This window comes from Streptomyces sp. NPDC032745 (assembly GCF_055579465.1).
The window spans coordinates 225,651-282,834 of the sequence record NZ_JBVING010000002.1; the positions used below are offsets into that span (position 1 = coordinate 225,651).

At 72.6% G+C, this 57,184-nt stretch carries 47 protein-coding genes (1 of these 47 running past the window's edge); 21 read left to right on the forward strand and 26 right to left on the reverse strand.

The genetic code is table 11. The features are described from left to right. Window positions 1–282: 282 nt before the first annotated feature. A complete protein-coding gene (locus tag ACZ5WG_RS05395) occupies window positions 283–531 on the forward strand; it encodes an SCO4226 family nickel-binding protein (RefSeq protein WP_266631957.1) in 249 nt (82 codons plus the stop codon). A gap of 220 nt (window positions 532–751) precedes the next feature. Next, window positions 752–2,176 carry a PP2C family protein-serine/threonine phosphatase gene (locus ACZ5WG_RS05400; protein ID WP_468720826.1) on the forward strand — a complete coding sequence of 475 codons (1,425 nt, stop codon included), beginning with the start codon at window positions 752–754 and terminating at the stop codon, window positions 2,174–2,176. Window positions 2,177–2,277: 101 nt separating this feature from the next. On the opposite strand, the gene ACZ5WG_RS05405 is transcribed toward ACZ5WG_RS05400, so the two are convergent. After that, complete coding sequence (locus ACZ5WG_RS05405; protein ID WP_468720827.1) at window positions 2,278–3,759, reverse strand: DNA-binding protein NsdB; 1,482 nt, start codon at window positions 3,757–3,759, stop codon at window positions 2,278–2,280. 230 nt (window positions 3,760–3,989) lie between these two features. On the opposite strand from ACZ5WG_RS05405, the gene ACZ5WG_RS05410 reads away from it, so the two are divergent. Both ACZ5WG_RS05410 and kstD read left to right on the forward strand, forming a co-directional pair. Further along, a complete protein-coding gene (locus ACZ5WG_RS05410; RefSeq protein ID WP_468720828.1) occupies window positions 3,990–5,114 on the forward strand; it encodes an aminoglycoside phosphotransferase family protein in 1,125 nt (374 codons plus the stop codon). Window positions 5,115–5,326: 212 nt separating this feature from the next. Continuing rightward, the gene (gene kstD / locus ACZ5WG_RS05415) at window positions 5,327–7,168 is read left to right on the forward strand and encodes a 3-oxosteroid 1-dehydrogenase (protein WP_468720830.1); all 1,842 of its coding nucleotides are present in this window, start codon (window positions 5,327–5,329) and stop codon (window positions 7,166–7,168) included. A 13-nt stretch (window positions 7,169–7,181) separates the two neighbouring features. Here kstD and ACZ5WG_RS05420 read toward each other — a convergent pair whose 3' ends face one another. From ACZ5WG_RS05420 to ACZ5WG_RS05460, 9 genes are all read right to left on the reverse strand, one after another. Next, window positions 7,182–7,682, reverse strand: a complete 501-nt coding sequence (locus ACZ5WG_RS05420; RefSeq protein WP_053787178.1) for a hypothetical protein — start codon at window positions 7,680–7,682, stop codon at window positions 7,182–7,184. 136 nt (window positions 7,683–7,818) lie between these two features. Beyond that, window positions 7,819–8,661: a maleylpyruvate isomerase N-terminal domain-containing protein gene (locus tag ACZ5WG_RS05425; protein WP_468720832.1), complete on the reverse strand. Its 843-nt coding sequence runs from the start codon at window positions 8,659–8,661 to the stop codon at window positions 7,819–7,821. Window positions 8,662–8,694: 33 nt separating this feature from the next. Next, the gene (locus ACZ5WG_RS05430; RefSeq protein WP_468720834.1) at window positions 8,695–11,523 is read right to left on the reverse strand and encodes an ATP-binding protein; all 2,829 of its coding nucleotides are present in this window, start codon (window positions 11,521–11,523) and stop codon (window positions 8,695–8,697) included. 112 nt (window positions 11,524–11,635) lie between these two features. Further along, window positions 11,636–12,055 carry an ACT domain-containing protein gene (locus tag ACZ5WG_RS05435; protein ID WP_468720835.1) on the reverse strand — a complete coding sequence of 140 codons (420 nt, stop codon included), beginning with the start codon at window positions 12,053–12,055 and terminating at the stop codon, window positions 11,636–11,638. A gap of 341 nt (window positions 12,056–12,396) precedes the next feature. Further along, window positions 12,397–12,636 (reverse strand): DUF397 domain-containing protein, encoded by a 240-nt coding sequence (locus ACZ5WG_RS05440; protein WP_030295521.1) that lies wholly within the window; start codon window positions 12,634–12,636, stop codon window positions 12,397–12,399. A gap of 130 nt (window positions 12,637–12,766) precedes the next feature. After that, window positions 12,767–13,933: a thiolase domain-containing protein gene (locus ACZ5WG_RS05445; RefSeq protein WP_468721445.1), complete on the reverse strand. Its 1,167-nt coding sequence runs from the start codon at window positions 13,931–13,933 to the stop codon at window positions 12,767–12,769. Window positions 13,934–13,956: 23 nt separating this feature from the next. Then, window positions 13,957–15,024 (reverse strand): thiolase domain-containing protein, encoded by a 1,068-nt coding sequence (locus tag ACZ5WG_RS05450; RefSeq protein WP_468720838.1) that lies wholly within the window; start codon window positions 15,022–15,024, stop codon window positions 13,957–13,959. Next, window positions 15,024–15,995, reverse strand: coding sequence for a Zn-ribbon domain-containing OB-fold protein (locus ACZ5WG_RS05455; RefSeq protein WP_468720839.1), 972 nt, complete (start codon window positions 15,993–15,995; stop codon window positions 15,024–15,026). Before ACZ5WG_RS05455 ends, ACZ5WG_RS05450 begins: the two co-directional genes overlap by 1 nt. 293 nt (window positions 15,996–16,288) lie before the next feature. Beyond that, complete coding sequence (locus tag ACZ5WG_RS05460) at window positions 16,289–17,089, reverse strand: crotonase/enoyl-CoA hydratase family protein (protein ID WP_468720840.1); 801 nt, start codon at window positions 17,087–17,089, stop codon at window positions 16,289–16,291. 190 nt (window positions 17,090–17,279) lie between these two features. Between ACZ5WG_RS05460 and ACZ5WG_RS05465 the strand changes: the two genes are divergently transcribed. Then, window positions 17,280–18,929: an acyl-CoA synthetase gene (locus ACZ5WG_RS05465; RefSeq protein ID WP_468720841.1), complete on the forward strand. Its 1,650-nt coding sequence runs from the start codon at window positions 17,280–17,282 to the stop codon at window positions 18,927–18,929. 62 nt (window positions 18,930–18,991) lie between these two features. Here ACZ5WG_RS05465 and ACZ5WG_RS05470 read toward each other — a convergent pair whose 3' ends face one another. Together ACZ5WG_RS05470 and ACZ5WG_RS05475 are read right to left on the reverse strand one after the other, a co-directional pair. Beyond that, window positions 18,992–19,207 carry a hypothetical protein gene (locus ACZ5WG_RS05470; protein WP_468720843.1) on the reverse strand — a complete coding sequence of 72 codons (216 nt, stop codon included), beginning with the start codon at window positions 19,205–19,207 and terminating at the stop codon, window positions 18,992–18,994. Between the two features lie 119 nt (window positions 19,208–19,326). Then, a complete protein-coding gene (locus ACZ5WG_RS05475; RefSeq protein WP_468720844.1) occupies window positions 19,327–20,190 on the reverse strand; it encodes an alpha/beta fold hydrolase in 864 nt (287 codons plus the stop codon). Between the two features lie 110 nt (window positions 20,191–20,300). On the opposite strand from ACZ5WG_RS05475, the gene paaK reads away from it, so the two are divergent. Together paaK and ACZ5WG_RS05485 are read left to right on the forward strand one after the other, a co-directional pair. After that, complete coding sequence (gene paaK, locus ACZ5WG_RS05480) at window positions 20,301–21,602, forward strand: phenylacetate--CoA ligase PaaK (RefSeq protein ID WP_468720845.1); 1,302 nt, start codon at window positions 20,301–20,303, stop codon at window positions 21,600–21,602. A gap of 123 nt (window positions 21,603–21,725) precedes the next feature. After that, window positions 21,726–22,547, forward strand: a complete 822-nt coding sequence (locus tag ACZ5WG_RS05485; RefSeq protein WP_468720846.1) for a YhjD/YihY/BrkB family envelope integrity protein — start codon at window positions 21,726–21,728, stop codon at window positions 22,545–22,547. A gap of 75 nt (window positions 22,548–22,622) precedes the next feature. Here the strand turns inward: ACZ5WG_RS05485 and ACZ5WG_RS05490 are convergent, their stop codons facing one another. Continuing rightward, complete coding sequence (locus tag ACZ5WG_RS05490; protein ID WP_468720848.1) at window positions 22,623–24,173, reverse strand: fatty acyl-CoA synthetase; 1,551 nt, start codon at window positions 24,171–24,173, stop codon at window positions 22,623–22,625. Window positions 24,174–24,337: 164 nt separating this feature from the next. On the opposite strand from ACZ5WG_RS05490, the gene ACZ5WG_RS05495 reads away from it, so the two are divergent. Then, window positions 24,338–26,800 (forward strand): penicillin acylase family protein, encoded by a 2,463-nt coding sequence (locus tag ACZ5WG_RS05495; protein WP_468720849.1) that lies wholly within the window; start codon window positions 24,338–24,340, stop codon window positions 26,798–26,800. A 51-nt stretch (window positions 26,801–26,851) separates the two neighbouring features. Here the strand turns inward: ACZ5WG_RS05495 and ACZ5WG_RS05500 are convergent, their stop codons facing one another. The 4 genes from ACZ5WG_RS05500 to ACZ5WG_RS05515 all read right to left on the reverse strand — a co-directional run bounded on the left by ACZ5WG_RS05500 (window position 26,852) and on the right by ACZ5WG_RS05515 (window position 32,011). After that, a complete protein-coding gene (locus ACZ5WG_RS05500; protein WP_468720850.1) occupies window positions 26,852–28,036 on the reverse strand; it encodes a calcium:cation antiporter in 1,185 nt (394 codons plus the stop codon). 130 nt (window positions 28,037–28,166) lie between these two features. Continuing rightward, a complete protein-coding gene (locus tag ACZ5WG_RS05505; protein WP_468720852.1) occupies window positions 28,167–29,102 on the reverse strand; it encodes a hypothetical protein in 936 nt (311 codons plus the stop codon). A gap of 210 nt (window positions 29,103–29,312) precedes the next feature. After that, the gene (locus ACZ5WG_RS05510; protein ID WP_468720853.1) at window positions 29,313–30,890 is read right to left on the reverse strand and encodes an acyl-CoA synthetase; all 1,578 of its coding nucleotides are present in this window, start codon (window positions 30,888–30,890) and stop codon (window positions 29,313–29,315) included. A gap of 5 nt (window positions 30,891–30,895) precedes the next feature. Continuing rightward, window positions 30,896–32,011, reverse strand: a complete 1,116-nt coding sequence (locus ACZ5WG_RS05515) for an NAD(P)H-dependent flavin oxidoreductase (protein WP_468720854.1) — start codon at window positions 32,009–32,011, stop codon at window positions 30,896–30,898. Window positions 32,012–32,156: 145 nt separating this feature from the next. On the opposite strand from ACZ5WG_RS05515, the gene ACZ5WG_RS05520 reads away from it, so the two are divergent. Next, complete coding sequence (locus tag ACZ5WG_RS05520; protein ID WP_468720856.1) at window positions 32,157–34,010, forward strand: serine hydrolase domain-containing protein; 1,854 nt, start codon at window positions 32,157–32,159, stop codon at window positions 34,008–34,010. Between the two features lie 75 nt (window positions 34,011–34,085). On the opposite strand, the gene ACZ5WG_RS05525 is transcribed toward ACZ5WG_RS05520, so the two are convergent. Next, window positions 34,086–34,472 carry a VOC family protein gene (locus ACZ5WG_RS05525; protein WP_468720858.1) on the reverse strand — a complete coding sequence of 129 codons (387 nt, stop codon included), beginning with the start codon at window positions 34,470–34,472 and terminating at the stop codon, window positions 34,086–34,088. A gap of 134 nt (window positions 34,473–34,606) precedes the next feature. Between ACZ5WG_RS05525 and ACZ5WG_RS05530 the strand changes: the two genes are divergently transcribed. Then, entirely contained in the window at window positions 34,607–35,068 is a 462-nt protein-coding gene (locus tag ACZ5WG_RS05530; protein WP_468720859.1) for a nitroreductase family deazaflavin-dependent oxidoreductase, read from the forward strand. Window positions 35,069–35,074: 6 nt separating this feature from the next. On the opposite strand, the gene ACZ5WG_RS05535 is transcribed toward ACZ5WG_RS05530, so the two are convergent. From ACZ5WG_RS05535 to ACZ5WG_RS05550, 4 genes are all read right to left on the reverse strand, one after another. Continuing rightward, window positions 35,075–36,661: a phytoene desaturase family protein gene (locus ACZ5WG_RS05535; protein WP_468720861.1), complete on the reverse strand. Its 1,587-nt coding sequence runs from the start codon at window positions 36,659–36,661 to the stop codon at window positions 35,075–35,077. Beyond that, window positions 36,658–38,733 carry a serine/threonine-protein kinase gene (locus ACZ5WG_RS05540; protein ID WP_468720863.1) on the reverse strand — a complete coding sequence of 692 codons (2,076 nt, stop codon included), beginning with the start codon at window positions 38,731–38,733 and terminating at the stop codon, window positions 36,658–36,660. The genes ACZ5WG_RS05535 and ACZ5WG_RS05540 overlap by 4 nt, the downstream gene beginning before the upstream one ends. A 33-nt stretch (window positions 38,734–38,766) precedes the next feature. After that, window positions 38,767–39,705, reverse strand: a complete 939-nt coding sequence (locus tag ACZ5WG_RS05545) for an oxygenase MpaB family protein (RefSeq protein WP_468720865.1) — start codon at window positions 39,703–39,705, stop codon at window positions 38,767–38,769. Window positions 39,706–39,841: 136 nt separating this feature from the next. Continuing rightward, complete coding sequence (locus ACZ5WG_RS05550; protein WP_468720866.1) at window positions 39,842–41,005, reverse strand: agmatine deiminase family protein; 1,164 nt, start codon at window positions 41,003–41,005, stop codon at window positions 39,842–39,844. Window positions 41,006–41,140: 135 nt separating this feature from the next. Here ACZ5WG_RS05550 and ACZ5WG_RS05555 point away from each other — a divergent pair, with 135 nt between their 5' ends. The 4 genes from ACZ5WG_RS05555 (at window position 41,141) to ACZ5WG_RS05570 (ending at window position 45,592) form a co-directional block, all read left to right on the forward strand. Beyond that, on the forward strand, window positions 41,141–41,704 hold the full coding sequence (locus ACZ5WG_RS05555; protein ID WP_468720868.1) for a TetR/AcrR family transcriptional regulator: 564 nt from the start codon (window positions 41,141–41,143) through the stop codon (window positions 41,702–41,704). Between the two features lie 167 nt (window positions 41,705–41,871). Then, entirely contained in the window at window positions 41,872–43,038 is a 1,167-nt protein-coding gene (locus ACZ5WG_RS05560; protein WP_468720870.1) for an agmatine deiminase family protein, read from the forward strand. Window positions 43,039–43,118: 80 nt separating this feature from the next. Continuing rightward, window positions 43,119–43,832, forward strand: coding sequence for an urease subunit gamma (ureA, locus tag ACZ5WG_RS05565; RefSeq protein ID WP_468720872.1), 714 nt, complete (start codon window positions 43,119–43,121; stop codon window positions 43,830–43,832). After that, on the forward strand, window positions 43,829–45,592 hold the full coding sequence (locus ACZ5WG_RS05570; RefSeq protein ID WP_468720874.1) for an urease subunit alpha: 1,764 nt from the start codon (window positions 43,829–43,831) through the stop codon (window positions 45,590–45,592). The genes ureA and ACZ5WG_RS05570 overlap by 4 nt, the downstream gene beginning before the upstream one ends. 20 nt (window positions 45,593–45,612) lie before the next feature. Here the strand turns inward: ACZ5WG_RS05570 and ACZ5WG_RS05575 are convergent, their stop codons facing one another. Further along, entirely contained in the window at window positions 45,613–46,194 is a 582-nt protein-coding gene (locus ACZ5WG_RS05575; protein WP_468720876.1) for a TetR/AcrR family transcriptional regulator, read from the reverse strand. A 291-nt stretch (window positions 46,195–46,485) separates the two neighbouring features. Here ACZ5WG_RS05575 and ACZ5WG_RS05580 point away from each other — a divergent pair, with 291 nt between their 5' ends. The 6 genes from ACZ5WG_RS05580 to ACZ5WG_RS05605 are packed head-to-tail and all read left to right on the forward strand — an operon-like array spanning window position 46,486 to window position 52,840. Then, on the forward strand, window positions 46,486–47,508 hold the full coding sequence (locus ACZ5WG_RS05580) for an agmatine deiminase family protein (RefSeq protein ID WP_468720877.1): 1,023 nt from the start codon (window positions 46,486–46,488) through the stop codon (window positions 47,506–47,508). Window positions 47,509–47,528: 20 nt separating this feature from the next. Beyond that, complete coding sequence (locus ACZ5WG_RS05585) at window positions 47,529–49,223, forward strand: ABC transporter substrate-binding protein (RefSeq protein WP_468720878.1); 1,695 nt, start codon at window positions 47,529–47,531, stop codon at window positions 49,221–49,223. Beyond that, the gene (locus ACZ5WG_RS05590; protein ID WP_468720879.1) at window positions 49,220–50,179 is read left to right on the forward strand and encodes an ABC transporter permease; all 960 of its coding nucleotides are present in this window, start codon (window positions 49,220–49,222) and stop codon (window positions 50,177–50,179) included. The genes ACZ5WG_RS05585 and ACZ5WG_RS05590 overlap by 4 nt, the downstream gene beginning before the upstream one ends. Beyond that, window positions 50,176–51,030 carry an ABC transporter permease gene (locus ACZ5WG_RS05595; protein ID WP_468720880.1) on the forward strand — a complete coding sequence of 285 codons (855 nt, stop codon included), beginning with the start codon at window positions 50,176–50,178 and terminating at the stop codon, window positions 51,028–51,030. The genes ACZ5WG_RS05590 and ACZ5WG_RS05595 overlap by 4 nt, the downstream gene beginning before the upstream one ends. Then, entirely contained in the window at window positions 51,027–52,028 is a 1,002-nt protein-coding gene (locus tag ACZ5WG_RS05600; RefSeq protein WP_468720881.1) for an ABC transporter ATP-binding protein, read from the forward strand. Before ACZ5WG_RS05595 ends, ACZ5WG_RS05600 begins: the two co-directional genes overlap by 4 nt. Before the next feature lie 14 nt (window positions 52,029–52,042). After that, on the forward strand, window positions 52,043–52,840 hold the full coding sequence (locus ACZ5WG_RS05605; RefSeq protein WP_468720883.1) for an ABC transporter ATP-binding protein: 798 nt from the start codon (window positions 52,043–52,045) through the stop codon (window positions 52,838–52,840). A gap of 9 nt (window positions 52,841–52,849) precedes the next feature. Here the strand turns inward: ACZ5WG_RS05605 and ACZ5WG_RS05610 are convergent, their stop codons facing one another. Beyond that, window positions 52,850–53,494, reverse strand: coding sequence for a TetR/AcrR family transcriptional regulator (locus tag ACZ5WG_RS05610; RefSeq protein WP_468720884.1), 645 nt, complete (start codon window positions 53,492–53,494; stop codon window positions 52,850–52,852). Window positions 53,495–53,669: 175 nt separating this feature from the next. Here ACZ5WG_RS05610 and ACZ5WG_RS05615 point away from each other — a divergent pair, with 175 nt between their 5' ends. Further along, window positions 53,670–54,851, forward strand: a complete 1,182-nt coding sequence (locus tag ACZ5WG_RS05615) for an agmatine deiminase family protein (protein WP_468720886.1) — start codon at window positions 53,670–53,672, stop codon at window positions 54,849–54,851. Window positions 54,852–55,048: 197 nt separating this feature from the next. On the opposite strand, the gene ACZ5WG_RS05620 is transcribed toward ACZ5WG_RS05615, so the two are convergent. Together ACZ5WG_RS05620 and ACZ5WG_RS05625 are read right to left on the reverse strand one after the other, a co-directional pair. Beyond that, entirely contained in the window at window positions 55,049–56,902 is a 1,854-nt protein-coding gene (locus ACZ5WG_RS05620; protein ID WP_468720887.1) for a multicopper oxidase family protein, read from the reverse strand. 220 nt (window positions 56,903–57,122) lie between these two features. After that, window positions 57,123–57,184: the final stretch of an acyl-CoA dehydrogenase family protein gene (locus ACZ5WG_RS05625; protein WP_468721446.1), read on the reverse strand. Its footprint extends 1,129 nt past the window's final position; only the last 62 of its 1,191 coding nucleotides appear in the window; its start codon lies off the right edge, out of view; the stop codon is at window positions 57,123–57,125.

The following is a 57,184-nucleotide window of genomic DNA, read 5'->3' on the forward strand; positions in this document are numbered from 1 at the left end:
GACCTCCCCCGACTCGTTACCGACACGTAGGGTAGCGATCACCGGGTGGGGTGGGAAGCGGGGCGGCGGTACGGGCCGCGCAGCGAGGGGGGTCCTTCGTTCGGGGGGTACTCCAGCGGGGGTGTTGATCCGGCTCGGGTACGGGTTCTGCCGTGCGGAGGTCTCGTACACCTCGTCCGTACGATCGATCCGCGCCTTCCGAAGGGCCGGTTTCCGGCCGCGGGAGGAGGATGGGAGGAGATACGGCTGCACTCGCAAAGACACGTGAGGAGGTGTGCGGCGGTGACGATGTACATGGATGTCCACCACGGCATGAAGGGCATCACGGAAGCCGAGCTGATGGCCGCCCACAAGGCGGACCTGGCGATCGAGGGCGACGAGAAGGTGCACTTCGAGCGCGCCTGGGCCGACCCCGCATCCGGGACCGTCTACTGCCTGTCCGAGGCTCCCTCGGCGGACGCGGTGCTGCGGATCCACGAGCGCACGGGACACCCGGCCAGCGAGATCCACCCGGTGCCGCTCAGCGTGTGACACCGGAGGGCGGCCGGAGGCCGCCGAAGGGAACGCGGCAGGGCTGACCGGAAACGTTCGTACAGGCGAAGGGGGGGCCGGGAGGCCCTTGGCATATGCCAGAAGCAACGACATTACGGATGTTGCCAAACGCCTTACGGGCCGTCGCCGCCTGTGCAACAGTCGTAACCGGTCCTTCCTTCAGACTTGGCCGTGCCGCGCCGCCTGTATCGGAGTTCTCATGCCGTCCCACCTCTTCGCGGACCGTCCCGCGCAGCCGCCCGAGCCCGGTTCGGTGGACGCTCTGATCTCACAGACCCGGCAGCTCCGCGGCGAGGTCGACGCGGTGCGCCGCGACACCGTCGTCGATGACGACGACGCCCACGGCCGCTGGCAGCGCGCCCTGTGCGACCTCGCCGTCCACCACCTCGACGACCTGCGCGAGCACCTGGGGCAGCTCAAGGAAGGCCTGCCGCCCGCCCCCGAACTCGACGAGCTCCCCGAGGGGGCGCCCGCGGCCGGGACCGAGCCCCAGCAGACCCGCGTCGGCAGCGCCGAGTGGAACCTGCTCACCGACGAGGTCAACTGGTCCGAGGAGCTGTTCCAGATCTTCGGCCGCTCGCCCGAGGCGGGCCCGCTCCCCCTCGACGAACTCGGCTCCACCCTCTTCTCCGAGGACCAGCCGCTGCTCACCTCGATGGTGACGGCCTGTCTGGTCGACGGCAAACCGATCGACGGCGAGTTCCGCATTGTCCGGGCCGACGGCCGCGTCCGGACGCTGCACATGCGAGGCGAGCCGGTGCTCGACTCCGACGGCTGCACGGCCTCCATGTGGGCCGTGCTCCGGGACGTGAGTGAGCTGCGCCGAAGCCAGCGCGCCGAGCGGGAGTCCCGTGACTCGCTGCAGCGCCGGCGGGAGATCGCGCAGACCGAGCACCGGCTGGCGGTCGAGCTGCAGGAAGCCGTGCTCCCCCCGTGGCGCGGCTCCCTGCGGTTCCCGCACCACACCACCGGCGCGCTCGACGTCGCCGCGCACTACCTGCCCTCCGCGACGAGCGCCCTGATCGGCGGCGACTGGTACGACGCACTCGAACTGCCCGACGGCCGCTCGCTGTTGACGGTAGGCGACCTGACCGGGCACGGGGTGACGGCCACCTCCGGGATGGCGATGATGCTGGGCGCCCTGCGCGGCATGGCCATGGCCGGGATCGAGCCGGGCCCGCTGATGGGCTGGCTCAACCAGCTCCTTGAGACCTCCGTACAACCGGCGCTCGGCTCAGCCGTCTGCTGCCGCTACGATCCCGCACGCCGTGTGCTCTCCTGGGCGCAGGCCGGCCACCCCGCCCCCCTGCTGTTCCGCGGCAGCTCGGGGCGCGCCCTGCAGCCGCCGGAGGGCGTACTGCTGGGCGCGACCTCCGGGGCGGCGTACGGGCAGGCCGAGGAACGGCTGCAGGCCGGCGACGTGCTCGTCCTGCACACGGACGGACTGACGCCGCGCAGCATCGAGTTCAGCCGGGCGGACGGCACCGAGCGGCTGCTGGCCCTGGCGCCGCGGTTCACGGCGGCACGGTCGGCGCAGGACTGCGTGCGGATGGTGGTGGAGGAGTTCGGCGAGAGCGAACGCGAGGACGACGCCTGCGTCCTGGTGGCCAGGGTCGGCGGCTGACCGCCGAGTACGGACTTCTCATGGCCGCGCCGGAAGGCGCGGCCTTTCTCTTCTCCGTACGGGTGCCGGTGCACGCACCGGTGCGGGGTGCCCGCGCAAGGCTAGACGGTGCGCTGCGTCGGGCTGTTCGGCAGGGCCATTTTGATCTCCGCGCGCAGGTCCTCGATGCGCGCGTACCCGGCGTACTGGCCGGTGAGCCGGTACATCTCGCGCAGTCGGTCCCAGGTCCGGTGCGAGGAGGTCTCGTTCATCGAGACCAGCGCGAGCCGGGCGTAGCGGTCGGCCTGCTCCGGGTCGTCGGCGATGAAGCAGGCCGAGGCCATGGAGATGTAGTCGAAGATCTGCGAGCGCTGGTGGCCGCCGGACCGCAGCCGCAGCGCCTCCCGGGCGTGCCGCTGGGCGATCGGCGCGACCGAGGGGTCGTGTTCGGCGAGGGTGCGGAACGCCAGGGCCTGCATGCCGTGCAGGTCCGCCTCGTCGAAGTTCTGCATCCACGACGGCGGTGGCACGTCGCCCTTGTCCGACACGAACAGGTCCTCGGCCTCGCCGAGGGTGCGGCGCATGGCCTGGCCCTTGCCCATCGAGGCCTGTGCCCAGGCCTCGATGGTGTGCAGCATGGCGCGGGTGCGGGGCAGGGTCTGCTCGCCGGAGCCCGACTGCGCCAGCTTCATGAGGTCGAGGGCCTCGTGCGGCTTGCCCAGGTGGACCATCTGGCGCGCCGCCCGGGACAGCGCTTCGCCGGCCCTCGGCCGGTCCCCGCCCTCTCGGGCGGCGTGCGCCGCGATGACGAAGTATTTCTGCGCGGTGGGTTCGAGACCCACGTCGTGGGACATCCAGCCCGCCAGCACGGAGAGGTTGGCCGCCACGCCCCACAGCCGCCGCTGCAGGTGGTCGGGGTGGTGGTACGCGAGCATGCCGCCGACCTCGTTGAGCTGGCCGACCACGGCTTTGCGCTGCAGCCCGCCCCCTCGTGAGGCGTCCCAGGCGCGGAAGACCTCCACGGAGCGCTCCAGGGCCTCGATCTCCTGGGAGCCGATGGGGGCGGCTTCGTAGCGGTCGTAGCCGATCGGATCGGCCTGGTAGGAGTCGCCGAAGTTCTGCGGGGCCTTGGCGGGGGCGGGGTCGGTGTGCAGCCAGTCGTTCATGGCGTGGGTGAGGGCGGAGCCTGCGGTGAGCGCGACGCCCGCGCCCATCAGACCGCGTCGGTTGAGCATGAGGTCCATTCCCGTGAATTCGGTGAGGACCGCGGCTGTGCGTTCGGGCGCCCAGGGCATTCCGTCGGGGTTGTCCTTCGCCCCGTCCGGCTGCCGTTTGGAGGTGCGCCGCTGCCGTACGAACCCGAGGTCCTCGATGGTCACGACACGACCGAGCCGCTCGGTGAACAGGGCTGCCAGTACGGTGGGCACCGGTTCGCGCGGGGACTCCCCCATGTCGATCCAGCGCCGAACCCGCGAGGTATCGGTGGCCAGTTGGTGGTGGCCCATGGCCGCCGCCTGCCGGTTGACCATCCTCGCCAGCTCACCCTTCGACCAGCCGGCCAGGCCGAACAAGTCGTTCAAGCGGGTGTTTGGTCCTTTGCTCACGTCAAGCCCCCAGGTTCTCGGCTGATTTGACAGTAGCCCGCCGTCAGATGCCCAGCGACTATTCGCCAGGCTTCGCCAGGGCACGCAAGATGGTCCGCCACCCACGGCCGGGTGTCAGGTAGGAATGCGCCTCCCCGACCCGGTCTCCGGGCGGAACTCCCCAGGGTGAAGTACGGGACCGGCGGGGCGGCGTACGCAACTCGTCGGCGCACGAAGGGATCCGTAACGCCATGTACGCAGCAACGTCCTCCGTGTCCGCCCCGGTCCGGCCGCACCGCACGCTCCAGGCGGGCGGCGGCCCCTACCTCGACCCCGGCCGCCAGGCGGCACCGGCGCAGGGCGCCGTACGGGCGCGGCGGATGCCGGGGGCCGGATCGCAGCCGCTCAGCGGAAGAATCGACCTCTCGGGGCCGCAGGGTGCGCAGCTGCGCACCGCGCTCGCCTCGGTGCAACGCATCTGCCCGGAGTTCGCGCCGGTACAGGTGCTGCGGCGCAGCGGCCGGTCGGTCCTGCTGGTCGGGACGACAGGCCGGATGACCGCGGTCGCCAAGGTTTTACTGGACCACTCGCCGGAATGGCGAGAGCGGTACCGGCACGAAATAGGGTCGTACCGGACGTTCGTCCGACACCGCCCGCCGGTCCGGGTGCCGCGGCTGATCGCCGCGGATCCCGAGAACTGCACGCTGGTGGTCGAACGGATGGCGGGCCGGGTCGCGGCTTTGCAGAGGCACCCCGTGGAGGCCCCGCCGCGGGCCGACGTACGGGCCGCGCTGGGCGCGGTGTGCCGGGTGAACCAGTGGCGTCCGCCGGCCGATCTCTTCGGGGACCCGCTGAACTACGGGCAGCGCGTGGCGCGGTACCACGAGCTGGGACTGCTCACCGACCGGGACCTGGGTGATCTGCAGAAGCTGCTGTGCGGGCTGAAACTGGCCGGCGTGCAGCGGCAGTTCAACCACGGTGACGCGCTCCTGTCGAACCTGCTGCTGTCCCCGGCCGGGCCGGTGCTGCTCGACTGGGAGCACGCGGGCTGGTACCTGCCCGGCTACGACCTGGCCACGCTGTGGACGGTGCTGGGCGACGCCCCGGCCGCCCGCAGCCAGATCAGCCGGCTCGCCCAGTCGGCCGGTCCGGCCGCGCGGGACGCCTTCCTGGTCAACCTGATGCTGGTGCTGACCCGGGAGATCCGGATGTGTGAGACGGCGGTCCAGCGCTCCATGCTGGCGACCGCCCCGACCCAGCCCCTGCCGATGGGTGCCCTGTCCTCCGGCGAGGAGCAGCGGCTGTTGCTGCGCCGTCTGCACGACGACTGCGGCATGGCCCGCAGGGCGGTACGCGCGGCGGTCGGGACCCGCTGATCCCGGCGGCCCGCACCCCGTACGAAAATCCCGTGGTGTACGCACTCGATGTGCGTACCACGGGATTTCGTGCGTTCGGTGCCGTCTCGGCCCGTCTCGCTACCCCTGCGTATGCCTTGACATCACATGATCCCCCGAACACCTTTTCTGACTCAGCATCAGACATGCTGGAGCCGCCGTCCCCGCCCTCCCCACTCCGCTGGAGCCCGCCCATGTCCGCAAACGCCGGTCCGGTACGCCCCGTTCCCGTACGCCCTGATCCCGCGAGCCCCGGTCCCGTGCCGGCGGATCCCGCGAGCCCTGCGCTCCCCTCCCGCCGCACGGTGCTCGCCGGGGCCGGGGCGGGGGTGGTCGCGGCCGCCGTGCTGCCGTCGGCCCTCGCGCGGGCCGCGGACGGGGTTCCGCTCGGTGAGTACGACGTCGTCGTGGTCGGGTCGGGGGCGTCCGGGATGACGGCCGCGCTCACCGCCGCCAAGCGGGGTCTGAGCGTGCTGGTGGTCGAGAAGGCGCCGACCTTCGGCGGTTCAGCGGCGCGGTCCGGGGCCGGGATCTGGCTGCCGAACAACTCGGTGATCCTGGCCGCGGGGGTGCCGGACACCCCGCAGAAGGCGGCGGCGTACCTGGCGGCGGTCGTCGGCGACGGCTCGTCGGCGGACCGGCAGGCCGCGTTCCTCGCCAACGGCCCCCGGATGCTGGACTTCGTGATGGCCAACAGCCCGCTGCGCTTCCGGTACATGGACGGGTACAGCGACTACTACCCGAACCTCCCGGGCGGGCTGCCGAACGGCCGGTCCATCGAGCCCGACCAGATCGACGGCCATCTCCTGGGCGCCGAACTGGCCCGGCTGAACCCGGCGTACATGCCGGTCCCGGCCGGGATGGTGGTGTTCAGCCAGGACTACAAGTGGCTGAACCTGGCGGCCGTGAACGCGAAGGGGCTGGCGGTGTCCACGGAGTGCCTGGCGCGCGGCACCAAGGCCGCACTGTGCGGGCAGGAGCCGCTCACGATGGGCCAGGCGCTGGCGGCCGGCCTGCGGGCCGGACTGATGCAGGCGGGGGTGCCGGTCTGGCTGAACAGCCCGCTGGTCGACCTGGTGCAGGAGGCGGGTGCGGTCACCGCAGTGGTGGTGGAGAAGGAGGGCGTACGGGGGGTCGTACGGGCCCGCAAGGGCGTGGTCGTCGGCTCGGGCGGATTCGAGCACAACGCGCAGATGCGGGCGCAGTACCAGCAGCAGCCGATCGGCACCCAGTGGTCGGTGGGCGCCAAGGAGAACACGGGCGACGGGATCCGGGCCGGGCAGCGGGCGGGGGCGGCGCTGGCGCTGATGGAGGACGCGTGGTGGGGTCCGTCGATCCCGCTGCCGGGCGAGCCGTACTTCTGCCTCGCCGAACGCACCCTGCCGGGCGGGCTGATCGTGAACGGGGCGGGCGCGCGGTTCGTCAACGAGGCGGCGCCGTACAGCGATGTGGTGCACGTGATGTACGAGAAGGACCGGGGCGCGGTCGGTTCGCACATCCCGGCGTGGCTGATCGTGGATCAGAACTACCGCAACAAGTACTTGTTCAAGGACATCCTGCCGACGATCGTCTTCCCGGACTCCTGGTACCAGGCGGGCGCGGCGAAGAAGGCGTGGACCTGGGACGCGCTGGCCGGCCAGATCGGGGTCCCGGCGGGGGCGCTCCGGGCGACGCTCAACCGGTTCAACGCGCAGGCGTGGAACGGGACCGACCCCGACTTCCACCGGGGCGACACGGCGTACGACCACTACTACACGGACCCGGGGGTGCAGCCGAACTCGTGTCTGGCCCCGATCTGGGCGCCGCCGTTCTACGCCTTCAAGATCGTGCCGGGTGACCTGGGCACGAAGGGGGGCATCGTCACGGACGCGCGGGCGCGTGCGCTGCGGCCGGACGGGTCCGTGATCCGGGGCCTGTGGGCGGCGGGCAACGCGAGCGCGGCGGTGATGGGGCACAGCTACGCGGGGGCGGGGTCGACCATCGGCCCCGCGATGACGTTCGGCTACGTGGCGGCGAACGACATCGCGGACGCGTAAGCGGCGGTGGCTGCTACCCCTGCTGGAAGAGCTCGGCGGGGAGCGGCTTCAGGAGGGCGTACAGGTCGTCGGTGATGGGCCGGTCCCAGCTCGCGATGGTGACCAGCACGTTGTCGCTGCGGTCGAACTGCACGCAGCTGATCCGGCCCTCGGACAGCTTGATCTTCCGGACGATGAGGAGGTTGTCGCCCTGCATGACGGGGCAGTCCTCGGTGCCGGTGACCTCGACGTCCTCGTCGTTCTCGAGGGCGTCGAGGAGCTGGGCCACCTCGAAGGGGACCTGGCCCTCGGTGAGCTCCCGGGCCGGGGAGCCCTCGGGGAGGTTGCCGATGATCATTGCGGGGCCGCGTCCGCCGAACAGGTCGTAGCGGAGAAAGACGCCCTGGCAGCTGCCGTCGGGCGCGGGCAGCAGCCCGGCCCCGAGATTGCCCGGCCAGTCCCCCGGGTCCATGGCCAGGACGTCGAAGTCCGGGCCGGCGGGTGTGGCGGCGCGGTTGCGGCGGAGGAAGGACATGCCGCCATGGTACGTGCCCGCCCGCGTTCCACGGGCCCGGGCCCGCCCATCCGCCGGAGGGCGCGCCTCCGGAACCGGTCGCCCGCGGCGGGGGTGGCGAGCCGCTGCGCGGGGCCGTCCCCGACCCGCCCAGCGGTCACACCGGCGGGACCAGGGTGAAGTAGTGCGGCAGCAGGTCCGCGTCCCCGGTGACCGCCAGGCCGGTGGACGGGGTCCGCCGCCAGAGGAACAGCATCAGGTCCGACGCCGTCCCCGCGGCCTCCACGTCCACCGGGTCCGTGACCCCGTGCTCCACCAGGACCCGCTCCCCCGAGAACGTGACCGTCCAGGACTCGGGACCGTCCGTCCGCCGGAAGCGGTACCGCTCCCCCGCCCCGGCCGGCGCCCCGGTCACGGCCCGCCGGAACGGGGCCATCGCCTCGAAGGTCTGTGGGACCGCGTCCGCCGCGATCTCCGCGTCGACCGGCCCCGGCGCCCCGGTCGCGGACTCCGCGTCCCACCGGTGCACCGCCAGCTCGATCGTCTGCATCCGCAGCCAGAAGCCACTCGTGTGCGCCGCGGCGTCCACCGACCACGTCCACACCGGCACGTCCGGCCCCAGCTCCCGGAACAGGCCCTCCAGCTGCCGCGCGCCCTGCGCGAACCACTCCGTCAGCGCCTCCGGCACCGGCCCGCGGTTCGGCTCGGTCGCCGGCTTCGGCCAGGCCGCCCGTACCGCCGGGTCCTCCGGAATCGCGAAGATCGTCAGATCGGTGTGGTCCGGGGCCTCGGCCAGGCGGTCGCGCAGGATGCGGGCGACGAACCGGTGCACCCCGCCCAGGTGCCCGACGAGGTCGGCGGCCGACCAGCCGGGGCAGGACGGCACCAGCGGGACCGGTCCGTCGCCGGGCTCGGAGATCGCGTGCCGGATCGCCTTCTCGAAGGCCAGCGTCTCGTTGCGAAAGTGGGAGAGCCTCTGTCGGTGGTCGATGACGTCCATGACGTCACCCTGCCCGCGCCGGCACCCTCCGTATCACCTTGAGCTCCGGGCGAACGCCTCCAGCGCCTCCGCGAGCCCGGACCGGTCCGTGCCCAGCTTCCGGTAGACCGGGGACAGGTCCCGGCCCCGCACCGCCGGGTCGTCCCGTACGGCCAGTTCCGCCACCCGGAATTCCTCGTCCGTCAGCCCGTCCTCCCGGACCGCACCACCCGTCGCCGCCCCGCCCAGGCTCGCCGCCAGCCCGTCCGCCCCGCACTCCCGCGCCGTCGCCGTCGCCCGCGCCAGCAGTTCCGCGTCCCCGAGCTCCGTGCCCAGCGCGGCCAGCGCGCACGCCAGCTCGTACCCGGCCGGCGAGGCCGACAGCAGCTCCACCGCCTCCGTCAGCAGCCCCACCCGCTCCTCCGGGGGCGCCACCTCCGCCGCCACCCGCAGCGCCTGGCCCACACCGGACGGGGCCCCGAAGGCGCGGGCCCGCCGTACCGCATCGGCGGTCAGGGCGCGCGCCCTGACCGGGTCCTCCGCCGCCACCGCCCGGGCCAGGTGCAGCTGCCACGGGCACCAGGACGGGTTCTGGATCCCGCGCCGGCTCAGCCTGCGGTCCACGGCCTCGAGTTCGGCCGCCGCCGCCTTCGTCTGGCCGCGGGCGAGCAGCAGTTCGGCGTACACGGTCTGCGGGTCGGGGAAGACCACGGCCGCCGGGACGGACTCCCCGAACGCGTGCTCCCGCGCCAGCTCCCAGGCCTCGTCCACCCGACCCCGCGCGAGCAGCGTCGTGGCGAGGATCGCGATGCTGTACCAGTGCACGGGCGTACCGCGGCCCACGCGCTCGGCGAGCCGCAGTCCGGCCCGGGCCAGCTCCTGGGCCTCCGCGAGGCGCCCGCGCCGGTAGCGGATGTAGGCGCGCAGGCTGTAGGCGAAGGACAGGTGGGCGCCGCGCCAGCCCTGCCGTTCGAACTCGGCGGTGCCGGCCTCGAAGAGCTCCTCCGCCCGGCCGGGCCGGTCGGCGTACATGTGGACCATGGCGGCGAGCACCGGTACCTCGAAGCCGCGGTCCTCGTAGGCCCAGCTGAACTCCGTGCCCAGGGCCCGGACGGCGTGGTGCAGGACCACGTCCACCGGTTCGCCGCGCAGGCAGGCGTCCCAGGCGCGCAGCCCGATGATGTACCGCTCGGTGAGGTCGCGGCCGGTCAGCCGGTCGGCGAGCCGGGCCAGCCGGCGCGAGCGCGCCGGGGAGTCGGGCTCGACGGCGTCGAAGGCGTCCCACATGAACTGCTCGGACTGCAGGCGCAGTCGGGTCCGGGCGTCCGGCGTGTACGGGATCTCCCGCGCGAGCGAGTCCGAGGCCTCGGCGAGGCGGTCGCTGTGGGCGAGGACCTGGGCGAGCCGGATGACGATGCCCTGGCGCAGCGCGGGGTCGTCGAAGGGTTCGGCGAGCGCGGCGCGCAGGTGGTTCACGGTGTTCGCGGGTTCGGTGAGCAGGGAGGCGCAGCCGAGCTCGTACAGCACGGCCGCGCGCTCGTCGAAGTCCGGGGGCTCGCGCAGGGCGCGGGCGAGCTGGCGGCGGGCGGCCTCGGGGGCGCCGGCCCGCAGGTTCTCGGCGGCGGCCTCGCGCAGGGTGCGTACCACCCAGGGGTCGTTCTCGGGGTGGGTCTCCAGCAGGTGGCGGGCGGCGTTGGAGGCGCCGAGTCCGGCGTCGACGACGGCCACGGCGGCCTGTCCGTGGAGGGCGACCCGCAGTGCGTCGGGGATGGCCCGGTAGAGGGCGGTGGCGATGAGCGGGTGGACGAACTCCAGCCCGGCGTCGGGCTCTTCGCCGGGGCCGGACAGGATGCGGGCCTCCCGCAGCCGCCCGGTGGCTTCGGCGGCCTCCTCGGAGCCGAGGCCGGCGACCCGGGCGGCGAGCTCCTGCGGGATGGCGGTGCCCAGGACGGCGCAGGCCCAGGCGAAGCGGACGGTGGAGGGGCCGAGGCGTTCGAGGCGGGCGACGAGGCCGCTGCCGCGCTGGGCGGCGGCGAGGTCGCGCAGCAGCGGGGCGCTGGCCGAGGTGGGGGCGAGGCCCTTGTCGCGGACCTTGGCGGTGAGCTCGACGGCTTCGAAGGGGTTGCCGGTGGTCACGGCCCAGGCCTCGCGGCAGAAGGCGTCGGCGGCGTGGTCGCCGACCGCCTCGCGGACCAGGGTGGAGACGGCGGCCTCGGTGAGCGGTGCGAGGGCCAGCGGGCGGTGTCCTGCGCGGCCGGGCAGCGTCCGGAACGCCTCGGCGTGCGCGGGCAGTTCCTCGGGGCGGTACGCGACGACGAGGAGCAGCGGGAGGTGTTCGGCGCGCGGGGCGAAGGCGGCGAGCCAGGAGAGGGATTCGGGGTCGGCCCAGTGGGCGTCGTCGAGGACGAGGGTGACGGGGGCGCGCTGCACGGTGAGGTGGGTCAGGACCCAGTCGAGGCCGTCGCGCAGGCCCTGGGGGTCGGGCGGGGCGCCTTGTTCGGGGGCGCACAGGCCGAGCGCGGGGCCGACGATGGAGTACCAGCTGCCGAGGGCGGCGCGCAGTTCCGCCTCGGAGCGGCCGGCCAGCTGGGGCTGGATGAGCTGGCGGGCGACGTGGAAGGGCTGGCTCTGCTCCTGTTCGCCGCCGCGGGCGGCCAGCAGCGTGTGGTTGCGGGCGAGGGCGCGACGGCGCACCTCGGCGAGGAGGGTGGTCTTGCCGAGGCCGGCGGGGCCGGAGAAGGCGAGCAGCGCGCCGCCCGCGACGGCATCCGTACGGCCGTCGCCGTTGGAGCCGGTGAGCTGCTCCAGGGCTTCTTCCACGGTGGCGAGTTCCGCCTCGCGTTCGAACATCATTCGCCGTTTGCGGGACCGGCGTTCCGTCATGGCTGGTACCCCCCAGGCCTGTTCGGGGCATCAGCGTACGCCCGCGTACGCGTGGCGGAAGGCCCTCTGCCGGGATGGATCGGAATCTTTGGTATCGGGCCGTTGCAGGCCCTTACGGGTGTCCCTCTTGCGCTGAACGGGCTGCCAGTTGCTCCAGTACCGCGACGGCCTCGGCCGCCCGCTCGGCGGGTACGAAGAGGTGGTCGTGGTGGTACCCGGCGATGACGTTGCAGCTGAGTCCGTGCGCGGCGAGCTCTGCGGCGAAGGCGCCGGTGAGGCCGACGGCTTCGAGGGCGGAGTGGATGCGCAGGGTGATCCACCCGGCGGTGTAGTCATAGGCGAGGCCGGCCGCGTCGGCGTCTTCCCGGCGCAGGACCAGGGTGAGCCCCTCGGCTTCCAGGACGGTGGCGACGGGGGTGGTTCCGGAGGGCGGCGCCGCGGCTCCGGGGACGGTGCAGAAGACGTACAGCCCTTCGTGCAGCTCGGGGCGCATGCCGCTCAGCAGTTTCCTCAGGTCGCTCTCGCCGCTCATGCGGCCACCCTACCTATCATCCCGCTATGACCGATTCCGCGCCGGCAGGGTCGGCGCCCGCGGAGGGCGAACGGCACGCCTGCCGGCTGGAGCCGGGGCGGTGGCCGGGGGCCGCGGCCGTACAACTGGTGTGGCTGCTGGTGCCGGCGGCGGCGCGGCCGCGGGTGCGGCTGGAACGCCTCCCGCGGATGCCGCCACGTCACCGGGCCTCCCCGCCCCCGTTCCGGTGGATCCGCCGGTGCCACCGGGCGAGGGGGCGGCCGTGTCGGGCGGATTCCTGCGGCGGCGCCACCGGCGCGGCGGCTCCGCGTCCGGTGGTGCGCCGCGTCGGGCCGTACCGGCTACGTCAGGTCGAACTCCCCGCCCCGCGCGTTCATGACGAACTTGCGCCACTCGTCCGGCGCGAAGATCAGCGAGGGGCTCTCGGGGCGGTCGCCGTTGCGCATCGCGATGAACCCCTCGACGAAGGCGATCTGGACGTCGCCCGCTCCCCGGCTGCTCGACTGCCAGTCCGCCTCGCTGAGATCGAGGTCCGGCTTGCCCCAGCCGGCCAGAGGCTGCGAAATCATGCTTTCGGCCACGTGCGTGCTCCTCCCGGTACGTCGTCCGGGGGCCAGAGTAACCATCGCAGCGGGTGCCGCACAGGCCACGGTGAGTCACCCGTGGCCGGTCCGGCACCAGCCGTGCGCCCGCCGGGAAGAGCAATTCCGTTCAGGAAGTCGGGGCCTGCGCCCCCACCAGCCACATCGCGAAGAACTGCGCGCCGCCGCCGTACGCGTGGCCCAGGGCCCGGCGGGCGCCCGGAACCTGGTGTTCACCGGCCTGGCCGCGGACCTGGAGGGCCGCTTCCGCGAAGCGGATCATGCCGGAGGCGCCGATCGGGTTGGTGGACAGGACCCCGCCGGAGGGGTTGACCGGGAGGTCGCCGTCGAGTTCGGTGACCCCGGCCTCGGTGAGCTTCCAGCCCTCGCCCTCCTCGGCGAAGCCCAGGTTCTCCAGCCACATCGGCTCGTACCAGGAGAACGGCACGTACATCTCCACGGCGTCGATCTCGCGACGCGGATCGGTGATCCCGGCCTGCCGGTAGACATCGGCCGCGCAGTCCTTGCCCGCCTGCGGGGAGACGAAGTCCTTGCCCGCGAAGAGCGTCGGCTCGCTGCGCATCGCCCCGCCGTGCACCCAGGCCGGCGGCCGCGGCGAACGGGCCGCGCCCGCCCGGTCGGTGAGGACCATCGCGCAGGCCCCGTCCGAGGAGGGGCAGGTCTCGGAGTACCGGATCGGGTCCCACAGCATCGGTGAGGCCTGGACCTTCTCCAGGGTGATGTCGTGCTCGTGCAGGTGCGCGTACGGGTTCTTCAGCGCGTTGCGGCGGTCCTTGTACGCCACCAGCGAGCCGACCGAGTCGGGCGCGCCCGTACGACGCATGTACGCGCGCACGTGCGGGGCGAAGAACCCGCCGGCGCCGGCCAGCAGCGGCTGCTGGAAGGGGACGGGCAGCGAAAGGCCCCACATGGCGTTGGACTCGGACTGCTTCTCGAAGGCGAGGGTCAGGACGGTGCGGTGGACCCGCGCCGCGACCAGGTTGGAGGCCACGAGGGCCGTGGATCCCCCGACCGAACCGGCGGTGTGGACGCGGAGCATGGGCTTGCCGACCGCGCCGAGGGCGTCCGCCAGGTACAGCTCCGGCATCATCACCCCCTCGAAGAAGTCGGGGGCCTTGCCGATGACGACCGCGTCGATGTCCGCCCAGGTCAGCTCGGCGTCGGCGAGGGCGCGCGCCGCTGCCTCGCGGACGAGCCCCGCGATGGAGACGTCGTGGCGGGCGGCGACGTGTTTGGTCTGGCCGATGCCGACGACGGCCACGGGCTCCTTGCCCAATGTGCCCGATGTGCCCGATGTGCTCATGCTCGGTCCCCTTCCAGTACGGCGACCAGGTTCTGCTGGAGGCAGGGGCCGGAGGTGGCGTGCGCGACGGCCCGGTCGGAGGCGCCGCGGTGGATCCGGGCGGCGGCCTCGCCGATCCGGATCAGGCCGGCGGCCATGACGGGGTTGGCGGCGAGCGCCCCGCCGGACGGGTTGACGACGACGTCCTCGCCGAGTCCCAGCGCCTTGCGGAGGATCACCTCCTGGGAGGAGAAGGGCGCGTGCAGTTCCGCCGTGTCCACCGGGCGCTCGAAGACCCCGGCGTGCCCGGCGGCGATCCGGGTGGACGGGGAGTCGGTGAGGTCGCGCAGGCCCAGGCCGTGGGCTTCGATCCGGTGGTCGATGCCGGTGATCCAGGCGGGCCGCTCGCAGAGGCGCCGGGCGGTGTCGCCCGCAGCGAGGATGACGGCGGCAGCGCCGTCGCCGATGGGCGGGCAGTCGCCCGTGCGCAGCGGCCGGACCTGGTAGTCGCCCTGCGGGACGGTACCGCCGAGCTGGGCGTGCGGGTTGGCGGCCGCCGAAGCCCTGCTGCGGGCGCCGACGGCGGCGAGGGCGCCCTCGTCGGTCTCGCCCGCGTCGATCAGGGCCTGGGCCTGGAGGGCGGCCAGGGCCACCGAGTCGGGCCAGAGCGGGGCCAGGTAGTACGGGTCGAGCTGCCGGGTCAGGACGTCCCGTACGGATCCCGGGGAGGACTTCCCGTACGAGTAGACCAGCGCGGTGTCGGCCTCGCCGGTCTGGATCTTGACCCAGGCCTCGTAGAGGGCCCAGGCGCCGTCCATCTCGACGTGCGACTCGGAGATCGGCGGCCAGGCGCCGACCCCGTCGAGGGCCATGGTGAAGGAGAAGGCGCGGCCGGCGAGGTAATCGCTGGATCCGGAGCAGGTGAAGCCGATCTCGCCGGCCTTCAGACCGGTCTGGGCCAGCACCTGGTGCAGGACCGGCATGACCATCTCGACTTCGCTGAGTTCGTCGGTGCTGCGCCGGTGGTCGCTCTGCGCGAAGGCGACGACGGCGACGTCGCGTGCGTACCTGCTCGTCGCGGGCATCAGATGAGCTCCTTGTACGCGTCGTAGTCGGCGTCCGGCTCGCCGGTGGGGCGGTAGTGGTCGGGGTGGCGGCCGCCTTCGGTCCAGACGGGTTCGACGCGCAGGCCCATGCGGACCTGGTCGTACGGGATGCCGCCGATCCGGCCGTGCAGGGCGAGGTCGGCGCCGTCGAGGGCGATGTGGGCGTAGACGTACGGGACTTCGATGGCGTCGTTCATGGCGTTCCGGGCCTTGATGTTGACGATGCAGTACGTGGTGACCGTGCCGGCCGGACCCACCTCGACCTGGTCCGTGGTGGCGACCCCGCAGGTGGGGCAGGCGCCGCGCGGCGGCACGTACACCTTGTGGCAGGAGGGGCAGCGTTCGCCGACGGTCCGCTGCTCGGCGAGGGCGTTGATGTACGCCGTCTGGGCGCGGCCGGGGCTGTACGTGTAGTCGAGGCGGGCCTCGGCGACGATGCCGGTGACGGCATCGGCGAACCGCCCGTCGTGCGGGGCGGCTTGCGCGCGGGCGCCGCCGTCGTGGGGCTCGAAACAGGCGATGTCGGTGATGGCGCCGGTGCGCTCCCCGGCCCAGCGGATCCGGACCCGCATGCCGGTGTGGACGGCCTCCGGCCCGGGGGCGTCGAGGGCGTGGAGGATCGCGGTGTCCGCGCCGTCGAGGCGGACCAGGACCCAGGCGAAGGGGGTGGCCAGGGGCTGGTGGGGGCGCGGGGCGCCGTTCCAGGCCCAGGTGGTGACGGTGCCGGTGGCGCCGACCTCGACGAGCTCGCGGATCTCCTCGGCGGTGACGGGGTCGTACTCGACGGGCGGGACCATCACCGTGCCGCCGGTGGTCCTGACGCCGAGGACGACGCGCTCGCGCAGCCCGGTGAGGAAGGCGCTCTGGACGGGCCCGAGGGACCGGGTGAAGGGGAACTCGACGACGAGGGGCGCACGGAGCACCTCGGGTGGGGACGCGGCTGCTGTCATAAGAGGCTCTCCGATAGTCGCAACGGTCATGACACGTGCAGATCCAGGCGCGGGCCCGCCGGCCCACCTCCAGCCCCGCCGGCGTTTGGGGCGCGGGGTCCGGGGCAGGGCCCCGGCAGCGGCGCCGCACCGGCACTCGACCGGACCCGGCAGGGCACCGGCAGGGCACCGGCAGGGCACCGGCAGGGCACCGGCAGGGCACCGGCAGGGCACCGGCAGGGCACCGGCAGGGCACCGGCAGACCCGTCAGGGCAACGGCGGCCGGGGGCCCCGGAGCCCGGCGGGGGCTCCGGCTACTCCCGCCGGTACACGGCAGCCCGCTTCTCGGCGAACGCCCGTGCCCCCTCCTTCGCATCGGCCGTGTCGAAGATCGGCCACCCCCGCACCAGTTCGGAGGCCAGCCCTTCGCGCTCGGTCAACTCGGCCGTCTCGTAGACGGAGGCCTTGACGGCCTCGACGGCCAGCGGCCCGCACGCGTTGATCCGCTCGGCGATCTCCAACGCCGCCTCCAGTGCCCCCCCGTGGGGGACCACCTGTCCGATCAGCCCGATCCGGGCGGCCTCCTCGGCGGAGTAGGGGCGCCCGGTCAGCAGCATCTCCAGCGCGTGCGTCCGCGCGATCTGCCGCGGCAGCCGTACCGTCGAGCCGCCGATCGGGAACAGGCCCCGCTTGACCTCGAAGAGCCCGAAGGTGGCGCCCGCGCCCGCGACCCGGATGTCCGTGCCCTGCAGGATCTCGGTCCCGCCCGCCACGCAGTAGCCCTCCACCGCCGCGATCACCGGCTTGCGCGGCCGGTGGTGGCGGAGCATCGCCTTCCAGTGCAGGTCGGGGTCGGCCTTCAGCCGGTCCCGGTACTGATCGCCGGCCATCCCCTTCCCGGCCAGCGCCTTGAGGTCCATCCCGGCGCAGAAGTCCCCGCCCGCGCCCGTCAGGACCACCGAGCGGATCGTGTCGTCGGCGTCGGCCTCCAGCCATCCGTCGTACAGCCCCACCAGCAGTGGCAGCGAGAGCGCGTTCTTCGCCTCGGGCCTGTTCATGGTGAGCACCAGCGTGGCGCCGTGGCGCTCCACGGTCAGGTGTTCGGTCCCACCCATTGCCGTCCTCCCGTCTCAAGACCTAGAACAGGTTGCAGGAGGGCCCGGTGCAGTTCAATAGTTTTCTGACACACAGTCAGATTTCTTGGGCCGCGCCCTTCCCACTTGGGCTGAGCGGCGCTCTAATGACCGCCGCGGGCAGCACAGCCATGGGCCCGGCAACGGGCAACCTCGGGGGTGAGGAGGAACGGTGGAGTACAACCTTGCCGACCTGTTCGAGTCGGTCGTCGACGTGGTCCCGGACCGCGAGGCCCTTGTGTACGTGGACCACCCCGGGACCGGCGCCGAGCGCCGCCTCACGTACGCGGAGCTGGACGCCGCGGCGAACCGCATCGCGCACCACCTGCTGGACAGCGGCTTGACGGCCGGCGAGCACCTGGGCCTGCACCTCTACAACGGCATCGAATACCTGCAGACCGTCCTGGCCTGCCTCAAGGCCCGCCTCGTACCGGTGAACGTCAACTACCGGTACGTGGAGGAGGAGCTGGTCTACCTCTACAACGACGCCGACCTCGCCGCGCTCGTCTTCGAGGGCGAGTTCACCGAGCGGGTGGCCGCCGCCCTCCCGCAGACGACGAAGCTGCGCCATCTGATCCGCGTCGGGCCGGTCCCCGAAGGCGCGCCGGAGCCCTCCGTCGCGCCCGTCGCGTACGCGGACGCCGAGGCGGCCGGCTCGCCCGCGCGCGGCTTCGCGCCCCGCTCCCCCGACGACCTGTTCATCATCTACACGGGCGGCACCACCGGCATGCCCAAGGGCGTCATGTGGCGCGCGGAGGACCTGTTCTTCGCGGGGCTCTTCGGCGGCGAGCCCTCGGGCGAGCCGGTGAAGCGGCCCGAGGAGCTGGCCGAGCGGGTCGCGGCGCGCGGCGCCGGGCTCACCTTCTTCCCCGCGCCCCCGCTGATGCACGGCACCTCGACGCTGACCTCGTTCATCGCCTTCAACTACGGCCAGCGGGTGGTCATCCACCGCAAGTACGTGCCGGAGGAGGTGCTCCGCACGATCGAGAAGGAGAAGGTGTCGAGCGTCTCGCTGGTCGGCGACGCGATGCTCCGGCCGCTCATCGATGCGCTGCAGGGCCCGCTCGAGGGGACCGACCTGTCCTCACTGTTCAGCGTCTCCTCGTCCGGGGCGATCATGTCGGAGACGGTACGGGCCGACTTCCAGCGGCTGGTGCCGAACGTGCTGCTGCTGAACAACTTCGGGTCCTCGGAGTCCGGGTCCAACGGCCGTGCGGCGGACGACTCGAGCCCCGAGAAGGGCTTCCGCCTCGTCGTCAACGACCGTACCCAGGTGGTGGACCCGGCGACGCACGAGCCGGTGCCGGTGGGCGTACCGGGGCGGCTCGCCCAGCGCGGCCACGTCCCGCTCGGCTACTACAACGACGCGGCGAAAACCGCCGAGACCTTCTTCCGGAAGGGCTCCGAGCGGTGGGTGCTGCTCGGGGACATGGCGACGGTGGACGAGGAGGGCATCGTCACGGTCCTCGGGCGCGGCTCGCAGTGCATCAACACGGGCGGCGAGAAGGTCTACCCGGAGGAGGTCGAGCAGGCGCTGAAGTCCCATCCGGACGTGTACGACGCCCTGGTCGCCGGGGTGCCGGACGCGAAGTGGGGCAATCACGTGGCGGCGGTGGTCCAGGTCCGGCCGGGCGCCCCGGAGCCGAGCCTGGAGGAGATCCAGAGCCACTGCCGGACCCGGCTCGCGGGGTACAAGATCCCGCGCCAGCTGGTCGTCACGCCGGCCGTCCAGCGCTCGCCGAGCGGCAAGGCGGACTACCGCTGGGCGAAGTCGGTGGCGGCGGAGGCGGACGCCGGCGCGGGCACGGACGCGGCGCACTGACCCGGCCGGGCGCCGCGGCGGCAGGCGGGGCCGACGGGCCTCGCAGGTCGCGCGCAGGCCGCTCAGAGCTGGGTGCGCAGTTCGGCCGCCAGGCTGCGGGCCCAGGACGCGAGCTCTTCGCGGTCCGTGCCCTGGCCCAGTACGTCGGCCTGCTCGTCGGAGAGCCGCGCCGGGCCCGGGTGTTCCAGCAGGAGGGACACCTCGGCCAGCAGTCCGGCCAGGCGGCGGGCGCCGGCGGCGCCGAGCCGTACCGATACCGCGGGGTCGATGACGGACATCGCCACCGCCTCCCTTCACGCCTCCTTGGGCGGGGGGCATCTCCTTCGACCGTACGCCGACGGCCGGGCGGCCGCCTGCCGCCCGGGCCGTCCGGCCGCACGTCCTCCGGGCCCGGTGCTCAGACCCCTTCGGCCAGGAAGCGCTCCACCCGGGCCGCGAACCACTGCGGGTCGTCCAGCCACGGGAAGTGCGCGCCGCCCGGCTGTACGTCGACGGCGCCGTGCGGGAAGAGCCCCGCGAGTTCGGCGGCAAGGGCAGAGGTGGGGTTGCTGTCCAGTTCCCCGGCCAGCACCAGCACCTCGCCGGCGACACGGCGCAGCCCGGCCCGGGTGGCGGGCGGGTCGAAGGCGCCGGGGCCCGCGTAGGCGGCGGCCGCCGCCGCGTTCTTCTCGCGGTCGCTCGCGTCGAGGTGGGCGCGCACCTCGTCGTCCCAGCGCCCGTACGCGAGGGGCATCGCCCGGCGCCAGTCCGCGGGGGTGGGGGTGCCACCGGCGGCCATGATCCCCAGGATCCGCTCGTAGGCGGCGATGGCCGTGTCGTAGGGCTCGCTGCCCGACCGCGCCCGGACCGTCTCCAGGCGCTGCTCCGGGGTCGAGTCGAGGTCCACGGCCCAGCAGGTCGGGGTGACCAGAACCAGGCGGCGCACCCGCTCGGGGTGGGCGGCCGCATACAGCTGCGCGAGGTTGCCGCCGGCCGAGTGGGCCAGCACGTCCATGCACTCCAGACCGAGGTGGACCCGGAGGGCCTCGACGTCGGCGACCTGGTGGTCGACCCGGTACGTGGACTCGTCCGCCGGTATCGCCGAGTCCCCCGTACCCCGCAGGTCGAGGAGGATCAGCCGGCGTCCGGCGGTCAGCCCGCCGAGGTCGCCCAGGTAGGCGGAGGCCCGCATGGCGCCACCCGGGAGACAGACGAGCGGCTCGCCCTCGCCCCGGACGTGGTAGGCGAGTTCGGTTCCGTCGTAGGTGTTGAAGATCGACATGAGCCCATCCCATCATGCGATCACTCGTTCGAGTCATTGATTTAGCCGCCGGGCTGGGGCAATCTACCGAATGATCGGTCGGTTGGCGCGGCTCTCGATGAGGTGACGGCATGACGGCGTATGCGGATGTCCACGACGACAGTGAGCGGCTGAGCAGCGACGAGCTCGCCGCGCTCCAGCTGAAGCGGCTGCGCACCACGCTGAGCCGCGCCTACGAGCGGGTGCCCCACTACCGGCAGGCGTTCGACAAGGCCGGCGTGCACCCCGATGACTGCCGCTCCCTCGCCGACCTCTCCCTCTTCCCCTTCACCACCAAGGCCGACCTGCGCGACCAGTACCCCTTCGGCATGTTCGCCGTGCCCCGCTCCGAGGTGCGGCGCATCCACGCCTCCAGCGGCACCACCGGCCGCCCCACCGTCGTCGGATACACCGACGGGGACCTCTCCACCTGGGCGGACGTCGTGGCCCGGTCCATCCGGGCGGCGGGCGGCAGACCGGGCCAGATCGTGCACATCGCGTACGGGTACGGCCTGTTCACCGGCGGGCTCGGCGCGCACTACGGCGCGGAGCGGCTCGGCTGTACGGTCGTCCCGGCGTCCGGCGGGATGACCGACCGCCAGGTCCGGCTGATCCAGGACTTCCGGCCGGAGGTGATCATGGTGACGCCCTCGTACATGCTCACGCTGCTGGACGAGATGGAGCGCCAGGGGATCGACCCGCGCAGCACCTCACTCCGTACGGGCATCTTCGGCGCGGAGCCGTGGACCGAGGAGATGCGCCGGGAGATCGAGCAGCGGCTCGACATCGACGCGGTGGACATATACGGCCTGTCCGAGGTGATCGGCCCGGGCGTGGCGCAGGAGTGCGTGGAGACCAAGGACGGCCTTCACATCTGGGAGGACCACTTCTACCCGGAGGTCGTCGACCCGTTCACCGGTGAGGTGCTGCCGGAGGGCGCGTCCGGGGAGCTGGTGTTCACCTCCCTCACCAAGGAGGCCATGCCGATCGTCCGCTACCGGACCCGCGACCTGACCCGGCTGCTGCCCGGCACGGCGCGGCCGGCCTTCCGGCGGATGGAGAAGATCACGGGCCGCAGCGACGACATGATCATCCTGCGCGGGGTGAACCTCTACCCGACGCAGATCGAGGAGATCCTGCTGCGCACGCCCGGCCTGGCCCCGCACTTCCAGCTGCGGCTGACCCGGGATGGCCGGATGGACGCCCTGACCGTGCGGGTGGAGGCGCGCCGGGAGGCGGATGCCGGTCAGCGGGAGTCCGCGGCCGCCGCCGTGGTCCGGGCGGTGAAGGAGGGCATCGGGGTCTCCGTGGGCGTCGAGGTGGTCGACCCGGAGACCTTGGAGCGCTCGGTGGGCAAGATCAAGCGGCTGGTGGACCTCCGCGAGGCGCAGTAGCCGACCCGGCAGGGTTGGACCCGGGGCGGGCCGAGCCCGGATCGCACCCCGAGACCACCCCTTCGGGCCTACTTCGGGGGAGCCTCCGGGAGCCGGCGGGTCCGTCCGGGTAGTCCATGAGGCGTGACCTCGATCTTCCGACAGCTCCACGACCGGCTCCAGGCCTCCCCGGCCGGGCTGGCGTGGAGCCGGGGGCGGGAGATGGAGCTGATGCACCGGGCCATGGGCTTCGCCGCCCTCGGCTTCCTGACCCTGGTGCCGCTGCTGGTGGTCGTGGCGGCCGCCGCTCCCGGCAGCGGCTCCGGCTTCGGCCGCTGGCTCGGCCAGGCCCTCGGGGTCACCGAGTCCTCGCGGGCCCGGGTCGAGATGCTGTTCGGCGCGGCCGACCTGGCGCTCGAGCGGACCACGGCCTTCGGGCTCGCGGCCCTCGCCGTCTTCGGCCTGACCTTCGGCTCGGCCGTGCAGACCGGGTACGAGAAGGTCTGGGACCTGCCCACCGCCCGCTGGCACACCATGTGGCGGCACGTCGTCTGGCTCGCCCTGCTGGTCTGCTACCTCGGGCTGCTCGTCGAGATCCCCGCGCCGTCCAACGACGCGCCCGGCACGATCCTCGGCACCACCGGCGACCTCATCGGCACCTGCGCGTTCTTCTGGGGCTCCCAGCGGCTGCTGCTCGGCGGCCGGGTCCGCTGGCGGGCCCTGCTGCCGGGGGCGGTGGCGACCAGCCTGGGCCTGCTCGGTCTGCGGGTCTTCTCCCAGCTGGTGTTCTCTCCGCTGATCGCGTCGAACGCCGTCACCTACGGCCCCTTCGGCACCCTGCTGGTCGTCCAGTCCTGGCTGGTCGGCGTCGGCTTCGTGGTCTACGGCGGCGCCCTGGTCGGCCGCCTGGTCCACGAACACCTCACCGTCCGCCGCCTCCAGGACACCGGGCTGCTGCCCGAGTGACGCCCGGCCCGGTCCAAGCGGCCTCGGGGAAGTGGGGTGCGGCGCGGAGGCGTGCCCCACTTCCCCGAGGCCGCATCAAAGCCCCTGCCGGTCCTCCCGCCCGAACCGGTCGCGGAGTTCACGCTTGAGGATCTTGCCGCTCGCGTTGCGCGGGAGGGCGTCCACGAACAGCACCCGCTTCGGGGCCTTGAAGCCGGCCAGCTTCTCCCGGGCGTACGCCAGCAGCTCCGCCTCCGTCACCTCGCCGCGCGGTACCACGACCGCCGTGACGGCCTCGATCCACCGCTCGTCGGGCAGGCCCACCACCGCCGCCTCGGCGACCCCCGGATGGGTGTACAGCGCGTCCTCGACCTGCCGGGAGGCCACCAGCACACCGCCCGAGTTGATGACGTCCTTCACCCGGTCGACGACCGTGAAGTAGCCCTGCGCATCGCGCACCGCGAGGTCCCCGGAGCGGAACCAGCCGTCCCGGAAGGCCTTCCTCGTCGCCTCCGGGTCGTTCCAGTACCCCAGGCAGAGCTGGGGCGACCGGTAGACCACCTCGCCCGCCGTGCCGTCCGGCACGTCCGCGCCGTCCTCGTCCACGACCTTCGCCTCGACGTGGCGGACCGGCCTGCCGCAGGAGTCCATCCGCCCCTCGTGTTCGTCCGGTCCGAGAACGGTGGCCAGCGGCCCGATCTCGCTCTGCCCGAAGCAGTTGTAGAAGCCGAGCCCGGGCAGCCGCGCCCGCAGCCGCTCCAGGACGGGCACCGGCATGATGGAGGCCCCGTAGTACGCCTTGCGCAGCGCGCCCAGCTCCCGCCGCCCGAAATCGGGGTGGTTGGCGAGGCCGATCCACACCGTGGGCGGCGCGAAGAGGCTGTCGGCCCGCCCCGACTCCACCAGGTCGAAGATCGCCTCCGCGACCGGCGCGTCCAGGATCGTGTTCTGCGCGCCCACCGCCAGGTACGGCAGCAGGAAGACGTGCATCTGCGCCGAGTGGTAGAGCGGCAGCGAGTGCACCGGCCGGTCCCCCTCGAACAGGTCCAGCGCCTCGATCGCGCTCTCGTACTCGTGGACCAGCGCCTCGTGCGTCATCATCGCGCCCTTGGGCAGCGCCGTGGTCCCCGATGTGTAGAGCAGCTGCACCACGGCGTGCGGGTCGTGCTCCGCCGCGAAGGGCAGCGGAGCGGCGAGCTCCGCCAGGAACGAGCCGGGCGCGTCGCGCAGCGCCCGTACGGCACGGCCCCCGGGGATCCGCGCGGCGAGGTCGGGGTCGGCGAGGACGAGCGCGCTCGTGCAGTCGTCCAGGATGTACGCGAGGTCCTCGCCGGTGAGGTTCTGGTTGACCGGGACGTGAGTGAGCCCGGCCCGGGCGCAGGCGAGGAAGGCGAGCAGGTAGGCGTCGGAGTTGTGGGCGAAGGTCGCGACCCGGTCGCCGGCGGCCAGCCCGTACCGCTCCCGCAGGACGGCGGCGCCGGTGGAGACGGCGGTGTCGAGCTCCGCGTACGTCCAGGTCCGGTCGCCGTAGCGGACGGCGATCCGGTCGGGGACCCGCAGCGCGCTGTCGCGCACCAGCCCGTCGACCGTGTTCCGCCGCACCGGGTCCCCGGCCTGCCCTGCCTGCACCGTCTGCGCTGCCGTCATGGCGGGATCCTCGTCTCCGCGTCCGGCCGGGGTCAAGAACCGGCACAACCGGGATACCGAACGGGATGTTGACAGATCATCAGGCTGCCTGCATGAGTGTGGGGGCACGCAAGCACCGCCTGTTCCACGGGCAACCACGCCCATCCGCAGGCTACTTGGGAGGCATGTTGCGCTTTCTGGATGGATACTGCCGCACCCGCCCGCTGCTCCGGCGCGCTGCGCTCACCGGCGCCGCCCTGCTCGCCGTCACGTCCGCGGTGCCGCAGGCCTCGGCCGCGACGGCCGCCGCCGGCCACGGGCCGTCCGGCGGCGGCCTGTCCGCCGTCATCCGGTACACCGAGAACGGCATCCCGCACATCCTGGCCCAGGACTACGCACACCTCGGCTTCGGTACCGGCTGGGCCCAGGCCGCCGACCAGATCTGTGTGCTCGCCGACGGGTTCGTGACCGTGGTCGGCGAGCGCTCGCGCTGGTTCGGCGCCGACGCGGCGCCCGACGGCTCCCTGTCCTCCGCGGCCAGGAACCTGTCCAGCGACCTGTACTTCAAGGGGGTGCGGGAATCCGGCACCGTCGAGAAGCTCCTCGCCGCACCCGCCCCGGCCGGCCCCACCCGGGACCTCAAGGAGCTGATGCGCGGCTGGGCCGCCGGGTACAACGCCTGGCTCGCCCAGAACAAGATCACCGACCCGGCCTGCAAGGGCGCCGCATGGGTGCGCCCGGTCACCGTCCTCGACGTGGCCTCCCGGGGCTTCGCCGTCTCCGTGCTCGGCGGCCAGGGGCGCGCCGTCGACGACATCGCCGCGGCGCAGCCGCCGGGCCGGGCGGCGTCAGGCGCCGCCGGCGCCCGTACGGAGCCCGCGGCCGACCCGGCGGCGGCCGCCGAGGCCGCCCGGGCCTTCTTCGACACGGGCCGCTACGACATGGGCTCCAACGCGGTGGCCTTCAGCGGCTCCACCACCGCGAGCGGCAGCGGCCTGCTGCTCGGGAACCCGCACTACCCCTGGCAGGGCGGCCGCCGGTTCTGGCAGTCGCAGCAGACCATACCCGGCGAGCTGAACGTCTCCGGCGGCTCCCTGCTGGGCACCGCCGTGGTCAACATCGGCTTCAACGAGAAGGTGGCCTGGAGCCACACCGTGGCCACCGGCACCCCCGTCAACCTGCACCAGCTCACCCTGGACCCGGCCGACCCGACCGCCTATCTGGTCGACGGCAAGCCGGAGAAGATGACGCAGCGGAAGGTCAGCGTCCAGGCGGCGGGCGGCGATCCGGTCACCCGCACCCAGTGGTGGACCCGCTACGGGCCCGTGGTCACCGGCCTCGGCCCGGGCCTGCCGCTGCCCTGGACGGCCGGCACGGCGTACGCCCTGAACGACCCGAACGCCGCGAACCTGCGCGGCTCCGACACCGCCCTCGCCATGGGCAAGGCCCACTCGGTCGCCGGGATCCAGGACGCGCTGAAGCGCACGCAGGGCCTGCCCTGGGTCAACACGGTCGCCGCGGACTCCGCCGGCCGCACGCTGTTCACCCAGTCCCAGGTGCTGCCACGGATCACCGACGAGCTCGCCGCCCGCTGCTCCACGCCGCTCGGCAGGGCAACGTACCCGGCGTCCGGGCTCGCGGTCCTCGACGGCGCGCGCGGCGACTGCGCGCTCGGCTCGGACCCGGACGCGGTGCAGCCCGGGGTGTTCGGCCCGGGGAAGGCACCGACGCTGCGCGACGCCCCGTACGCCGAGAACTCCAACGACAGCGCCTGGCTGGCCAATGCCGACCGGCCGCTGACCGGATACGAGCGGGTCTGGGGCAATGCGGGCACCCCGCGGTCGCTGCGCACCCGCGGCGCCGTCGAGGACGTGGCGGCGATGGCCGCGAAGGGCCGGCTGACCGTGGCCGATCTGCAGAAGCAGCAGTTCGCCGACCGGGTCCCGGCCGGCGACCTGGCGGCGGCAGACACGGCGAAGGCCTGCGCCGCCCTGCCCGGCGGCACGGCCACCGCGAGCGACGGCCGGTCGGTGGACGTCTCGGCGGCCTGCGCGGTGCTGGCGGGCTGGGACCGTACGGCCGACACCGGTAGCCGCGGCGCGCTGCTCTTCGACCGGTTCTGGCGCAAGCTGACGGCGGGTACGGCGGCCAAGGACCTGTGGCTGGTGCCGTTCTCGGCGGCCGATCCCGTCCGCACGCCCCGTACGCTCAACCAGGCGGCGCCCGGGATCGGGCGGGCGCTCGCGGACACGGTCGCCGAACTGACGGCGGCGGGCATCGCCCTGAACGCACCGCTCGGCGCGCACCAGTTCGTGGTGCGCGGCGGGCAGAAGCTTCCGGTGCCGGGCGGCACCGAGGCACTCGGCGTGTGGAACAAGATCGAGGCGCCGTGGAACGCGGCCGCCGGGGGCTACCCGGAGGTCGTGCACGGCTCCAGCCACATCCAGGCGGTCGGCTGGGACGGCGGCCACTGCCCGGTGGCGCGCACGCTGCTGACGTACGGCCAGTCCTCGAACCCGGCCTCGCCGCACTACGCCGACCAGACCCGGCTGTTCTCCCGGGAGCGGTGGGTGACCTCGAGGTTCTGCGAGCGGGACATCCTCACCTCGCCGCAGCTGAAGGTGGTCCGGCCGCGCGAGCGCCGCTGACCGCGCCGCGTACCCGGTGGGGTCGGTTCCTCCCGGCCCCGCCGGGGGTGCTCAGGGGCTGACGGCGAGGAACAGGTACGCGGCCAGCACCACGAGGTGCACGCCGCCCTGGAGCAGCGTCGCGCGGCCCGGCGCGATGGTGAGCGCGCTGACGACGACGGTCAGGGCCAGCAGCACCATGTGGATCGGCCCGAGGCCCAGCAGCAGCGGGCCGGAGAGCCAGACGGAGGCCAGCGCGATGGCGGGGATGGTCAGGCCGATGCTCGCGATGGCGGAGCCGTAGCCCAGGTTGAGGCTGGTCTGGACGCGGTCGCGGCGGGCGGCGCGGACGGCGGCGAGCGTCTCGGGGGCCAGCACCAGCAGGGCGATGATCACACCGACGACTGCGTTGGGCAGGCCCGCGCTGGCCACGCCCGCCTCGATGGTGGGCGAGACGGCCTTGGCGTCGCCGACCACGGCGACGAGCGCGACGAGCAGCAGGCCGAGGCTGACCAGGGCGGCGCGGGAGGTGGGCGGCTCCGCGTGCTCGCCGCCCTCTGCGTCTTCCGCGGCGGCGCCGTCTATCGCGTCGCCCGTACCGCCCGGATTCTTGGCCCGCGCCGCGGCGGCGGCCGCCCGGCGCCGGTCGGCCTCGGTGGCCACGGGCAGGAAGTAGTCCCGGTGGCGGACCGTCTGGACGGCGATGAACAGCCCGTACAGGGCGAGCGAGGCGACGGCGGCGAAGGCCAGCTGGGCGGTGGAGAACTCCGGTCCCGGCTTGCTGGTGGTGAACGTCGGCAGGACCAGGCTGAGGACGGCCAGGGTCGCCACGGTGGCCAGGGCCGCGCCGGAGCCCTCGGCGTTGAAGACGGCGACCCGGTTGCGCAGGGCGCCCACCAGCAGGGACAGGCCGACGATGCCGTTGCAGGTGATCATGACGGCGGCGAAGACGGTGTCCCTGGCGAGGGAGGCGGTCTTGTCGCCGCCATCGGCCATCAGGGTGACGATGAGGGCCACTTCGATGACGGTGACGGCCACGGCCAGGACGAGCGAGCCGAAGGGTTCACCCACGCGGAGTGCGACGACCTCGGCATGGTGGACGGCCGCCAGCACGGCGCCCCCGAGGCACAGGGCGACGAGGGCCACGACGAACCCGGGCAGATCGCGCCCCCAGCTGAAGACGAGCGCCAGGAGCGCGACCACGGGGACCACGACGGTCCAGTCGGTGACGGGGGACTTGTGTGCTGCCGTACTCATGCCCCCAACCTGCCACGAACGGGATGTTCAGGGCGAACGGGACCAAACGCTTCCTTTCGGTTCCCGCAGGTGGGCGCGCCGGCTGCGGGCGCCCGTGACGGGACCCGCGGCCGGCGCAACCCCGACCGGACTACCAGAAGATGACGGCGTACCCGTCGCCGCTGCCGCCGATCGACGAACCGCCGTCGCCGCCCGACACGGCGCCACTGCCACCGCCGGCCGCGCCGAACCCGCCGAGGCCCGCGGAGTCGGGCAGGCCGATGATGCCGTCCGCGACACCACCGCCGCTGCCGCCGAGCCCGCCCGGGTCCCCGGGCCGGGTCACACCGCCGGTACGGCAGGTGGCGGTGCCGCCGGTGCCGGGCGTACCGTCCGCTCCGTCGACGGTGGTCCCGCCACCGCCGCCGCCACCGCCACCACCGCCGCCTGCGGTGACCAGGACGTCTCCGCCGGGCGAGGCCAGGGTGGTGGCGCTGCCCGCAGTGCCCGGGTTGCCGGCGGCGCCGGGGCCTCCGCCCGTGCCACCGGCGCCACCGGTACCGCCCGTGCCGCCGTCGCCGACGACGACCACGTACGACTGCCCCGGCTTCACCGGGACGCTGCACCAGGCGAGGCCCCCGCCACCGCCGCCGCCACCGGTGCCGCCGGAACCGACGTTGCTGCCGCTGCCGCCGCCACCGCCACCGGCGCCGCCGCCACCGGCGCCCCAGGCCTGGACGAACACCGAGGTCACGCCCGGCGGGGGTACGAAGGTCCCGTTGTTGGTGTACTCCTGCACGCCGTGCAGCGGGGCTTTCCGCTTCGGCTTCGGCTTCGGCTTCGACCCCTCGCCCCCGGGCGGCGGGCCGTCCTCGTGGCGGGGGTCTTCGCCTCGGGAGGGCTCGTCGTGGCCCGGCGGCGGGTCCATCAGCTTCCTGGCGGCGTCCATCGCGTCGGCCGCGCGGGCTCCGTCCGCCTGGGCCAGCGGGGACATGACCAGCAGCTGGCCGGTGACGGCCGCCGCCGTGAGGGCCGCGACGGCCAGGGCCCGGCGCCGGGAGCGGCGGGAGGTGGTACTCGCGTTCATGGTTTCCTTACATCCCCCGGGCCGCGTACGGCCGGAGGAGTGCGGTGAGGTTCCAGGGAATCGGACCGGGCTGGTCCGCCGCCCATCTCACCGATCTCCGTGCCCGCGCCCGCCGAGGCACGGCCGACCGTTAGCCCGGCCGGCCCGAAGGGTTGCGCTGCTCAGCCTACGGCGGGGCCCCCGGCAGGAGGCCCCGTGCGCGCACGCAGGTCACATCGCGCGCTCGCGGCCCTCCCAGTACGGATCGCGCAGGCGGCGCTTGTACAGCTTGCCGTTCGGGTCGCGCGGCATGACCTCGATGAAGTCGACCGACTTGGGCCGCTTGAAGCCGGCCAGCTGCCGCTCGCAGTGGTGCAGGATCTCCGCGGCGAGGGCGTCGCCGGCCACGAAGCCCTCGGCCGGTTCGATGACCGCCTTCACCTCCTCGCCCCAGTCGGCGTGCGGGATCCCGAACGCGGCGGCGTCGGCGACCGCCGGATGGGTGAGCAGGGCCGACTCGATCTCGGCCGGATAGATGTTCACGCCGCCCGAGATGATCATGTCGATCTTGCGGTCGCGCAGGAAGAGGTACCCCTCCTCGTCCATCAGCCCGAGGTCGCCCACCGTGAAGAAGTCTCCGATGCGGTTCTTCCTCGTCTTGCCCTCGTCCTTGTGGTAGCTGAAGCCGCCGGTGTTCATCTTCAGGTAGACGGTGCCGAGTTCGCCGGGCGGCAGCCGGTTGCCTTCGTCGTCGAAGATGGCGAGCTCGCTGATCGGCCAGGCCTTGCCGACCGTTCCGGGCTTCTTCAGCCAGTCCGCGGCGGTGGCGAACGCGCCGCCGCCCTCGCTGGCCGCGTAGTACTCCTCCACGCACGTGCCCCACCAGTCGATCATCGCCCGTTTGACGTGGTCCGGGCAGGGCGCGGCCCCGTGGATCGCGTGCCGCATCGAGGAGACGTCGTACGCGTCCTTCGTCTCCTGCGGGAGGGCGAGCAGCCGGTGGAACTGCGTCGGGACCATGTGGGTGTGCGTGCACGCGTGGCCGTCGATGAGCCGCAGCATCTCCTCGGGGGTCCAGCGGTCCATCAGGACCAGCGGGTGCCCGATGTGCAGTGCGGCGCCCGCGAATTGGAGGACGGCGGTGTGGTAGAGCGGCGAGCACACCAGGTGCACGTTGCCGTCGAACGGGCGGATGCCGAAGATCCCGAGGAAGCCCCCGAGGTACGTCTCCTCCGGGAGCCTGCCGGGCAGCGGGCGGCGGATGCCGCGCGGGCGCCCGGTGGTGCCGGAGGTGTAGTTCATGACCCAGCCGAGGGTGCGTTCGCCGGGCGGCGTTGCGGGCTGTCCGCCGAGGAGCTGGGCGTACGGCCGGAAGCCGGCGACCGGTCCGACCGCGTAGCGGTGGCTCGCGGGCAGGCCCGCCTCGTCGGCCGCGGCGGTGGCGGCGTCGGCGAAGCGCTCGTGGGCGATGAGGACCTTGGCGCCGGAGTCGGAGACGATCCAGGCGATCTCGGGGCCGACGAGGTGGTGGTTGACCGGGACGAGGTAGAACCCGGCCTGGGAGGCGGCGAGGTAGGCGGTGAGGAACTCGACGCCGTTGGGGAGGACGACGGCGAAGACGTCGCCCTTCTCCAGGCCGGCGGCGCGCAGTCCGTGGACGAGGCGGTTCACGTCGGCGTGCAGCCGCCCGGCGCTCCACTCCTCTCCCTCGGGGGTGACGAGGACGGTGCGCCCGGGGTCGGCGGCAGCCTGGGCCCAGAAACCTCCCCCGGACTTCGTCCGGGGGGACCCCCAGGGCTGGTCACTCATGCTGATCACACCTCTCCGACGCGGCCGGCGATACGGTTGATGCGGTCGATGGCGCGCTCGAAGCCACTGGTGAGCTCGTCGAAGACGGCCTGGACGCTGCGTTCGGAGTTCATCCGGCCGACGATCTGGCCCACGGGCGTGCCGAGCAGGGGCTGGACCTCGTACTTCTGGATCCGGGAGACGGCCTCGGCGACCAGCAGGCCCTGCAGGGGCATCGGCAGCGCGCCGGGGCCGTCCGGGTCGTCCCAGGCGTCGGTCCACTCGGTGCGGAGCTGGCGGGCGGGCTTGCCGGTGAGGGCGCGGGAGCGGACGGTGTCGCCGGAGCCGGCGGCCAGGAGCTTCTCGGTGAGCGCGCGGGAGTGCAGGTCCGCCTCGGTGGTGGTGAGCCAGAGGGAGCCGAGCCAGGCACCCTGGGCGCCGAGGGCCAGGCCGGCGGCGATCTGCTCGCCGCTGCCGATGCCGCCCGCGGCGAGGACGGGGAGCGGGGCGACGGCCTCGGCGATCTCGGGGACCAGGACCATGGTGGCGATGTCGCCGGTGTGGCCGCCGGCCTCGTAGCCCTGGGCGACGACGATGTCGATGCCCGCTTCGGCGTGGCGGCGGGCGTGCTTGGCGCTGCCGGCGAGGGCGGCGACGAGGACGCCGTGGTCGTGGGCGCGCGCGATGACGTCGGCGGGCGGGGAACCGAGGGCGTTCGCCAGGAGTTTGATGGGGTAGTCGAAGGCGACGTCCAGCTGGCCCCGCGCGACCTGCTCCATCCAGCCGGTGATCCGCCAGCCGGAGGCCTCTCCCTCGGCGAGCTCGGGGACGTGGTGCTTGGCCAGGGTGTCGCGCACGAACTCGCGGTGGCCGGCCGGGATCATCGCCTCGATGTCGGCCTCGCTGATGCCGTCGACGGCCTTCTTGGCGGGCATGACGACGTCGAGGCCGTACGGCTTGCCGTCGGTGTGCTCCTGCATCCAGTCGAGGTCGCGTTTGAGGTCGTCGGGGGCGGTGTAGCGGACGGCGCCGAGGACGCCGAATCCACCCGCGCGGGTGATGGCCGCGGCGACCGCCGGGAAGGGCGTGAAGCCGAAGATGGCGTGCTCGACTCCCAGTTTCTTGCTCAGCTCCGTCTCCATGGGCGGCAGCATGCCGCAGCTCGGCGGCCGAGGGAAGAGGTTTCCTGATGCATCGTCAGATTCTTTACGGGCCGGTCGGTGCGGGGCCCGCCGTGCCGGCGGGCAGATACTTCGAGAAGCCGATCCGGCGAACAGGAGGCCGCTGATGGAGGAGCACACGGGGGACGAAGAAGCGCGCCGCAGGGGCCCGGGCGGGCCACAAGCGCCGGGCGCGGCGGGGGGCGGGGTGAGCCGGCGGCGCCTCGGAGCGCGGCTGTTGGCCCTCGGCGGGGTGCTCGTCCTGCATGCCGCGCTGCCCGGGGCCGCGGGGGCCGCGGGCAACCCGGCCGAGCGGCGGGCACTCCAGGGGCTGCGCCTGCGGTACGGCTCCGCGCGCCAGGCGGGACTCGTCGAGAAGCACCTGGAGGCTGCGGCCGACGAGGCCCGGCGGTTCCTCGGCCCCTCCCCCGAACACCCTTACTACGCCGGGGTCGTGGTGCTCGCCGGCCGGGGCCGCACGATCGCCCTGCACCGCGCGATGGGCGAGGCGGTCCGGTACGCGGACTACGACGCCCGCACCGACCGGGTCCGGGAGTTCCCGGCGGCGCAGCGCATCCCGGTGGCCGAGGACACCGTCTTCGACCTGGCGTCGCTGACCAAGCTGTTCACCTCGCTCCTGGCCGTGCAGCAGATGGAGCGCGGGCAACTGGAGCTGGAGGCTCCGGTGGACCGGTACCTGCCCGAGTTCACCGGCGGCGGCAAAGAGCTGATCACGGTCCGCCAGTTGCTCACGCACACCTCGGGGCTGCGCTCCTGGGCGCCGTTCTACCAGCAGTCCACGCGCGAGGGGCAGCTGAGGATGCTGTGGTCCGTGCGCCCGCAGGAGGCCCCCGGGACGGTGTACCGGTACTCGGACCTGAACCTGATAGCGCTGCAGCTGCTCCTGGAACGGATCACCGGTCACACTCTGGATCTGCTGCTCCACGACGAGATCACCGCTCCGCTCGGGATGCACCGCACTCGTTACAACCCGCCGCTCTCCTGGCGGCGGGTCACCGCCGCCACGGAGGTGCAGCGGCCGCCCTGGTCGGGCCTGGACCGCGGGCTGGTCTGGGGCGAGGTCCACGACGAGAACGCGTACGCCCTCGGCGGCGTCGCCGGCCACGCCGGCGTCTTCGGCACTGCCTGGGACCTGGCCGTCCTCGCCCGCACCCTCCTCGACGGCGGCGTCTACGCCGGCAAGCGCATCCTGCGCCCCGCTTCCGTGGAGCTGCTCTTCACCGACTTCAACACCGCGTTCCCCGGCGACGACCACGGCCTCGGCTTCGAGCTCTACCAGCACTGGTACATGGGGGCCATGGCCACCCCGCACTCCGCCGGCCACACCGGCTTCACCGGCACCTCCCTGGTCCTGGACCCCTCCACCGACTCCTTCCTGATCCTGCTCGGCAACTCCGTCCACCCCGTACGCACCTGGCGGGCCGGCAGCGCACCGCGGGTCGCGGTCGGCAACCGCTTCGCCCGCGCCGTCCCGGTCCGTACGAAGCACGGCGGCCCCGCCTGGTACTCCGGCATGGAGACCGGCGGGTCCGGCACGCTCACCCTGCCCCCGCTGACCCCGGCCACGGCCGCCGCCCGGCTGCGGTGCGCCGTGTGGTGGGACACCGTGCCCGGCGAGGGCGTCCTCCACCTGGAGGCCTCCGCCGACGGGGAGACCTGGGAGCCGCTGCCCTTCACCACCCTGCGGTCCACGGGCGGCTCCCCCGAGCAGTGGCCGCAGGGCAGTGTCGGCGGCTGGTCCGGCCGCATCTGGCACCGCCTCGAGGCCCCGCTCACCGCATGGGAGGGGCGCCGGGTGCACCTGCGATTCCGCCACACCGCGACCGGCCGCTACGTCGGCCGCGGGGTGTACGTGGACGTCGTACGCGTGGCGGAACCGGCCCGCCTCCTCTTCGCGGAGGACCGCCCCGCCGACGCCTCCCGCATCGAGGCCGCCGGCTGGACCCGCTCGACGGACTGAGCGGCCTCGGGGAAGAGGGGTGCGATTGCGCGGGCCGCGCCGTCACCGGCCCGGCCCGCCTCGCCCGCGAGGACGTCAGGCGTGGCGGACCAGGCAGAAGGGGTGGCCCGCCGGGTCCGCGTAGACGCGCCAGCCGTCGGGGCCGGCATCGGCGCGGGCGTCCAGCAGTGTCGCACCGCAGGCCAGCACCTGCTCCTGCGCCCGGTCCAGGTCCGGCACGCCGAAGTCCAGGTGGAACTGCTGGGGGTGGGCGGGGTCGGGCCAGCGCGGCGGCCGGTGGTCCGCCACCCGCTGGAACGCGAGCACGAGACCCGACGGGGCGTGCAGGGTCGCCCATTCCTCGTCGACCGACCACCGCGGGTCCGGCTGGTTGACGGTTCCACCCAGTACCGCCCGATAGAACTCGGCAAGCCGCAGCGGATCGGGGCAGTCCAACACCACACACTGGAGTTCGGCGATCACGGCTCGATCCTAGGGGGTGTCGTGCCGATCAGGCGGACGGCATAAATCCCGTGCCCGAAGCCGTTGACGTTCGTTGAGTTTCGTTGACCGTTCAACCCCCGTACGCAGCTCGACAGCGAAAGCAGGTACAGGCAATGGCGACCACCGACATCGACTGGGACCACCCGAAGGACCCCAAGCAGGGCACCTGGCAGCTCGACCACGTCAAGCAGTACGTCGCATCGAACGGGGCCGAGGGCCACCACTGGAACGGCACCCAGACCCTCCTGCTCACCACCGTGGGACGGGTCTCCGGCAACCCGGTGCGGACCCCGCTCATCTACGGCGAGGCCGACGGCCGCTACCTCGTCGTCGCCTCCAAGGGCGGCGACCCCGAGCACCCGCTCTGGTACAAGAACCTGACGGCCCACCCCGAGGTCCGCGTCCAGGTCGGCCCGAAGGTCCTTCAGGGCACGGCCCGCACGGCGACCCCCGGGGAACGCGCCGCGTACTGGCCCGTGATGGTGAAGCACTGGCCCGCGTACGACGAGTACCAGACCAAGACCGACCGCGAGATCCCGATCGTCGTCATCGAGCCGGCCGGCCCCACCGCGTAACGGCGGTCAGTGCCCCAGCACCGCCATCGCCGCATTGTGGCCGGGGACCCCGCTGACGCCGCCTCCGCGCACGGCGCCCGCGCCGCACAGCAGGACGTTGGCGTACGGGGTCCCCACCCCCCAGCGGCCTGCCGCGCCCTGATCTTCCGCGTACGGCCAGGACAGGTCCCGGTGGAAGATGTGCCCGCCGGGCAGCCGCAGTTCGCGCTCCAGGTCCAGCGGGGTCTTGGCCTCGATGCACGGCCGCCCGTCCGCGTCGAAGGCCAGGCAGTCGGTGATCGGCTCGGACAGGTGCGCGTCCAGCTGCGCGAGCGTGCCCGTCAGCAGCACCTCGCGCACCCCCTGGTTGTCCTTCCCGAACAGCCGGGCCGGGGTATGCAGACCGAAGAGGGTGAGCGTCTGGTACCCCTGCGCCACGAGCTCAGGCCCGAGGATCGAGGGGTCGGTCAGCGAGTGGCAGTAGATCTCCGAGGGCGGAACGGACGGCAGTTCCCCGGTGGCGGCCTCGGCGTAGGCCCGCGCCAGCTCCGCGTACCCCTCGGCGATGTGGAACGTGCCGCCGAAGGCCTCTCGCGGGTCCACCGAGGTGTCCCGCAGCTGTGGCAGCCGCCGCAGCAGCATGTTGACCTTGAGCTGCGCCCCCTCGGGAGCTCCCTCGGGAGCCCGCCCGGGAGCCGCCGCCGCCTCGCCCAACAGCTCGCCCAAGGCCCGCGGCGAGGCGTTGACCAGCACCGTCCGTCCGACGACCCGTCCCTCGCCGGTCGCCGTACGGAAGGTCACCTCGGCCGGCGCCCGCCCGTCCGTCTCGATCCGGAGCACCTCGTGCCCGGTCGCGATCTCGGCCCCGGCCGCCCGGGCCGCCGCCGCCAGGGCGTCGGTGAGCGCGCCCATCCCGCCGACCGGAACGTCCCAGTCCCCCGTCCCGCCGCCGATGACGTGGTACAGGAAGCAGCGGTTCTGCGCGAGCGAGCCGTCGTGCGCGTCCGCGAAGGTGCCGATCAGGGCGTCCGTGAGCACCACGCCCCGGACCAGGTCATCGGCGAAGTGCTCCTCGACGGCCCGCCCGAGCGGCTCCTCGAACAGCATCCGCCAGGCCGCCTCGTCGTCGATCCGGGCCCGCAGCTCCGCCCGCGTGGGCAGCGGCTCGGTCAGCGTCGGGAACACCTTCTCGGCGAGCCGCCCGGTCCTCCCGTAGAAGGCGCGCCAGCTCTCGTACTCGCGCTCCGAGCCGGTCAGCCGCGCGAAGGACTCCCGGGTGCGCGACTCGCCGCCGCCGACGAGCAGCCCGCCGGGCCGGCCGTCGCGCTCGAAGGGCGTGTACGAGGAGACCGTGCGCTTGCGGACCGCGAAGTTCAGCCCGAGGTCGCGCACGATCTTCGCCGGGAGCAGGGACACGAGGTACGAGTACCGCGAGAGCCGGGCGTCGACCCCGGCGAAGGGGCGGGTGGAGATCGCGGCTCCGCCGGTGTTCCCGAGCCGCTCCAGGACCAGCACCGAACGGCCCGCCCGGGCCAGGTACGCGGCGGCGACCAGTCCGTTGTGCCCGCCGCCCACGATCACGTCGTCGTATACATCGTGCCCGAAGCTCGTCATGGCTCTTGGTAACACACCTGACCGAGCCGCTCCAGACAGTGCGCCTCGTCGGCGTGGGCCGCCACCGTGTCCGGATGGTCGTCGCCGAGGGAGCGCTCGCGGATGCCCGAGAGCTCCCGGTAGACGGGCAGGGCCTCGTCCCAGCGGCCCAGCCGGCCGAGCCCGACGGCGAGTTCGCGGCGGCTGACGAGGGTGTCCGGGTGCTCGGCGCCGAGTGCCCTGGCGCGGGCCGCGGCGACCTGCCGGGCCTCGGCCACCGCCTCCTCCCAGCGATCCAGCCGGCCCAGGTTGACGCCGAGGACGTGCCGGGCGCGGAGCGTCTCGGGGTCCGCGGCCCCATACGCCCGGGTGCGGTCGCGGACCAGGCCCCGGAACAGGTCCAGGGCCTGGGCGGCGTGCCCGGTCCGGCCGAGCGCGATGCCGACCTCGTAGCGGGCGGCGAGGGTGTCGGGATGGTCCCGGCCCAGCACCCGTTCCCGTACGGCGGCGACCTGGCGGAACCCGTCCAGGGCCTCCTGCCAGCGCTCCAGGCGGCCCAGCGCGTACGCGGCCTCGTACCGGGTCAGCAGCGTGTCCGCGTGCTCGGCGCCCAGCACGGCCGCCCGGTCGGCGGCGACCTCGGCGGCGGTGCGGTGGGCGTCCGCGAACCGGCCCAGCGCGCCGAGCGCGCAGGCGAGGTTGTGGCGGCAGCGCAGCGTGTCGGGATGGAGCGGGCCCGTGCTGCGCTCCCGGGCGACGAGCACCGCACGGTAGACGTCGTGGGCCTCGCGGTGGCGTCCGAGCCGGCCCAGTTCGTACGCCGCCTCCTGGCGCGCCGCGAGGGTGTCGGGGTGGTCGGCGCCGAGCGCCCGGGTGCGCCCCTCGGCGACGGCTTCGTAGGCGGCCAGGGCCTCCTCGGGCCGGCCCGCGCGGCTGAGGGCGAAGGCACGGGTGTGGCCGGCGGCGAGCGCGTCCGGGCCTGCTCCGTCCAGGCCGGTCCCGTCGGAGCCGAAGGCGTACGGGACCCCGTACGGGGCGGTGAGCCGCGGGTCCTCGGCGGCGGCGGGGCGCAGGATCCGGTGTTCGCCGCTGGGGCGCCCGGCGGTCCAGGAGCCGGTGAGCACGGCCCATGCGCCGCTCGCGGGGCGGGCGTCGATGCCCGCCTTGCGGCCGGCGGTCATACCGTGGGCCCAGCCGGGCAGCGGGGCCTGGGCACCGGGCAGGCCGCCGGGGCCGAGACGGTCCTCGACGAGCCGGCGGTGCAGGTGGCGGGCGTCGCCGGGGCGGTCCTCGGGGCGCTTGGCCAGCAGGTCCAGGACCACCTGCTCGAAGTATTCGGGCAGCTCGGGGCGGTGCTCGCGGAGCGGCACGGGCGCGTTGTCGCGGTGGCCGACCAGCACCGACCAGGAGTCGCCGAGGTCGAAGGGCGGGGCGCCGGTGGCGATCTCGTACAGGACGCAGCCGAGGGAGTACAGGTCGCTGCGGTGGTCGACCTCGCCGCCCGCGATCTGCTCGGGCGACATGTAGTGCGGGGTGCCCATGGCCATGGCGCCGCCGGTGAGTTTGGCGGTGAAGCCGATGTCGTGGGCGAGGCGGGCGATGCCGAAGTCGCAGATCTTCACCGTGCCGTCGGTGAGCCGCATGATGTTGGCCGGTTTCAGATCGCGGTGGACGACGCCCTGGTCGTGGGTGTAGCCGAGGGCGGCGGCCAGCTGCTCCGCGATGTCGACGACCACGTCCACGGGGAGCGGGCGCGTCTCGTTGTCCTCCAGGAGCTGGCTCAGGTTGCGGCCGTCGAGGAGTTCCATGACGAGGTAGAGCGGGCCGCCCGCGGCGCTGTCGTCGCCGAAGTCGTGGACGACGGTGACGCCGCGGTGCTGGAGGGAGGCGGCTACGCGCGCCTCGCGGCGGAAGCGTTCGCGCAGGACCTGGGTGAAGTGGTTGTCCTGCTCGGGCCCGAGCGGCTTGAGGCATTTCACTGCGACCTGCCGGCCGAGCGACTCGTCCCGGGCGCGCCACACCTCGCCCATGCCGCCGCGCCCGATCAGATCGAGCGACCGGTAACGGCCCTGGATCAGTCTGGACTCCGCCATGTCTTAAAGCCGCCCCCGTTGTCGTGCTACGTCCTACGCCCTCCCCGGCCGGTCCAGTATGGCCGCTGATGTACGCAGTGTGTACGCCGAGGGGCGGCTGCCGGGGCCCATGCGGCGCATCGCTTTCAAGATGTGACCTGGCGGCAGCTGCCACCGCAGACCTGCGGGAATGCTGCGCAGCAGGGTACCGGTGAGGCGCAGGCGACGGGTGATGACGGGTGCCGGCGGCGCCGCCCGCCCGTATAGCCGGTGCGCGTAGCCGGGGAGCGAACCGTAGGCCAGTTCCGCGATCGGGCGCCACAGCAGGTTTCGGCCAGGGACGAGGAGGGCAGGAGTGGGCGGGCTCCTCAGGAAGGCGACCACGGCGCGGGCGTCGGGTCCGGCGGCGAGCTCGGGGCGGACCTTCTCGAAGTACGCGGCGAGGGCTGCCGTGTCGGCCGGGACGTACGCCGGGTCGAGGCCGACAAGGCGGGCGCCCACGCGGTTCTCGTCGACGTAGCGGTCGGCCTGGGCGGGGGTGAGGGGGACGCCGGAGCGGCGCAGGATGTGCAGGAAACTGTCGATCTGCGCGCAGTGCACCCAGAGCAGCAGCTCGGGGTCGTCGACGGGGAACCGCTCGCCGGTGGCGGGGTCGGTGGCGGACAGCGCCCGGTGGATCCTTCGGACGCGGGCGCCGGCGCGTTCGGCTGCCTCGGTGGTGCCGTAGGTGAGGGTGCCGACGAAGTCGGCGGTACGGATGAGCCGGCCCCAGGCGTCGGAGCGGAAGTCGCTGTTCTCCACGACCCCGCGGACCGCGCGCGGGTGCAGGGCCTGGAGGTAGAGCGCGCGGACCCCGGCGATCCACATGATGGGGTCGCCGTGGCACTGCCACGTGACGGACGCGGGCCCGTAGAGCCCCGGGTCGGCCTCGGGCGGGGCCGGTGCGCTCCCCCGCTCGGGCGGGGTCGGTGCGGTTCCCCGGGTCGCGGCCATTCCCGTACCTCCCGTACGTCCCGTATCGCCCGTAACTCCCGTACGTCTCCCGTGCCACGCGTGCCGGGGCGGCGCTCGGCCATCCCTCCGCTCCAGCCTACCGAGGCGCGGCGGACCGGAGCAGGGGTACGACGGGTCAGGCGGCCGGTTTGCCGGGCTGGTCGTGCGTCGAGCAGTGGATGCCGCCACCGCCGGAGGCGATGGTGTCGATCTTCACGGGCACGATCTCCCGCTGGGGGAAGTGCTCCTGGAGGATCCCCTTCGCCCGGTCGTCGGCCTTGGCATCCCCGAACCGGGGCATGAAGACGGCCCCGTTGGCCACGTAGAAGTTCGCGTAGGTGGACACGAACGCGTCGCCGCGGCCGGTGATCCGGTCGAGGTCCGGCTGGGGCAGGTCGACGACCTCGAGGCGCTTGCCGCGCGCGTCGGTCGCGTCCTTGAACACCGTCCTCGCCTGGTCGGCGGCGCGCGACCACACGTCGGGCGGGGTACCGGGAAATGCCTGGTCCAGGAGGACGACGCCCGGGGCGGTGAACCGGACGAGGCTGTCGACGTGTGCGTCCGTGATGTCCTGGCCGCGCACGCCGGCGAGCCAGATCACCTTCTTGATGCCGAGGGTGCTCTTGAGCTCGGCCTCGATCCGGTCGCGGCTCTTGCCCGGATTGCGGTTCTCGTTGACCACCGAGCTCTCGGTGACCAGCAGGGTTCCCTGGCCGTCGGTCTCGAAGGAGCCGCCTTCGGCGACCACCGGAGCCTGTACGCGCTCGATTCCGTACTCGGCGAGCAGGACGCGGCCGACCTGGGCGTCGTTGCGGTGCTCCTGCTTGTTGCCCCAGCCGCTGAAGTTGAAGTCGGCTCCGAGCAGCTTGCCCGGCTCCTCCACGAACACCGGCACGGTGTCACGCGCCCAGAGGTCGTCGACCGGGACCGGGATCACCTCGACCTGCGAGCCGCACGCCTTCTGCGCCGCCGCCTGCTGGTCGGGCCTGGCGAGCATCACGACGGGTTCGTACGCGGCGACGGCGCGGGCCACGCGCGCGATGTCCTCCCGCACCGCGGGCAGCTGCTCGTACCAGACCCGCTCCAGTGCGGGCCAGGACATGAACGTCCGGGCGTGGCTCTCCCACTCGGCGCCGAACCTGCGCTTCTCCGCCGAGCCGGGGGCGGGCGAGGTGCCGGCACCGGGATCGGCCGGCTCGGCGGGAGCGCAGGCGGCGGCTCCGGCTCCGAGGGCGAGCGCGCCGCCGATACCGGCGAAGGCGCGCAGGGCGGCACGGCGGGACAGGGAGGAAGGGGACACAGAAGGCTCCTGTGGTGACATGGCCTCACTGTGACACTGACTGGATATTCAGTCAATTCACCGGACCGGGGCGTACGGGGGGCGATGGGTACCCAGGTAGGGTGTCGGCTTGTGGCGGATCGTCGAACAGCAATCATGGAAGGAGCCGCGCGGGTGATCGCCCGTCGCGGCGTGCGCGGCCTGCGCGTGGAGGAACTCGCCGCGGAGGCGGGCGTGTCCACGGCGTTGATCTACTACCACTTCAAGGACCGCGCCGGGATCCTGCGCGCGACCCTGGAGTTCATCAACGACCGCGCGGGACGGTACACCACGGAGCGGGAGCCCGACGCGCCCCCGCTGGACGCCCAGGGCGAGCTGGAGGAGACCCTCCTCCTCGAGTTCCAGGACAGCCCCGAGGTACGGGAGAACAGCACGGCCTGGGGAGAGCTCCGGGCGAGCGCGGTCTTCGACCCCGACCTGCGCGAGGACCTGGCCCGTGCCACGCTCGTATGGGTGCAGGAAGTGGGCGAGCTGCTGGGCCGCGTCCGGCCCATGGCGGGCGCCGCGGCGCTCGCCGGAGCCGCCGAGCGGCTGACGGCCCTCGTGGAGGGCCTGAGCTCGCGCTGGCTCAGCGGCAGCCTGCCGCTGGCCCACGCGCGCGAGCTGATGACCACGGCTATCGCGGCCGAGCTCCGGCACCTGGCACGGCCTGACCGGTAGCGGTACCCGGGCTCCCCCTCCAGCTCGCCCACCCCGCCGCCGGGGCCGGCCGCCCGTCCGACCTCTGCGACGGGCGGCTCTCTCGCACCCTCCACCTTGACTGAATTTTCAGTCAGTGTCAGAGTCGAGTCACGGCGCCTCCCCGCGCACGAGATCTGGAGAGACCCATGAGTGCATCCGACGGCGAAAGCCGCTCCCTCCTCAGCCGCCTGTTCGGCTCCGCCGAACCCTCCCGCAGGCGCGTCCTCGGTGCCGCCGGCCTCGGAGCGGCGGGTGTGGCACTGGGTGCGACGGCAGCGGCCCCTCAGCGGGCGAGTGCAGCGGCGCCGGGCCGGTGGGTGGACCGGGACGACGTACCGCATGCCCGCACATGGATGTCCTGGCCGTCCCGCACGTCCATCTGGGGCGGACGGCGCCTCGCCGGGGTGCAGGAGGACATCGCCCTGATCGCCCGGACGATAGCCCGCTACGAACCGGTGGTCCTCTGCGCACCGGACTCCTACACGGCCGCCGGAGCCCGGTCCCTGTGCGGCCCGGGGGTCACCGTCATCACCTCGATCCCCACGGACGACCTTTGGATGCGGGACACCGCACCGGTCTTCCGCCGTGACGGCCGCGGGGGGCTCGACGCCCTCGGCCTCAACTTCAACGGGTGGGGCGGCAAGCAGACCCACTCCTACGACGCCGATGTCGCGGAGCTCGTCGCGGACGACGTCCACCTGCCCTTCCGCCGGGCGGACTTCGTCGGCGAGGGCGGGGCGATCGAGACCGACGGCGACGGCACCGTGATGGCCACGGAGAGCAGCCTGGTCAACAAGAACCGCAATCGGGGCATGAGCAAGGCGGAGATCGAGGACGCCGTCCTCCACGCGTACGGCGCGGACAAGATGATCTGGGTCCCCGGCATCAAGGGCAAGGACATCACGGACAACCACATCGACGTGACCTCGCGCTTCGTGCGCCCGGGTGTGGTGATGGTGCAGGTCCCGCCCGCGGACCGCGACGACGTCTGGGCACGGGACGCCCGCGAGCAGTTCTCGATCCTCTCGCGCGCCACGGACGCGCGGGGGCGACGGCTGAAGGTGATCCGGGTGGAGGGCCCCGACACCGTCCGGTCGAAGGACTCCCAGTTCGTCGACTCCTACCTCAACTTCCACGTGGTCAACGGCGCGGTCGTCACCGCCCGGTTCGGGGACGCGGCGAAGGACGCCGCCGCCCTGCGCGCCCTGGAGGAGGCCTTCCCCGGGCGGGCGGTCGTCCAGATCGACGTCGACCGCCTGATGGCGGGCGGCGGCGGCATCCACTGCTCCACGATGCACGAACCCCTTCCGTAGCGCGTCCGAACACGGAACACCCAACACCGAGTACCGAGTACCGAGAACAGTCCGCCGTACCCCCTTCCAGACGAGGCAGTATGCGACTGACACCGACCGAGCGGGACCGACTGCTGATCTTCACGGCAGCGGAACTGGCTCGCGCGCGGCGCCGCCGGGGCGTCAAGCTCAACGTCCCCGAAGCGACCGCGCTGATCGCGGACACCGTGTGCGAGGCGGCCCGCGACGGCCGCCGCCTCGCCGAGGCGATCGAGGCCGGCCGCAGCGTCCTCGACGCCGACGACGTGCTGCCCGGCGTACCCGACGTGGTCACCACCCTGCAGGTCGAGGCGGTGTTCGAGGACGGGACGCGGCTCTGCGTCATCGACGACCCCTTCGGGCAGCGCGGTGCACTCGGACCCGACGCCCCCGGCGCCGTCCTGCCCGGTGACGGCGAGGGCTACCACCGCGCCGAACCGACGCTGCGGCTGCCCGTGCACAACACCGCGACCGTGCCCATCAGCGTCTCCTCGCACTTCCACTTCTTCGAGGCGAACCCCCGACTCGCGTTCGACCGCGCGGCGGCGTACGGCACGAGGCTCGCCGTCCCGGCCGGCTCAACGGTCCGTTTCGATCCCGGATCCACCGTCCTGGTGGAGCTCCTGCCGATCGGCGGGGCACGCGTCGCCATCGGTTTCGCCGGGCTCGTCGACGGCCCCCTGGACGCCCCGGGCGCACGGGAGGCCGCGCTGGCCAAGGCCCGCGCGACGGGTTACCTCACCGCATACCAGGAGCAGGATCAGGAGCAGGCATGAGTGGCAGCATCTTCGACGCCGCGGGCTGTCACGGCCGCCCCGGCGCAGCCCCGGCGGACGGTACGGACCCGTACGCCTACACGGCGGTCCACGGCCCGCGGGCCGGAGACCGGGTGCGGCTCGGCGACTCGGGCCTCATCGTGCGGGTCGAGTCGGACTCGCAGCAGCCCGGTGACGAGTTCCTGGCCGGCTTCGGCAAGACCGCCCGCGACGGCCTGCACCTGAAGGCGGCGGCCGTCCGCGAGACCTGCGATCTGGTCATCAGCAACGTGCTGGTCATCGACGCCGTCCTCGGCATCCGCAAGACCAGCATCGGCATCCGCGAGGGCCGGATCGCCTCCATCGGGCGGGCGGGGAACGCCGACACCCTGGACGGGGTGGAGGTGGTGGTCGGCACCGGGACGACCATCGTCTCCGGCGAAGGGATGATCGCCACCGCCGGCGCCGTCGACACGCACGTCCACCTGCTCTCGCCCCGGATCATGGAGGCTTCGCTGGCCTCCGGCGTCACCACGATCATCGGCCAGGAGTTCGGCCCGGTCTGGGCGGTCGGCGTCAACTCCCCCTGGGCCCTGCGCCACGCGTTCAACGCCTTCGACGCCTGGCCCGTCAACATCGGCTTCCTCGCCCGCGGTTCGTCCTCGGACGCCGCCCCGCTCGTCGAGGCGCTGGCCGAGGGCGGCGCGTCCGGATTCAAGGTCCACGAGGACATGGGCGCCCACACCCGCGCCCTGGACACCGCGCTGCGGGTGGCCGAGGAGCACGACGTCCAGGTCGCCCTGCACACCGACGGCCTGAACGAGTGCCTCTCCGTCGAGGACACCCTGCGCGTCCTGGACGGCCGCACCATCCACGCCTTCCACATCGAGGGATGCGGCGGCGGACACGTCCCCAACGTACTGAAGATGGCCGGCGTGCCGAACGTCATCGGCTCCTCCACCAACCCCACCCTCCCGTTCGGCCGGGACGCCCTGGCCGAGCACTTCGGCATGATCGTCTCGGCGCACGACCTCAAGGTCGACCTGCCCGGGGACGCCGCGATGGCCCGCGACCGCATCCGGGCCGGGACGATGGGCGCCGAGGACGTCCTGCACGACCTCGGGGTCATCGGCATCACCTCCTCGGACGCCCAGGGCATGGGGCGGGCCGGTGAGACGGTACGCCGTACGTTCGCCATGGCCGGGAAGATGAAGGCCGAGCTCGGCCCCCTGGACGGCGAGGGCTCCTACGGCACGGCGGCAGGCGGCGACGACAACGAGCGCGTCCTGCGCTACATGGCCAAGCTGACCATCAACCCCGCCATCGCCCACGGCTTCGCGCACGAGGTCGGCTCGATCGAGGTCGGCAAGCTCGCGGACATCGTCCTGTGGTGGCCGCAGTACTTCGGCGCCAAGCCCCAGCTCGTCCTCAAGGCCGGCTTCCCCGCGTACGGGGTCACCGGCGACCCGAACGCCTCCACCGACCGGTGCGAACCCCTGGTCCTGGGACCGCAGTTCGGCTCGTACGGAGCCACTGCCGCCGACATCTCCGTCGCCTTCGTCGCCGGGGCCGCAGTGGCGAACGGAGATCAGATGCCGACGCGCCGGCGTCGCGTGGCGGTCCGCGGGACCCGCGGGATCGGACCGCGGAGCATGCTCCGCAACGCCCGTACCGGCACGGTCGATGTGCACCCCGGCACGGGCCTGGTGTCGCTCGACGGTGAGCCCCTCGTCTCGGCACCCGCCGACTCGGTCTCGCTCGGCCGTCTGTACTTCCTCTAGGGGTGTCCTGGCGGCTTCCTCTAGCGGGTGTCCTGCCGCGTCAGCTCCACGTCGATCGCGTCCGCGAGGAGCCGGCGCGCATGTTCCAGCGGCAGGGAGCCGCTGAGCCAGCGGACGCTGAGGCCTTCGAGGAGTGCCGTCAGGCGTTCTGCCGCGGCCGCGTGTGCCGGAGCCGTACCCATGGGCCGGGCGTGGGCGAGCAGGTCGGCGATCTCGTGCACCCAGGTGTGCGTGGCCCTGGCCACGTCCTCGCGCAGGCCGGCGTCGAAGACGGCGCTGGCCCTCAGCTCTCCCCACGCGGTGCTGTTCTCCCGTACCTCCGGTGTGTCCTGGAGCTCGAGGAGCAGTACCTGGGCCAGCTCGGTCCGCGGGTCTGCGGGATCCAGTCCGGGATCGCGCTCGGCGGTGTAGCGGTCGGCGCGGTCGCTGATGAACTCCAGGGTCCGGCGCAGGATCCCGGCGCGATCGGTGAAGTGGTAGTAGATCAGCGAGGTGGACACCCCCGCCTCGGCGGCGAGCTCTCCCACGCGCAGTCCGCGCACCCCGCGGCGCGCGATCACTCGCGTGGCGGCCCTGAGTATTTCCGTTCGACGGTCTGACACGAGGGGTCACTCTACCCGCCGCGCCGGTCACCTGGGGCTATTTCCTGACCAGAGCGTCAGGCACGCTTCCCGCGCGTCGCCGCCACTGTCTTCCCTGGTCAGAGGTAGATCACAGCAGAACCGCCGATCAGCATGACCGTGCGCGCACCCCTCACAGCACGCACTGCTGGCTGATTCGGCAACTCATTGGCCAGAACCATTGACTGAATTTTCAGTACGGAGGAGGATGCGGGGCACGCAGCCCCACCTCCCTTTCCTCCATGCTGACTGAATATTCACACAGGAGTGATCATGACGGATTTCCGGATGCCGGCCGAGTGGACCGAGCACGAGGGCTGCCTGATGGCCTGGCCCACGCGGCAGGAGCTGTGGGGCGAGGTCTTCGACGAGGTGAAGACGGAGTACGCACAGGTCGCGAGCGCGATCGCGCAGTTCGAGCCGGTGACCATGGTGGCGCTGCCCGGAAGCGGAGCCGAGGCCCGCGAGCGGTGCGGGGAGGGCGTCACCGTGGTGGAACTGCCGCTGGACGACTCCTGGTTCCGGGACTCCGGCCCGATCTTCGTGCTCGGGCCCGACGGACAACGCGCGGGCGTGGACTTCCGCTTCAACGCCTGGGGCGGCAAGCACCACCCGTACGACACCGACGACAAGATCGCGGCCGCCCTGCTGGAGCACCTCGGCGTGCAGCGCATCGCCTCCCGGATGATCCTCGAGGGCGGCGCGATCACCGTCGACGGCGAGGGCACGCTGATCACCACGGAGCAGTGCCTCCTGCACCCCAACCGCAACCCGGGGATGAGCAAGGAGGAGATCGAGGCGGAGCTGATGGCCCGCCTCGGCGTCACCAAGGTGATCTGGCTGCCGTACGGCGGTCTGCTGGACACCGAGACGGACGGGCACGTGGACGGGGTCTGCGCGTTCGTCGCCCCCGGCAAGGTGGTCGTACAGCTGCCGAGCGACCCGGAGCACCCCGACCACGAGCGGATGCGCGTGAACCGCGCCGTCCTGGAGGAGGCCACCGACGCCGCCGGGCGCCGCCTGGAGATCATCGACCTCCCGCAGAGCGCCTTCGTCGAGGTGGCCGGCCGGGAGACCGAGGTCGGCTACCTGAACTTCTACGTCGCCAACGGCGGGGTCGTCGTCCCGGTTGCGGGCGTTGCCGAGGACGAGGGGGCGCTCGCCGTCATCGCCGCCGCGCTGCCCGGCCGCAAGGTCGTCGGCGTCCGCTCCCGCGTGATCGCGTACGGCGGTGGCGGCGTCCACTGCATCACCCAGCAGGTCCCGTCCGCGGTGCCCGTCACCACCTCCCGTTGAGCATGGAAGAGAGAGCCCCGATGCCGAGATCCCTTCCCTGGTCCGGAACCCGCAGGTCCGCGCCCCGGCGGGCTGCTCACCGGCCGTCCGCGATCCGGCGGTACGCGCTGCCGGCCGCCGCTCTGGCCGCGGCCTCCCTGGTCGCCGCCTGTTCCGGCCCGCCCAAGGACGGGCCCGCCCCCGGGAGCGCCGCGTTCAAGCTGTCGGCGGGTACCCCTGCCGCCACCGGTGAACTGGACTCCTTCACCTGGGCGCTGTACGCGGAACCGCCCACCCTGGACTACATCTCCGCCTTCGACTACCCGCAGAACACGATCGTCTCCAATGTCTGCGAGAGCCTGATGCGGTGGACCCCGCAGCTCACCGTGGCTCCGGGCCTGGCGGAGAAGGCCACCAACCCCGACCCCACGACCTGGGTCTACGACCTCCGCCCGGGTGTGCACTTCCACGACGGAGGCGTGCTGAGCGCCGACGACGTGGTGTTCAGCCTCGGCCGGCAGTCGGACCCCGACGGCGGATCGGCCTGGAACAGCAACTTCGCCAACGTCGAATCGATCACCAAGACCGGCCCGCTCCAGGTCACGGTCAAGCTGAAGCAGCCCGACTCGCAGTTCCCGCAGTACATGGCCACCGCCGCCGGCGTCGTGGCCTCGAAGGCCGGTGTGGAGAAGGCGGGCCAGGACTACGGCACCTCGGGCAGCCTGGACTGCACCGGCCCGTTCAGGCTGGGAACCTGGAACAAGGGCCAGTCGATCGAGCTCCAGCGCTTCGACGGCTACTGGGGCGCCAAGGCGAAGTCGGCGAAGGTGGTGTTCAGCTTCCTCACCGACCCCTCCGCCCGCACCAACGCCCTGCTCAACGGCGAGGCCGACGGCGGATACCTGATCCCCACCGAGAGCTACGAACGGCTGGGCAAGAGCGGGGCGGGCACGCTCTACTTCGGCGAGGGACTCAGCACGGTCAACGTCAACGTCACCAGCATGAAGGGAGCGCTCGGCGACGTACGGGTGCGCCGGGCGCTGTCCTTGGCGCTGGACCGCCGCGGATTCGTCAAGGCGGGCCTGGGCGGCGCAGGCACCGCCACCAACTCCCTCACCACCAGGGCCGTCTGGGCAACGGCCCCCGAAGACGTCCGCAAAGCCGCCTTCGACGGGCTGCCGTCGCCCGAGCAGAACATCGAGGAGGCCAAGGCGCTCATCAAGGAGGCGGGCGCCACCGGCAAGACGGTCACCATCGCCACCAGTGCGATCGGCCAGGACGTATCGCTGCTGGCCACCGCGGTCCAGGCCGCCGGCAGCAGGATCGGGCTGGACGTCCAGCTCAAGACCATCGCCCCGAACGCCTTCACCGCGCTGTTCACCGACCCCCAGGCCCGCGAAGGGCTGGACATGTTCCCCGAGACGTACTACGACTCCATCACCGACCCGATGGACCTGCTGAGCAACTTCCAGACCGGGGCCTTCCAGAACTACGCCGGCTACAGCGACCCGGCCTACGACGACCTCGTCACCAAGGCCCGGGCGGAGTACGACCCGGCCCGGCGGATGGCGGCGGCCGCCCAGCTCCAGAAGAAGGCCGCCGAAGAGGTCCTGTGGATCCCCGTGGCCGAGTGGCCCACGGCCGTCTTCCTGGGCAAGCGCATCACCGGCGCACCCACCACCATCTCGTACCTGTACTACCCGTGGGCAGCCGACGTCGGGGCGGCCGGGCGATGAGTTTCCTGAGATTCGCCGCACGGCGGCTGGCCGAGATGGCGGCCACCCTGCTCGGAGCCTCGTTCGTCATCTTCGGCGCGATGTACCTGGCGCCCGGCAATCCGGCGAGCTTCCTGCTCGCCGGGCGGTCGGCCTCCCCCGAGGCACTGCGGGCGATCAACGCGCAGTACCACCTGGACGAGCCGTTCGCGGTGCAGTACCTGCGCTGGCTCGGCCAGGTGCTGCACGGCGACTTCGGGCGCTCGATCACGTACCGCACCGACGTGTCCCGGCTGCTGGCGGACCGCCTGCCCAGCACCCTGCTGCTGATCTCGATGGCGCTCGTGCTGGTCGCCACCGCCGGTCTGCTGCTGGGCTGGATCGGCGCGGTCCGCGGCGGCGGCGCCGACTCGGCGATCCTCGTCACGACCACCTTCGCCATCGGCACCCCGTCGTTCGTGGCCGCGGTCCTGCTGCAGGGGCTGTTCGCGGTGAAACTGCACTGGTTCCCCACCGGGGGCACCGGCGAGGGCCTCGGCTCGATGCTGTGGCATCTGACGCTGCCCGCCGTCGCGTTGGCGCTCTACCTGATCGGGATGCTCGCCCGCGTCACCCGGGCCTCGATGCTCGAAGTCCTCGGGCAGGAACACGTCACCGTCGCCCGCAGCCGCGGGGTCGCCGGGCACCTGGTGATCCGGCGGCACGTGTTCCGTAACGCGCTGGGCACCGTGCTCACCACCGGCGGGCTGATCGTCTCCACCCTGCTGGTCACCACCGTCCTGGTGGAATCGGCGTTCAGCGTCGGCGGCATCGGCCAGCTGCTCGAACTGTCCACCACCACCAAGGACTTCCCCACCGTGCAGGCCATCTCCCTGATCATGGTCGCGCTGTTCATGACGGTGAACCTCGTCGTCGACCTGCTCCATCCGCTGGTCGATCCCCGGGTCGCCCTCGGCCAAAGGAAGCAGGCCGCATGACCGCCACCCTGCTGCGCCGGCCCGGCCTCGCCCGGATCCGGACCTCCCGCGCACCCCTGTCCGCGCTCTGCCTGGGCTTCGTCGCCCTGGTCGTCCTCGTCGCCCTGCTCGCCCCCTGGATCGCCCCGTACGACCCGAACGCCGTCGACCTGGGCAACGCCCTGGCCGGGCCGTCCGCCGAGCACCTCCTCGGGGTCGACGCCTCCGGGCGCGACACGCTCTCCCGCCTGGTGCTGGGCGCCCGGACCTCCCTGCTCGGCCCGCTCGGCGTGGTCGTCTTCTCCACCCTGGCCGGCGTCGCCATCGGCACCGCCGCCGCCTGGCGGGGCGGCTGGCTGGACTCCGTACTGTCCCGCAGCACCGAGCTCGTCTTCGCCTTCCCCGGCATGCTGCTGGCCATCCTGATCGTCTCGGTCCACGGCGAAGGGCTGCTCGCGCCGGTCATCGCCCTGGCCATCGCGTACCTCCCTTACGTCAGCCGGCTCACCCGCTCCCTCGTCCTCGCCGAACGGACACGCCCGTACGTGGAGGCGTACCGCGTGCAGGGCCACTCCGGGCTGCAGATCTGCCTGCGCCACGTCGTCCCCGGGGTCGCCCCCGTCGTCCTCGCCCAGTCCACGGTCAACTTCGGCTACGCCCTCATCGACCTGGCCGGCCTTTCCTTCCTCGGCCTGGGCGTACCCGCCCTGACGCCCGACTGGGGCCGCATGGTCTTCGACGGCAAGACCGCCATCCAGTCCGGCTACCCGCTCTCGGCGATCGTGCCGTGCGCGGCCATCGTCCTGACCGTGGTCGCCTTCAACGTCGTCGGTGAACGCCGGGCCGACAAGGTCGCCGGGAGGGACCGTTGAACACCCTCGACATCCAGGCGCTGCGGTTGCAGCTGCCCCATACCGCCAGGCCCGTCCTCGACGGCGTCGACCTCACGATCGCCGCGCGGGAGACCGTGGCCCTCGTCGGCGAATCCGGCTCGGGCAAGACGCTCACCTCCCGCAGCGTGCTCGGCCTGCTGCCGGCGGGCGCCGCCGCGCAGGGGTCGGTGCGCGTCGCCGGCGACGACGTCCTGACGATGACCACCGGGCAGTTGCGGGTCCTGCGTACGAGCACGGCGGCCATGATCTTCCAGGATCCGCGGGCCGCCATCAACCCGATGCGCCGCGTCGGCGACTTCCTCACCGAGAGCCTGCGCCTGAACGCCCGTATGGGCAAGGACGCCGCCGAAGCGCGGGCGGTGCAGATGCTGGAGGCCGTCGGCCTCACGGGCGCGGCGCTGCGGAAGTACCCGGGGCAGCTCTCCGGCGGCATGCTGCAACGGGCCATGATCGCGGCCGCGCTCATGGGCGACCCCGCGCTGCTCCTCGCCGACGAACCGACCACAGCCCTGGACGTCACGACGCAGGCGGAGGTGCTGGCGCTCCTCGGTGAACTGCGCGAGCGCTTCGGCACCGGCCTGCTCTTCGTCACCCACGACCTCGGACTCGCCGCCGCCATCAGCGACCGCGTGTACGTGATGTACGCGGGCCGGATCGTCGAAACGGGCCCCGCCGAGGAGTTGTTCGCCCGGCCGCGCCATCCGTACACGGTCGCGCTCCTCGACTCGGCCCCGCGCCTGGACGCGCCGCGGGGCCGGCTCGCCGCCATCGGGGGCCGGCCGCCGAGCCTGCGCGAGGAGTTGGCGGGATGCCCGTTCGCCGCGCGCTGTTCGTACGCAACCGACCTGTGCGCACGGCAGGCACCAGCCCTGCAGCCGCTCGCGCAGACCCCGGGGCCGGCCGCCCACCTCGCCTCGTGCCACCACAGCGACCGGGTCGGGGCAGTGGGCCGGCCGCAGTCCCAGTCCCCCGCCTGAAAGGAATGCCACCCATGAGCAAGACCGTCCTGGAGGCCGTCGGCTTGAACCGGTCGTACGGACACGTCCGGGCAGTGGACGACGTCTCGTTCCGGCTGGCCGAGGGCGGGTCACTCGGCATCGTCGGCGAATCGGGCTCGGGCAAGACGACCACCGCGCGCATGGTCGTGGGCCTCGAGCACGCGGACGCCGGCCGGATCCTGGTCCACGGCCGGGACCGGGGCGATCGCGTGCGCGGGAAGGCGCAGCGCCTCGCACGGGCACGGGAGGTGCAGATGGTCTTCCAGGACCCGTTCCTGTCCCTCGATCCGCGCACCACCGTGGGCGCAGCGCTGCGGGAGAGCCTTGCTCTGCACTTCCCCGATGCCGATCACGGCCGGCGCATCGCCGAACTGCTCGACCAGGTGGGACTGGGGGCCCGGGAGGCGGACGCCCTGCCCCGGCAGCTGTCGGGCGGGCAGCGCCAGCGCGTGGCGATCGCCCGCGCGCTGGCGGTGGAGCCGGCCGTCCTCGTGCTCGACGAGGCGGTGGCCGCGCTGGACGTGTCCGTACAGGCGCAGATCCTGAACCTGCTCGCCGATATCCGCGAACAGACGGGCATCGGCTACCTGTTCATCACGCACGACCTCGGTGTGGTGCGGTGCGTCACCGACGACGTCCTCGTGATGCGGCACGGCCGGATCGTCGAAGCGGGTGTGACCGCGCAGGTCCTTGCCGAACCCCGGCATCCCTACACCCGGCTGCTGCTGGAGTCCGTGCCCCGGCCGGGGTGGGACCCGCGGGGCATCGCGGCGGCCCGCCGCGCCCTCTGAGGAGGCCGCTCAGGGGCGTACGGCCGCCGTGGCGAGGCCGGCGACGAGGACGCGTACGGTCACCTCGGGATCGACGCGGGAGTCCAGGGACTGGAGGGCCGCGAGCCCGTCTGCGGCGGCCGCGAGCGCCGTGCCCGGCGGAACGGGGTCGAAGGCGCCTTCGTGCTCGTCCGCGAGCACCTGGAACAGCCGGACGAAGCAATCCCGCCAGCGCCGGTACTCCGCGTCCACCGCGTCCCGGACCCGGTCGTCGTTCAACGCGAACCAGTGGAGGGCGGAGTGCAGGCGTGAGAGGTCCGGCCCCTCGGGCTGTGCCAGCAGTCCGATCACGCGCTCGGCACGCTCGGAGAAGGACCCGGGGTGGTCGACGGCGGCTTCCATGGGACCGATCCATTCGGGCCCTATGTCCCGGGCGACGGCCACGATCAGGTCGGTCCGGTCCCGGAAGTGGTAGTGGCACATCCCGTGTGAGATCCCGCAGAGTGCGGCGACGTTGCGGGTGCTGAAGCGGGCGAAGCCCTCGCCGGCCAGCAGCGTGCGGGCGGCGGCGATCAGCCGGGCGCGGGTCTGTTCACCCTTCGCCGAGGTGCGGGCGGTGCGGGCCGGAGGGGACGGCCGTCCGTCCGCGGCTTCTGCTGCCAGGTCTGCTGCCACGGCGCCACTCTAACGACCCGGTGTCCGTAGCACCGGCGAAAGGGATCGCGAGTTCTCAACTCCCTTTCAATTCAGGGATGTTGATGCCTCCAGATTATTGACCGAGCGCTCGGTCAGTAATACGTTCCGGGCCAGTCGGTGGAGCGATCCACCCCTGGCTGATCGGAGAACAGTGATGAACGATCACGCTGCACCCAAGGACCCGGCCGGCAGAGCGCCGCGCCGGACCCTGGACAGGCGAGGCTTCCTGACCGCGGCAGGCCTCACGGCCGTCGGCGCGGCACTGGCGGCGGCGGGCGGCGAGGCCTTCGCGGCCGCCCGGCCCCCGGCAGGGACGGCAGCCGCGGCCGGCGGCTTCACCGTCCCGCTCGACACCGTCCGGCACACCCGTACGTGGATGGCGTGGCCCGACAGCTCGGCGATCTGGGGCCGCAAACTGGCGGGCGTCCAGGCCGACATCGCGCTCATCGCGAGGATCATCGCCAAGTACGAGCCGGTCGTCATGTGCGCCAACTCCGCAAGCGTCCCGAAGGCGAGGAGCGCCTGCGGACCGGCCGTCACGGTGATCGGCTCGATCCCGGTCGACGACTGCTGGATGCGCGACAGCGGCCCGGTGTTCCGTACCAACGGCGCGGGCGGCCTCGACACGGTCGGCCTGAACTTCAACGGCTGGGGCAACCAGCAGACCCACGCCAAGGACTCCCTGGTCGCCGGGCGGATCGCGGCCCACGTCGGCGTTCCGTTCACCACCGCCGGCTTCGTCGGCGAGGGCGGCGCGGTGGAGACGGACGGCGCCGGCACCCTCATGGCCACCCGCAGCAGCATCATCAACCCCGACCGCAACCCCGCCCTGACGCAGTCACAGATCGAGGCCGCGATGTGCAGTGCCTTCGGGGCCTCCAAGGTGATCTGGTTCAAGGGCGTCCTCGGCCGGGACATCACCGACGACCACGTCGACGCGACGTCCCGTTTCCTCGAGCCAGGCCGGGGACTGGTCCAGATGCCGCCGGCGAGCGACACCGACCCCTGGTCGAACGACGCGCGCCAGCAGTACCAGATCCTCTCCACCTCCACCGGCGCCCAGGGCAACCCCATCTCGGTCACCAAGCTCCAGGGCCCCGACTACAACCTGATCCGTTCCACGAACCCCGACTTCGTCGCCGCGTACGCCAACTACTACGTGTGCAACGGCGCGGTCATAGCGCCCCAGTTCGGCGACACCCGCGCCGACGCCGGAGCCAAGTCCACCCTCCAGCGCCTCTTCCCGGGCCGCACGGTCGAACAGCTCAACATCGACAACCTGGGCGCGGGCGGCGGCGGGATCCACTGCGTCACCCAGCAGCAGCCCGCCCCGTGACGACGAACGCACGCTGCGGTCGGGCCTGACCACGCCGACGGCGCCGAGGGCCGCGCACCGATTCGGTGCGCGGCCTGCCCGTCCGGTCGGCGGTGAAGCCCGCGAGGCGGAGAGACCCGCGCCGTCCCCCGCGGCTGACCCTGCAGCACCTCGTCCCGCGACTACATCGCGCCGGTGGCGGGCGACGCCGGGTCCCGTCAGTCCTGGACGATTGTCCAGGGACGCATCAGGTCGTCGTCTTCGTGTTCGAGAAGGTGGCAGTGGTGGACGTATGTCGCAGGGAATTCGGTTCCACTGTCCGGAATCGACGCGATCGTTTCCGTCGGCGGGCTGAATTCCCGGCAGATGATTCTGGTCACCGTCTCCGGATAGGATTTGACCGTGTCCTTGTCGGACAGCGCTTCGTCCGGGTCCGGCGGAATCGCCGGACCGGTGAAGTACTTCTCCAACACCGGCCTGTCCTCCGGTTTGCGGCCACCGTCGATCCACTTTTCGTAATCCGCCTGGTAGGCGGCTGCGTCGATCGGCTGCCTGTTCAACACCTGGAAGTTGACGAGGTGGACGTGCATCGGGTGGGCGTCGTGGTTGGGATTGATGTACTCCCAGATCTCGGTCGAGCCCGCCTTGATGAAGTCCTCGGACGGCTCCATGAAGGGCACCGCGTTGAACGTCATGGTGCTGAAGAGCTTGTGCTGGTATACGACCCATTGCCGTCGGCGGGTGTCCGGTTTCGCCGTGATGGGTTCGGCCGTCGGCAGTCTGAGTTCCTTGGGCGGAGTGGTCCTGTCCGGGCCTCCGGACAGTCGTTTGGTGACCCGGAATTGCATGATTTCCGAGATTTGCGGCCCTTGGCCCGGCATGCCGGGGTAGTGGACCGGCGCGTGGTAGTTCGTCATCGTGATGTTCGTGCCCATGGGCATCTGGCTGAAGTCGACGATCAGGTCGTACCGCTCGGCCGGCCCGATCAGGAAGTTCAGCATCTGCAACGGAGCACGGAAGCCGCCGTCGGTGCCGATGAGCCAGAACGGCAGGTTGGGCTGGAGCAGTACGTCGCTGGGAACGTCGAACCTCAGCCGCCAGAAGCGTTCGTTCGAAGCGTTGAGAATGCGCAGCCGGTAGCGTCGCGGCTCGACGGCCAGGAAAGGGTAGGCCTTTCCGTTGACGACCGGGGTGTCCTCGCCTTCCTGCAGCGTCATGGTGTAGGCGAGCGAGCCGTCCGGGTAGAAGGTCCGGTCCTGCAGGATCAGGGGGACCTCGAATTCGCCTTGCGGCAGCCCGAGCCGCTCGTCGTCCGGGTCGCGAATGACGTAGAGACCGGCCAGGCCCGCATAGACGTTGAGGCTGGTCATCCCCATGCCGTGATCGTGGTACCAGAGCAGGGACGAACGTTCGTGGTTGGTGTAGGCGCAGATCGCCTCGTTGGGTTTGACCCGGCTCGGGTCAAGGGTGGTGTAGGACTCGGCATGGATGCCGTCCGGGCTGAACGAATGCAGCGGCATGCCGTCGGACTGCGGCGCCGTGAAACCGCCGTGCTGGTGTACGACGTTCCACACGTTGACGTTCGGGGGAAAAGGCTGCATGGGCTCATAGGGCGGCGGCGGGATCGGGGTGAGCTGGGGGTCCCCGGTGCGAATTCCGTCGATCACGGATTGGAACAGGTGGATGGTCGGCAGGTGGTTGCGGTACTTGACGACTGTCGGGTGGTCCTTGTTGACGCTGATGGTCGGCCCGAGATAGCCCATGCCGATCGCCTTGCGGGGGCTGTGCGGGTTCTTGGCCCAGTAACCCCACACGGTTGCCGGCCCGAGATCCCGGTGGAAGCGCCAGGAGCCCTGCCGCATCGTGTACTCGTAGTAGTCGGCGCCCGGGTAGACGGACGGATCCGGGATGGCCGTCATCGGCGTGGGCAGCGCGTCGACGTACTTCGTCAGCGGAGGGGTCTTCGGCACCGCGGTGTCCGCTGACCGTGACCCGTGTCCGTCCGATGCATGCGCCGGCGTTCCCAGAACACCCCGCGGAAGCATGGCCGCACCCCCCATGGCACCGGCCATGAGGAAATTCCTTCGCCCAACCATCCGTCTCCACCCTTCCCTCGACTCGCGTAACGCTCAAGGGATACAAGGCGGGTTCGGAACGCTGCCGCAGCACGCCGGTTCGGTCCCGGGAAAGCCACTCATTGAGCCGAAATCAGCAGCAATTCCGCAGGCGCCGGAACTGGAGTCCAATTATTCGGAATTGGCACCTGATTATTATCGCCGACTGCACCGCCTCTCAGCGGCGGACGCGGGGCATTCCCAGGCCGATCCAGGAGATGATCTCGCGCTGGATCTCGT

Coding starts and splice junctions, on each gene's coding strand:
- ACZ5WG_RS05605 (WP_468720883.1), top strand. CDS start 52,043: ATGAGCAAGACCGTCCTGGAGGCCGTCGGCTTGAACCGGTCGTACGGA.
- ACZ5WG_RS05430 (WP_468720834.1), bottom strand. CDS start 11,523: ATGACGGAACGCCGGTCCCGCAAACGGCGAATGATGTTCGAACGCGAG.
- ACZ5WG_RS05460 (WP_468720840.1), bottom strand. CDS start 17,089: ATGGGTGGGACCGAACACCTGACCGTGGAGCGCCACGGCGCCACGCTG.
- ACZ5WG_RS05425 (WP_468720832.1), bottom strand. CDS start 8,661: ATGGACGTCATCGACCACCGACAGAGGCTCTCCCACTTTCGCAACGAG.
- ACZ5WG_RS05560 (WP_468720870.1), top strand. CDS start 41,872: ATGAGTGCATCCGACGGCGAAAGCCGCTCCCTCCTCAGCCGCCTGTTC.
- ACZ5WG_RS05545 (WP_468720865.1), bottom strand. CDS start 39,705: ATGGCCGCGACCCGGGGAACCGCACCGACCCCGCCCGAGCGGGGGAGC.
- ACZ5WG_RS05620 (WP_468720887.1), bottom strand. CDS start 56,902: ATGGCCGGTGCCATGGGGGGTGCGGCCATGCTTCCGCGGGGTGTTCTG.
- ACZ5WG_RS05410 (WP_468720828.1), top strand. CDS start 3,990: ATGTACGCAGCAACGTCCTCCGTGTCCGCCCCGGTCCGGCCGCACCGC.
- ACZ5WG_RS05615 (WP_468720886.1), top strand. CDS start 53,670: ATGAACGATCACGCTGCACCCAAGGACCCGGCCGGCAGAGCGCCGCGC.
- ACZ5WG_RS05535 (WP_468720861.1), bottom strand. CDS start 36,661: ATGACGAGCTTCGGGCACGATGTATACGACGACGTGATCGTGGGCGGC.
- ACZ5WG_RS05420 (WP_053787178.1), bottom strand. CDS start 7,682: ATGTCCTTCCTCCGCCGCAACCGCGCCGCCACACCCGCCGGCCCGGAC.
- ACZ5WG_RS05510 (WP_468720853.1), bottom strand. CDS start 30,890: ATGAGTGACCAGCCCTGGGGGTCCCCCCGGACGAAGTCCGGGGGAGGT.
- ACZ5WG_RS05495 (WP_468720849.1), top strand. CDS start 24,338: ATGTTGCGCTTTCTGGATGGATACTGCCGCACCCGCCCGCTGCTCCGG.
- ACZ5WG_RS05400 (WP_468720826.1), top strand. CDS start 752: ATGCCGTCCCACCTCTTCGCGGACCGTCCCGCGCAGCCGCCCGAGCCC.
- ACZ5WG_RS05455 (WP_468720839.1), bottom strand. CDS start 15,995: ATGACAGCAGCCGCGTCCCCACCCGAGGTGCTCCGTGCGCCCCTCGTC.
- ACZ5WG_RS05595 (WP_468720880.1), top strand. CDS start 50,176: ATGACCGCCACCCTGCTGCGCCGGCCCGGCCTCGCCCGGATCCGGACC.
- ACZ5WG_RS05530 (WP_468720859.1), top strand. CDS start 34,607: ATGGCGACCACCGACATCGACTGGGACCACCCGAAGGACCCCAAGCAG.
- ACZ5WG_RS05570 (WP_468720874.1), top strand. CDS start 43,829: ATGAGTGGCAGCATCTTCGACGCCGCGGGCTGTCACGGCCGCCCCGGC.
- ureA (WP_468720872.1), top strand. CDS start 43,119: ATGCGACTGACACCGACCGAGCGGGACCGACTGCTGATCTTCACGGCA.
- ACZ5WG_RS05435 (WP_468720835.1), bottom strand. CDS start 12,055: ATGAGCGGCGAGAGCGACCTGAGGAAACTGCTGAGCGGCATGCGCCCC.
- ACZ5WG_RS05470 (WP_468720843.1), bottom strand. CDS start 19,207: ATGTCCGTCATCGACCCCGCGGTATCGGTACGGCTCGGCGCCGCCGGC.
- ACZ5WG_RS05500 (WP_468720850.1), bottom strand. CDS start 28,036: ATGAGTACGGCAGCACACAAGTCCCCCGTCACCGACTGGACCGTCGTG.
- paaK (WP_468720845.1), top strand. CDS start 20,301: ATGACGGCGTATGCGGATGTCCACGACGACAGTGAGCGGCTGAGCAGC.
- ACZ5WG_RS05475 (WP_468720844.1), bottom strand. CDS start 20,190: ATGTCGATCTTCAACACCTACGACGGAACCGAACTCGCCTACCACGTC.
- ACZ5WG_RS05540 (WP_468720863.1), bottom strand. CDS start 38,733: ATGGCGGAGTCCAGACTGATCCAGGGCCGTTACCGGTCGCTCGATCTG.
- ACZ5WG_RS05585 (WP_468720878.1), top strand. CDS start 47,529: ATGCCGAGATCCCTTCCCTGGTCCGGAACCCGCAGGTCCGCGCCCCGG.
- ACZ5WG_RS05590 (WP_468720879.1), top strand. CDS start 49,220: ATGAGTTTCCTGAGATTCGCCGCACGGCGGCTGGCCGAGATGGCGGCC.
- ACZ5WG_RS05505 (WP_468720852.1), bottom strand. CDS start 29,102: ATGAACGCGAGTACCACCTCCCGCCGCTCCCGGCGCCGGGCCCTGGCC.
- ACZ5WG_RS05490 (WP_468720848.1), bottom strand. CDS start 24,173: ATGACGGCAGCGCAGACGGTGCAGGCAGGGCAGGCCGGGGACCCGGTG.
- ACZ5WG_RS05520 (WP_468720856.1), top strand. CDS start 32,157: ATGGAGGAGCACACGGGGGACGAAGAAGCGCGCCGCAGGGGCCCGGGC.
- kstD (WP_468720830.1), top strand. CDS start 5,327: ATGTCCGCAAACGCCGGTCCGGTACGCCCCGTTCCCGTACGCCCTGAT.
- ACZ5WG_RS05555 (WP_468720868.1), top strand. CDS start 41,141: ATGGAAGGAGCCGCGCGGGTGATCGCCCGTCGCGGCGTGCGCGGCCTG.
- ACZ5WG_RS05450 (WP_468720838.1), bottom strand. CDS start 15,024: ATGCCCGCGACGAGCAGGTACGCACGCGACGTCGCCGTCGTCGCCTTC.
- ACZ5WG_RS05580 (WP_468720877.1), top strand. CDS start 46,486: ATGACGGATTTCCGGATGCCGGCCGAGTGGACCGAGCACGAGGGCTGC.
- ACZ5WG_RS05515 (WP_468720854.1), bottom strand. CDS start 32,011: ATGGAGACGGAGCTGAGCAAGAAACTGGGAGTCGAGCACGCCATCTTC.